At 70.5% G+C, this 57,671-nt stretch carries 45 protein-coding genes, 1 tRNA gene and 1 pseudogene (1 of these 47 running past the window's edge); 18 read left to right on the top strand and 29 right to left on the bottom strand.

Features of this window, described 5'->3' with window-relative positions; translation table 11 throughout:
• A protein-coding gene (locus WG209_RS22225; RefSeq protein ID WP_337177291.1) for a hypothetical protein crosses the window boundary here: on the top strand, positions 1 to 686 show its 3' end. The gene continues 1,429 nt to the left of window position 1, outside the view; the window shows 686 of its 2,115 coding nt (coding positions 1,430-2,115); the start codon falls outside the window, past its left edge; it ends in the stop codon at positions 684 to 686.
• A gap of 486 nt (positions 687 to 1,172) precedes the next feature.
• Positions 1,173 to 2,231: a DUF1559 domain-containing protein gene (locus tag WG209_RS22220; RefSeq protein WP_337177290.1), complete on the top strand. Its 1,059-nt coding sequence runs from the start codon at positions 1,173 to 1,175 to the stop codon at positions 2,229 to 2,231.
• Positions 2,232 to 2,348: 117 nt separating this feature from the next.
• Here the strand turns inward: WG209_RS22220 and WG209_RS22215 are convergent, their stop codons facing one another.
• Positions 2,349 to 2,726 carry a hypothetical protein gene (locus WG209_RS22215; protein WP_337177289.1) on the bottom strand — a complete coding sequence of 126 codons (378 nt, stop codon included), beginning with the start codon at positions 2,724 to 2,726 and terminating at the stop codon, positions 2,349 to 2,351.
• Between the two features lie 318 nt (positions 2,727 to 3,044).
• Here WG209_RS22215 and WG209_RS22210 point away from each other — a divergent pair, with 318 nt between their 5' ends.
• The 4 genes from WG209_RS22210 (at position 3,045) to WG209_RS22195 (ending at position 6,426) form a co-directional block, all read left to right on the top strand.
• Entirely contained in the window at positions 3,045 to 3,989 is a 945-nt protein-coding gene (locus WG209_RS22210; protein WP_337177288.1) for an HD domain-containing protein, read from the top strand.
• Between the two features lie 145 nt (positions 3,990 to 4,134).
• Positions 4,135 to 4,833, top strand: a complete 699-nt coding sequence (locus WG209_RS22205) for a hypothetical protein (RefSeq protein WP_337177287.1) — start codon at positions 4,135 to 4,137, stop codon at positions 4,831 to 4,833.
• A 36-nt stretch (positions 4,834 to 4,869) separates the two neighbouring features.
• Positions 4,870 to 5,616 (top strand): hypothetical protein, encoded by a 747-nt coding sequence (locus WG209_RS22200; RefSeq protein ID WP_337177286.1) that lies wholly within the window; start codon positions 4,870 to 4,872, stop codon positions 5,614 to 5,616.
• Positions 5,617 to 5,712: 96 nt separating this feature from the next.
• The gene (locus tag WG209_RS22195; RefSeq protein ID WP_337177285.1) at positions 5,713 to 6,426 is read left to right on the top strand and encodes a hypothetical protein; all 714 of its coding nucleotides are present in this window, start codon (positions 5,713 to 5,715) and stop codon (positions 6,424 to 6,426) included.
• 10 nt (positions 6,427 to 6,436) lie between these two features.
• Here WG209_RS22195 and WG209_RS22190 read toward each other — a convergent pair whose 3' ends face one another.
• Positions 6,437 to 7,102 (bottom strand): hypothetical protein, encoded by a 666-nt coding sequence (locus tag WG209_RS22190; protein ID WP_337177284.1) that lies wholly within the window; start codon positions 7,100 to 7,102, stop codon positions 6,437 to 6,439.
• A gap of 123 nt (positions 7,103 to 7,225) precedes the next feature.
• A complete protein-coding gene (gene nadB / locus WG209_RS22185; RefSeq protein WP_337177283.1) occupies positions 7,226 to 8,848 on the bottom strand; it encodes an L-aspartate oxidase in 1,623 nt (540 codons plus the stop codon).
• Between the two features lie 441 nt (positions 8,849 to 9,289).
• Here nadB and WG209_RS22180 point away from each other — a divergent pair, with 441 nt between their 5' ends.
• Positions 9,290 to 10,198, top strand: a complete 909-nt coding sequence (locus WG209_RS22180; protein ID WP_337177282.1) for a sulfide/dihydroorotate dehydrogenase-like FAD/NAD-binding protein — start codon at positions 9,290 to 9,292, stop codon at positions 10,196 to 10,198.
• Positions 10,195 to 11,670 (top strand): NADPH-dependent glutamate synthase, encoded by a 1,476-nt coding sequence (gene gltA / locus WG209_RS22175; protein WP_337177281.1) that lies wholly within the window; start codon positions 10,195 to 10,197, stop codon positions 11,668 to 11,670. The genes WG209_RS22180 and gltA overlap by 4 nt, the downstream gene beginning before the upstream one ends.
• Positions 11,671 to 11,837: 167 nt before the next feature.
• Here gltA and WG209_RS22170 read toward each other — a convergent pair whose 3' ends face one another.
• The 13 genes from WG209_RS22170 to WG209_RS22110 all read right to left on the bottom strand — a co-directional run bounded on the left by WG209_RS22170 (position 11,838) and on the right by WG209_RS22110 (position 23,241).
• Positions 11,838 to 12,137, bottom strand: a complete 300-nt coding sequence (locus tag WG209_RS22170; protein WP_337177280.1) for a hypothetical protein — start codon at positions 12,135 to 12,137, stop codon at positions 11,838 to 11,840.
• 226 nt (positions 12,138 to 12,363) lie between these two features.
• Positions 12,364 to 12,436 (bottom strand) — tRNA-Ala (locus tag WG209_RS22165).
• Between the two features lie 154 nt (positions 12,437 to 12,590).
• Positions 12,591 to 13,205 carry a dCTP deaminase gene (dcd, locus tag WG209_RS22160; RefSeq protein WP_337177279.1) on the bottom strand — a complete coding sequence of 205 codons (615 nt, stop codon included), beginning with the start codon at positions 13,203 to 13,205 and terminating at the stop codon, positions 12,591 to 12,593.
• Positions 13,202 to 13,489, bottom strand: coding sequence for a hypothetical protein (locus WG209_RS22155; RefSeq protein ID WP_337177278.1), 288 nt, complete (start codon positions 13,487 to 13,489; stop codon positions 13,202 to 13,204). The genes dcd and WG209_RS22155 overlap by 4 nt, the downstream gene beginning before the upstream one ends.
• Before the next feature lie 324 nt (positions 13,490 to 13,813).
• Complete coding sequence (locus tag WG209_RS22150; RefSeq protein ID WP_337177277.1) at positions 13,814 to 14,440, bottom strand: dihydrofolate reductase family protein; 627 nt, start codon at positions 14,438 to 14,440, stop codon at positions 13,814 to 13,816.
• Positions 14,441 to 15,001: 561 nt separating this feature from the next.
• On the bottom strand, positions 15,002 to 16,411 hold the full coding sequence (gene lpdA, locus WG209_RS22145; protein ID WP_337177276.1) for a dihydrolipoyl dehydrogenase: 1,410 nt from the start codon (positions 16,409 to 16,411) through the stop codon (positions 15,002 to 15,004).
• Positions 16,412 to 16,553: 142 nt separating this feature from the next.
• On the bottom strand, positions 16,554 to 16,847 hold the full coding sequence (locus tag WG209_RS22140) for a type II toxin-antitoxin system RelE/ParE family toxin (RefSeq protein WP_337177275.1): 294 nt from the start codon (positions 16,845 to 16,847) through the stop codon (positions 16,554 to 16,556).
• Positions 16,840 to 17,085 (bottom strand): addiction module protein, encoded by a 246-nt coding sequence (locus WG209_RS22135; RefSeq protein ID WP_337177274.1) that lies wholly within the window; start codon positions 17,083 to 17,085, stop codon positions 16,840 to 16,842. The genes WG209_RS22140 and WG209_RS22135 overlap by 8 nt, the downstream gene beginning before the upstream one ends.
• A gap of 20 nt (positions 17,086 to 17,105) precedes the next feature.
• The gene (locus WG209_RS22130; protein ID WP_337177273.1) at positions 17,106 to 17,453 is read right to left on the bottom strand and encodes a DUF1493 family protein; all 348 of its coding nucleotides are present in this window, start codon (positions 17,451 to 17,453) and stop codon (positions 17,106 to 17,108) included.
• A 106-nt stretch (positions 17,454 to 17,559) separates the two neighbouring features.
• The gene (gene odhB, locus WG209_RS22125; RefSeq protein ID WP_337177272.1) at positions 17,560 to 18,804 is read right to left on the bottom strand and encodes a 2-oxoglutarate dehydrogenase complex dihydrolipoyllysine-residue succinyltransferase; all 1,245 of its coding nucleotides are present in this window, start codon (positions 18,802 to 18,804) and stop codon (positions 17,560 to 17,562) included.
• A gap of 3 nt (positions 18,805 to 18,807) precedes the next feature.
• Entirely contained in the window at positions 18,808 to 21,618 is a 2,811-nt protein-coding gene (locus WG209_RS22120) for a 2-oxoglutarate dehydrogenase E1 component (protein ID WP_337177271.1), read from the bottom strand.
• Between the two features lie 238 nt (positions 21,619 to 21,856).
• A complete protein-coding gene (locus tag WG209_RS22115; RefSeq protein ID WP_337177270.1) occupies positions 21,857 to 22,591 on the bottom strand; it encodes a lipoate--protein ligase family protein in 735 nt (244 codons plus the stop codon).
• 188 nt (positions 22,592 to 22,779) lie between these two features.
• The gene (locus WG209_RS22110; RefSeq protein ID WP_337177269.1) at positions 22,780 to 23,241 is read right to left on the bottom strand and encodes a cytochrome c; all 462 of its coding nucleotides are present in this window, start codon (positions 23,239 to 23,241) and stop codon (positions 22,780 to 22,782) included.
• Between the two features lie 268 nt (positions 23,242 to 23,509).
• On the opposite strand from WG209_RS22110, the gene purM reads away from it, so the two are divergent.
• The gene (purM, locus tag WG209_RS22105) at positions 23,510 to 24,577 is read left to right on the top strand and encodes a phosphoribosylformylglycinamidine cyclo-ligase (RefSeq protein ID WP_337177268.1); all 1,068 of its coding nucleotides are present in this window, start codon (positions 23,510 to 23,512) and stop codon (positions 24,575 to 24,577) included.
• 223 nt (positions 24,578 to 24,800) lie between these two features.
• Complete coding sequence (locus WG209_RS22100) at positions 24,801 to 30,323, top strand: DUF4175 family protein (protein ID WP_337177267.1); 5,523 nt, start codon at positions 24,801 to 24,803, stop codon at positions 30,321 to 30,323.
• 36 nt (positions 30,324 to 30,359) lie between these two features.
• On the opposite strand, the gene WG209_RS22095 is transcribed toward WG209_RS22100, so the two are convergent.
• Positions 30,360 to 31,661 (bottom strand): neutral/alkaline non-lysosomal ceramidase N-terminal domain-containing protein, encoded by a 1,302-nt coding sequence (locus tag WG209_RS22095; RefSeq protein WP_337177266.1) that lies wholly within the window; start codon positions 31,659 to 31,661, stop codon positions 30,360 to 30,362.
• Positions 31,662 to 32,001: 340 nt separating this feature from the next.
• On the opposite strand from WG209_RS22095, the gene WG209_RS22090 reads away from it, so the two are divergent.
• A complete protein-coding gene (locus WG209_RS22090; protein WP_337177265.1) occupies positions 32,002 to 32,298 on the top strand; it encodes a type II toxin-antitoxin system Phd/YefM family antitoxin in 297 nt (98 codons plus the stop codon).
• 24 nt (positions 32,299 to 32,322) lie between these two features.
• On the opposite strand, the gene WG209_RS22085 is transcribed toward WG209_RS22090, so the two are convergent.
• The 3 genes from WG209_RS22085 to WG209_RS22075 form a co-directional block, all read right to left on the bottom strand.
• Positions 32,323 to 33,012, bottom strand: a complete 690-nt coding sequence (locus tag WG209_RS22085) for a DedA family protein (protein WP_337177264.1) — start codon at positions 33,010 to 33,012, stop codon at positions 32,323 to 32,325.
• Between the two features lie 78 nt (positions 33,013 to 33,090).
• Entirely contained in the window at positions 33,091 to 33,519 is a 429-nt protein-coding gene (locus WG209_RS22080) for a biopolymer transporter ExbD (RefSeq protein ID WP_337177263.1), read from the bottom strand.
• A 33-nt stretch (positions 33,520 to 33,552) separates the two neighbouring features.
• Positions 33,553 to 34,443 carry a MotA/TolQ/ExbB proton channel family protein gene (locus WG209_RS22075; RefSeq protein WP_337177262.1) on the bottom strand — a complete coding sequence of 297 codons (891 nt, stop codon included), beginning with the start codon at positions 34,441 to 34,443 and terminating at the stop codon, positions 33,553 to 33,555.
• Positions 34,444 to 34,645: 202 nt separating this feature from the next.
• Here WG209_RS22075 and WG209_RS22070 point away from each other — a divergent pair, with 202 nt between their 5' ends.
• Both WG209_RS22070 and WG209_RS22065 read left to right on the top strand, forming a co-directional pair.
• Complete coding sequence (locus WG209_RS22070; protein WP_337177261.1) at positions 34,646 to 36,097, top strand: DUF1501 domain-containing protein; 1,452 nt, start codon at positions 34,646 to 34,648, stop codon at positions 36,095 to 36,097.
• Between the two features lie 1,444 nt (positions 36,098 to 37,541).
• Positions 37,542 to 38,291 (top strand): hypothetical protein, encoded by a 750-nt coding sequence (locus WG209_RS22065; protein WP_337177260.1) that lies wholly within the window; start codon positions 37,542 to 37,544, stop codon positions 38,289 to 38,291.
• On the opposite strand, the gene WG209_RS22060 is transcribed toward WG209_RS22065, so the two are convergent.
• Positions 38,278 to 39,102, bottom strand: coding sequence for an IS5 family transposase (locus tag WG209_RS22060; RefSeq protein WP_337177259.1), 825 nt, complete (start codon positions 39,100 to 39,102; stop codon positions 38,278 to 38,280). The genes WG209_RS22065 and WG209_RS22060 overlap by 14 nt on opposite strands.
• Positions 39,103 to 40,308: 1,206 nt before the next feature.
• Here WG209_RS22060 and WG209_RS22055 point away from each other — a divergent pair.
• Entirely contained in the window at positions 40,309 to 41,814 is a 1,506-nt protein-coding gene (locus WG209_RS22055) for a hypothetical protein (protein ID WP_337177258.1), read from the top strand.
• 37 nt (positions 41,815 to 41,851) lie between these two features.
• Here WG209_RS22055 and WG209_RS22050 read toward each other — a convergent pair whose 3' ends face one another.
• The 3 genes from WG209_RS22050 to WG209_RS22040 all read right to left on the bottom strand — a co-directional run bounded on the left by WG209_RS22050 (position 41,852) and on the right by WG209_RS22040 (position 47,640).
• The gene (locus WG209_RS22050; RefSeq protein WP_337177257.1) at positions 41,852 to 43,543 is read right to left on the bottom strand and encodes a hypothetical protein; all 1,692 of its coding nucleotides are present in this window, start codon (positions 43,541 to 43,543) and stop codon (positions 41,852 to 41,854) included.
• Positions 43,544 to 43,604: 61 nt separating this feature from the next.
• Positions 43,605 to 44,912 (bottom strand): hypothetical protein, encoded by a 1,308-nt coding sequence (locus WG209_RS22045; RefSeq protein WP_337177256.1) that lies wholly within the window; start codon positions 44,910 to 44,912, stop codon positions 43,605 to 43,607.
• Between the two features lie 70 nt (positions 44,913 to 44,982).
• Positions 44,983 to 47,640, bottom strand: coding sequence for a pitrilysin family protein (locus tag WG209_RS22040; RefSeq protein WP_337177255.1), 2,658 nt, complete (start codon positions 47,638 to 47,640; stop codon positions 44,983 to 44,985).
• 402 nt (positions 47,641 to 48,042) lie between these two features.
• Between WG209_RS22040 and WG209_RS22035 the strand changes: the two genes are divergently transcribed.
• The 3 genes from WG209_RS22035 (at position 48,043) to WG209_RS22025 (ending at position 52,365) form a co-directional block, all read left to right on the top strand.
• On the top strand, positions 48,043 to 49,203 hold the full coding sequence (locus WG209_RS22035; protein ID WP_337177254.1) for a protein phosphatase 2C domain-containing protein: 1,161 nt from the start codon (positions 48,043 to 48,045) through the stop codon (positions 49,201 to 49,203).
• Between the two features lie 266 nt (positions 49,204 to 49,469).
• Positions 49,470 to 50,654 carry an aminotransferase class I/II-fold pyridoxal phosphate-dependent enzyme gene (locus tag WG209_RS22030; protein ID WP_337177253.1) on the top strand — a complete coding sequence of 395 codons (1,185 nt, stop codon included), beginning with the start codon at positions 49,470 to 49,472 and terminating at the stop codon, positions 50,652 to 50,654.
• A 490-nt stretch (positions 50,655 to 51,144) separates the two neighbouring features.
• Positions 51,145 to 52,365, top strand: coding sequence for a PDZ domain-containing protein (locus tag WG209_RS22025; RefSeq protein ID WP_337177252.1), 1,221 nt, complete (start codon positions 51,145 to 51,147; stop codon positions 52,363 to 52,365).
• A 229-nt stretch (positions 52,366 to 52,594) separates the two neighbouring features.
• On the opposite strand, the gene WG209_RS22020 is transcribed toward WG209_RS22025, so the two are convergent.
• From WG209_RS22020 to WG209_RS22010, 3 genes are read right to left on the bottom strand one after another with little or no spacing between them, the layout of a single operon-like run.
• A complete protein-coding gene (locus WG209_RS22020) occupies positions 52,595 to 53,422 on the bottom strand; it encodes a PhzF family phenazine biosynthesis protein (protein WP_337177251.1) in 828 nt (275 codons plus the stop codon).
• Between the two features lie 28 nt (positions 53,423 to 53,450).
• Complete coding sequence (locus WG209_RS22015) at positions 53,451 to 54,278, bottom strand: ABC transporter permease subunit (protein WP_337177250.1); 828 nt, start codon at positions 54,276 to 54,278, stop codon at positions 53,451 to 53,453.
• Positions 54,275 to 55,177 carry an ABC transporter ATP-binding protein gene (locus WG209_RS22010; protein ID WP_337177249.1) on the bottom strand — a complete coding sequence of 301 codons (903 nt, stop codon included), beginning with the start codon at positions 55,175 to 55,177 and terminating at the stop codon, positions 54,275 to 54,277. Before WG209_RS22010 ends, WG209_RS22015 begins: the two co-directional genes overlap by 4 nt.
• A gap of 409 nt (positions 55,178 to 55,586) precedes the next feature.
• Here WG209_RS22010 and WG209_RS22005 point away from each other — a divergent pair, with 409 nt between their 5' ends.
• Positions 55,587 to 55,808: a hypothetical protein gene (locus tag WG209_RS22005; RefSeq protein ID WP_337177248.1), complete on the top strand. Its 222-nt coding sequence runs from the start codon at positions 55,587 to 55,589 to the stop codon at positions 55,806 to 55,808.
• Between the two features lie 7 nt (positions 55,809 to 55,815).
• Here WG209_RS22005 and WG209_RS22000 read toward each other — a convergent pair whose 3' ends face one another.
• Together WG209_RS22000 and WG209_RS21995 are read right to left on the bottom strand one after the other, a co-directional pair.
• Positions 55,816 to 56,547 carry a YdjY domain-containing protein gene (locus WG209_RS22000; RefSeq protein ID WP_337177247.1) on the bottom strand — a complete coding sequence of 244 codons (732 nt, stop codon included), beginning with the start codon at positions 56,545 to 56,547 and terminating at the stop codon, positions 55,816 to 55,818.
• Positions 56,548 to 56,743: 196 nt separating this feature from the next.
• Positions 56,744 to 57,671: pseudogene (locus WG209_RS21995) on the bottom strand (type II secretory pathway, component PulD); the annotation flags it as partial.

The raw sequence follows: 57,671 nt of genomic DNA, 5'->3' as shown, positions 1-57,671 counted from the left end.
ACAGCCGCGACATCGAGCCGATGAAGGGGGGCCACGGCGACGCCTTTTATTATCAGCTCGTCTCGGAGGTGCGACGCTACAAGGGGGCGCGGCCGGTCCCGCCGGTCGTGTCGAAGCCGATCGCGATCGACGGCCGGTTCGACGACTGGGAGGGCGTGGGCCCCGAGTTCCGCGACACCGTCGGCGACCCCATGCGGCGCGACTTCCCCGGCTGGGGCCGCGAACTCCGCTACGTCGACGACACCGGCCGCAACGACGTCGTCGCCGCCAGGGTCAGCCGCTCGGGCGACCGCGTCGCCTTCCTCCTCCAGTGCGCCGAGGCGATCAGGTCCGCCCCCGACGCCGCCGGCCCGATGCTGTTCCTCGACGTCGACTCCGACCCGAAGACCGGCTGGCTGGGCTACGACTTCGTCGTCGGCCGGACGCCGGGCCCGGCGACGATCGAGCGCAACGTCGGCGGCAGGTTCGAATGGGCCGACCCCCAGCCGGTCGAATCGGCCGCGTCCGGCGACCGCCTGGAACTCGCCCTCCCCGCCGCGACCCTGGGCCTGACCGGCGACGCGACCATCGACTTCAAGTGGTTCGACGCCCCGGACGCCCCGGCCGACTGGCCCGACTTCACCCTCCACGGCGACGCCGCCCCCAACGACCGCTTCAACTACCGGGCGATTTTGGGAGCGGAGTGACCGCCGCGGCGAGGCGGCGAGCGCCGCGTCGCTCTCGAAGCACGACGCCTCGCCGGTTGCCCGCCGGCCTGCCCACCCCCGCGGATTTCGCGATGCGCGCGACCGCGGGGGTGCTTCTTTTTCGAATGCCTTGGCCTTTCAAGCTCGCGAAACCTCGCTGGCGAGGTTTTATCCTTGAATGGCGATTACGAATTCATTAGCATTCGCAGCGTGGACAGTAGCGTGGCCCCAGAATCCCAAGCATCCTACCTCGACCACCTCCATGATGCCGCCAGGCCGTCGTGGCGACGAACGATCCTGGGCCCGCGACGCCCCGCGAGGGCGGGCGCGGAGCCTTCGATGTCCGAGGCGAGGCTGGTTTTCGCGGCGACGAATCGTCCGCGACGAGCGGGGGGAATCGGGGCGTTCGGTGGTTGACGAACGCCGACGCGGGTGCCCACGGTCCGTTCGCCATGCATGACTCATCCGATTAAAGGGGTTTATCAAGTGGCATCAGGTCGGAATCGACGGTCGGGGTTCACCCTGATCGAGTTGCTGGTGGTCATCGCCATCATCGCGGTCCTCATCGCGCTGCTCCTGCCGGCGGTCCAGGCGGCCCGCGAGGCGGCCCGGCGCTCGCAGTGCGTCAACAACCTCAAGCAGCTCGGCCTGTCGGTGCACAACTACGAGTCGAGCATCGGTTCGTTCCCCTGGTCGCAGGGGCCCATCGGCCCGTGGACCGACTGGTCGGCCTTCGTGATGCTCCTGCCGCACATGGAGCAGACCTCGCTGTTCAACGCCATCAACTTCGGCGTCAACTTCGCGGGGACGAACCTGAACCCGGGGCTCCCCGGCAGCGCGATCAACACGACCGCCATGCGGACGCAGGTCCCCGCGTTCCTCTGCCCGTCCGACGACGACCGGCTGACGAGCGCCGAGGGGCACCTCAATTACGCCGTCAACGTCGGCACCGGCCCGGTCATCTACGCGGCGACGCTCGGCGGCGTGCGGGTGGAGGCCAACGGCATCATGGTGCCGATCACGGACCGCAACGGCGTCGGCCAGAAGATCACCAAGATCAGCAGCGTCACCGACGGCCTGAGCAACACGGCGATGATCAGCGAGTTCGTCAAGGGCATCGGCACCCAGAACAACGCGCGGCGCGACACCAACAAGCCGAGCGCCTCGCTCACGCTGGTCGCCGCCCCCACGGCGTACGACACGCCGGAGCCCTTCTACCTGATCTGCAAGGCCGCCAGCCCCGGCCTCCTCACCACGACGCTGTTCGGCGGCTACTCGCGCGGCTCGTACTGGATGCTGGGCCAGCCTCACAACGGGTCGTACACCCACGTGATGACGCCCAACATGTGGAGCTGCAGCTCCTCCACCGACACGGCCAACAACACCATCGGCGCCTACTCCGCGTCGAGCCGGCACTCCGGGGGCGTCAACGTCCTGTTCGGCGACGGCAGCGTGAAGTTCGTCAAGGACAGCGTCAGCCCGCAGACCTGGTGGGCCATCGCCACCCGCAACGGCGGCGAGGTCGTCTCGTCGGACTCCTTCTGAGGCCGAAGCCGCCCGGCCCGACCCGGCGCGGACGGTCCCGACCCGATCTCGACGGCCGACCGAGGCCGCGCCCTCAGCGCGGCCGCGGCGGCCGTCGTCGCGCGCCCGGGGCGCGAATTACTGGGACCGGGGCAGGGCGATGTCCAGGGTGTTATCGCCCGCCCGCACGTCGTACTCGATCGTCCCGACTTCGGTCTTGCGCAGCTCCGGAGAGTTGACGAAGACCTGGTTCGCCCCGACGAGCGTGGTGGCCGTGTAGGTGCCATCGGCGCCGAGCGCCGCGGAGCGCGTCGTCGCGTTCTTCCGCAGGTGGTTCGACGGGTCGAAGGTGACCTCGCCCTTGGTCACGGGCTTGCCGTTGAAGGTGACCTTCCCCTGGACCGTCGCCTCCGCGGTCGAGGTCTCCACCGACGGCGCGCCATCGCCGCACCCCCAGCCCGCCGTCAACCCCGCCGCCAGGGCCAGGGCCATCGTCCGACGACTCGCTCGCTTCATTGTCTCTCCTCGCGCCTGGGCATCAATTCTTGGCCGCTCGCCTGGACCCAGGCGATCACGACATCTCCTAAGAATATCAGATCGCCCCCATCGATCCAATTGTGGGCGCGCTCCACGGGGGGCTTAATGACGGGCCTTCGCTCGCCGACGAGACGAAGCCGCGTCCCCGCGGTCCGGTCGCGCGGGTTATTCCGGCGGACGCGGGCGTCGGGCTTCGTCGCGCGCTCTTGTCAATGCGAGGGCGCTTCCCGGATCATGGCATCAGGGGGCTCGCGAGAGGGGAGACGAGGCCCGCGACGACCGGGGGGCCGACGTCCGATGCAGTGGCATGACAGGGTCTATGGGCGGGTCTCGCTCGACGACCCGGACCTCCAGGCCCTGATCGAAGGGCCGACATTCCAGCGCCTCCGCGGGATCCGCCAGGCGGGGCCGTCGGCCATCTCGTTCCCGTTCAAGGACGTGTCGCGATACGAGCACAGCCTGGGGGTGTTCGCGCTGCTGCGCGCCCTGGGGGCGGACCGCAAGGAGCAGGTCGCCGGGCTGCTGCACGACATCTCCCACACGGCCTTCTCGCACGCGGTCGACTTCCTCGTGACCTCGGACGAGCAGGACCACCACGAGAGCCTCAAGCCCCGCTTCCTCCACCTCCCCGACGTCGTCGCCGCGCTCGACCGCCTCGGCTACGCGCCGGAGGACTTCCACGACGACTCGCGATATCCCCTCCTGGAACGCCCGCTCCCGTGGCTCTGCGCCGACCGCCTGGATTACTTCCTCCGGGACGGCATGGCCTGCCAGGTGGTCCGTCGCGGCGACGTGTCGCGGATCCTGGGCGCGGTTCGGGTGGTCGACTCGATGATCGTCCTGGACGATCCGGCGGCGGCGCGGCTGGCGGCGCGGCTGTTCGAGGTCATGAACCGCGACTGGTGGGCCAGCGACGTCGAGGCGTACATCTACAACGAGTTCGCCGTCGCCCTCCGCGCCGCGATGGCCGCCGGCGTGCTGACCGAGGACGACCTGTCCATGGGCCAGGACGTCGAGGTCCTCGCCCGGCTCGACGCCGCCGGGATCCCGGAGGTCGACTCCGTGCTCCGTCGGCTCCGCCGGTTCGACCCCGCCCACGCCGCGGGCTACGTCCCGAGGATCGCCGCCAAGCAGCGTCGGATCGACCCGCCGGTCGTCTTCGGCGAGGGTTTCCGCCGGCTCTCCGAGCTGCCGGAGGCGGAGCCCGAGGGATCAATCCCGAACGATTCCAGCTCCCATTGACGCGCGAAGACGCTTCGGATAGCGTCTCCGGCGAGGACGGTCGGGAATCCGGCCGTCGTCGGGTCTCAAGGATGGCACCAGGGAAGATCGAAGCGGCCTCGCCCGCGATGGACGAGGCCGGACCCGAACCGCACGGAGGCGCGGTATGGCTCGCACCGGGATGGTCCGTCTCACGTCGGTCCTCCTCGTCATGGCGCTGATCGAGGGCCGATCGGATGGGGCCCTGATCCGCTACGAATTCTCGTCGCCGTTGCTCGCGGACGCCGGGCCGCCCGCCTGGTGGGAGTCCGTCCGCGACGCGTCCGGCCCCCTGGTCGACCCGCGCGGGGAATTCCCCGGCTGGCGCGTCGTCGACCCGACCCCCGCGAGCGAGCAGGGCCTACCCGCGCCTCGCGGGCCGGTCCAGCCCGCCTGGGCTTTCGAGGAGGGGTTGGGGATCGCCTCTTTCTTGATGGCCGCCGCCGACGTCGCCGCGCCCCTCCCGGAGGAGGACGACGGGACCGCGACCGAGCCCCCATTGGCGCTCGCCGCGATCATGGGCGTCGCGGCCTGGAGGCTCTGCCGCCGCCGCGACCGCGCCAGGTCGATGCGTCCCGTCCGCGCCCAGCCCGCGCCGGCCCGAGCGACCGGCACGGCGATGGTCCTGGCGAGCCGACCGGCCCCGACGGCCTGTCTCCCCGCGCCGCGCCCCAGGAGGTTCGACGCTCGCGCCGTCGCCGCGCGCCCGCTGATGCTGCCCGCGCGGTTCGTCGAGGTCTCGGCCACGTCGCTCCCCGCCCGTCGCATGGGCGCGACGGCCGTCTCCGTCCGACGCCGCAACAGCGTCCGGCGCGTCCCGGCGTGACGCGAGCATCCCTGTCCGGAACGGAAGGATCGAACCATGTTCGCGAAACCGAGTGCAAGTCCGGCGATCCGCGCGCTGCTCGCCCTGACGGCGATCCCGATGCTGGCGGTCGCCGCGTCGGGGGCACCGATCCGGTACGATTTCAGCGGCACGATCACGGAGGCAGAGCCTTCGACGGGACTCCTCGGGACGCGCTTTCACGGCTCGTTCACCGTCGACGACGCGAAGCTCCCCACCACCGTCTACAACTTCCCCAGCGGTCCCCGCGACGGCAGCTCCCACTACTACTTTGGCACCCTCGATCGGTCTCGGCCGGAACCCAACGGGACCGGCCTGGAGGTCCGCTTCGCCGACGGGACGGTCGTGCGATCCGACGGACTTTGGGCGTCGTTGAGCACCATGATGAAACCGGCCAACGGCGACCTCCCAATCGCCTCGCTCCTGGTCGGCAGCGTCGATTCGTGGGTGGACGACGAGGCCGCCCCGGATCATTCCGTCGGGCTCCTGTTGGTAGGCCACGACCCGCTCGCCGGGCTGAACGATCCGATCCCCCGCGATATCACCATCGAAGATTTCTCCGAGGCCGATTTTCAACTCCTCGGCCGGTACGTCAAGCAAGCGCCCACGGTGCCCGGCGGCATGCCGGTCGAAGGCCCGCCGCAGATCGCCGCGGGGACCATCGACACCCTTTCCGCCACCCCCGTCCCCGAGCCGGGCTGGACGGTCGCGGCGCTGCTGGGCGCCGCGGCGTGCGCGGCGAGGCGTCGTCGCCGCGCCGACTGAATCGACCCCTCGGTCGCCAGGGACGCGACCGCACGCCGCCTCGCCCGTCGCGGCGCGAGGCCGATCGAACGCAAGGCAAGGCATGGAGGCCCGTCGATGCAACGCGAACCGAAGCTCTCGCCCCTGTTCCGCCCGGCCCTCGTCGCGGCGGTCGTCCTGCTCGCGGCCCGCGCCGAGGGCTCGCTCGTCCGCTACGACTTCAGCGGGCGCATCACGGAAGGAACGGCCTCCGGCCCCGGCTGGAAAGAGGGGGAGTTCACCGGGACGCTGATCTACGACCCCTCCATCTCCCTTGGCGAGTCTCGCGCGACTTCCTGGGGATTACACGAGCGGCCGTACACTTCCGGCGTATATCGCGAGTCGGATCCGATCCCCGACGGCACGATGCTGCAACTCTGGCTCGACGGCAAGGCCGTCGCTCCGGTGTCCACCGGGCTGTCGGGCGGCCTGTTCACGCACACCGACGGCGACGGCGTGACGCGGTCTGAGCTGGTCTTCCAGAGCCACGCCCGCGAGAAGGACGGGGCCCCCCAGCACGGCGGCATCTCGATCCGCTTCAAGGTCGATCCCGCGCTGCTGGCCTCGGGCCGCTTCCCCGAGGGGATGACGACCGCCGACCTGCCCGAGGCGCGCGTGAGCATCGAGAACGCGATGGACGGGCGGTTCTGGGACGAACTCACCGGCGGCTTCTACTACGGCGGCGTCGTCGAATCCTTCAGGGTGACGACCGCCCCCGAGCCCGCCTGGACCGTCGCGGCGATGCTCGCGGCGGCGGCCTGGGCCGCGAGGCGTCGGCGCGTCGGCCGCTGAGCGTCGCGGGTCAGAGGACGTGAGGCGCGGGGTCGCCGGCCTCGCAGTACCGGCGGAGGGCCGAGACGATCTTCCGGAACCCCTCGCCCTCGACCCGGTCCAACGCGGCGATGGCCTCGTCGAACCGGCCGAGTTCCCGGAGCGCCTCGGCCTTCATCAGCAGCCTGTCCCCGTCGGCATCCGCGAGCAGTCCGACGATGGCCTCGAGGTTCAGGCGACGGGCCTCGGCGTCGACGGGGGCGTCGACCACCATGGCCTGGGAAGCGCCCGACGGGGCATGCTCGCGGAAGGGGGCGTTCGCCCGCCACATGGCGCGAACGCGCATTTCCAGCTCCGGCGAGGGGGCGATCGCCCCGGCCTCGATGGCCTCCAGGTAGCCCGCCGGGGTCGGCTCCTCCACCTCGGGGGCCTCCAGCCACTCGGGCAGGACCTCCGCTCCCGGGTTCTCGTCGAAGGGGCCGGGGATTTTCCCGACGCGCTTCGCGTCGTCCAGCCAGTGGAAGCCTCGGCAGCTCCGGCACCGGACGTAGGCGGGGGGGAAGGGGCACATCGGGGCGACCCTCATGCCGTCGGTCCACTGTTGCTCGCCGAAGGTGTTGCCGGACAGCAGGGAACCGTGCCGGGCCAGCGCGTTGCAGCGCGGACAGGCGACGATGATGTCGGGGCCGGGGATCATGGCGCCATCCTCCGTTCGAGGTAGCTGTCCGGGGACACGCTCATTCTACGCGCCCGATGACGCCCGCGAACATGGCCGAGGATCAACGGCCGCGCGGAAGGGGGGCGGGCGTCGCCCGCCGGGTCACGACGCCCCCTCGGCGCGGAGGGTGATGTGGCGGGCCCAGGCGGGGTCGGTGTCGGGGAAGTCGGAGCGGTAGTGGACGCCGCGAGACTCGGCGCGTTCGGCGGCGGCGGCGATCATCAGCCGCGCGGTGGTCAGCATGTTCTGGACCGCCCAGCCGGCCGGGTCGTCGAAGGCGTGAGGGAGGACGTAGCGGCACCAGCGGTCGACCTGGCGGGCGGCCTCGGCCAGCCCGGCGGCGTCGCGGGTGATCCCCATGTTGCGCCACATCAGGGCGACCAACGATTCGCGGAGGTCACCTAGGTCGATGAGCGGCCGGCGCTCGCCGGGGGCCTCGGCGGCGATGGGGGGGACCTCCAGCCGCCAGGGGCCTTCCGCCGCCAGCCGATCGGCGACGTCCTCCGCCACGCGGGCCCCGAAGACCAGCCCTTCCAGCAGGCTGTTCGACGCCAGCCGGTTCGCGCCGTGGAGCCCCGTGCTGGAGACCTCGCCGGCCGCCCAGAGGCCGTCCATCGAGCTTCGGCCGCGATCGTCCACCGTCACGCCGCCGATCATGTAGTGGGCGCCGGGGCAGACCGGGATGAGGTCGCTGGTGATGTCCAGGTCGAAGCCGCGGCAGATGCGGTCGATGCCCGGGAACCGACGGCGGATGAACTCCGCGTCCAGGTGGGTCAGGTCGAGGTAGACGTTCGGGTGCCTCGTCTTCGCCATCTGGGCCGCGATGGCCTGCGAGACGGCGTCGCGCGGGGCCAGCTCGGCCCTGGGGTCGTAATCGGTCATGAAGCGACGTCCGTCGCAGTCGCGGAGGTAGGCCCCCTCGCCGCGCAGGGCCTCGGTCAGCAGGTGCCTCGCCGACCCGGCCATGTACAGCACGGTGGGGTGGAACTGCATGAACTCCATGTCGCGGACCTCGACGCCGGCGCGGTACGCCATGGCGTGGCCGTCGGCCGTGGCGATCGCCGGGTTGGTCGTCTCGCGATAGAGCTGCCCCGCGCCGCCGGCCGCCAGCACGACCGCGCGGGCCCACACCAGGGCGAATCCCCGATGCCGGTCCCAGACCAGCACGCCCCGGCAGCGGCCGTCGAGCGTCAGCAGGTCGATGGTCGGGCAGTTCTGCCAGACGCGGACGTTGGGGCGCCCGCGGGTCTGCTCGATGATCGCGCGCATGATCTCGCGGCCGGTCTCGTCCCCCAGCGCGTGGACGATCCGCGCGTGCGAGTGGCCCCCCTCGCGCCCCAGGGAGACCTGGCCGCCGATCGTGTCGAACTGGGCGCCCATCTCCATCAGCTCGCGGATCCGCTCCGGCGCCTCGCGCACCACCACGTCCACGATGCCGGGGTCGCACATCCCCTTGCCGGCGGACAGCGTGTCGGCGATGTGGTCCTCGACCCGGTCCTCCGGGTCCATCACCCCGGCGATGCCCCCCTGCGCGTAGCTGCTGTTGCTCTCGCGGACCTCGTCCTTCGTCACCACCAGCACGCGGGCCGACTCCGGCAACCCCAGCGCCGCGCGCAGGCCGGCGATCCCCCCGCCGACGATCACCACGTCCGCGAAGTGATGCGGCAGCTCGCGAGGGTCGAATCCGACGAGGTAGCGGCGCGGCAAGGGCAGGGGGGTCTTCATGGCGGGTCGAAACCTGGAGGGGGCGAGAGTGTCCACCACCATCATACCCCCCGGGCTCGTCGGCCGTCGCCGGTCTCGCCGACCGCTCCCGGCCCGCCATTTCGATTGTTTCCGTCGACACCGACGAAATCGAAGAACAAGCTGGGCTCGGGCGGATCCGCGCGGCATAATCGACGACGCGGCCGGCGGGCTCGATCGAACGCGAGCCGAGGTCGGCCGGATGCGATCCCCTTGTCGTGGCGCGGGCGTCTCGCCTTCATCCCGTCGCCCAGGCCGACGCGCGCGGGCCGCCCCGCGCCGCCAGATCGGGGGGCGGCCCCTCCGGCCCCCGCCGACGGACCACGGTCGACGCCCGTCGTCGCCGCGCGAGGCCTCCCGCGATGCCGCGGCTCGGCACCACCCCCGGATCGGAAGCGATCCGCGAGCCCCGAGGACCTTCCCATGTTCCCCATCGTCGAGGCCGAGTTCCTGGCCCCCGACGTCAAGCGATTCGTCGTCGAGGCCCCGCGCGTGGCGCGGAAGCGCCAGGCCGGTCAGTTCGTCATCCTGCGTCTCCACGACCGCGGCGAGCGAATCCCGCTGACGATCGCCGACTCCGACCCCGACCGCGGCACGATTACGATCATCGTCCAGGGGGTGGGCAAGACGACGAAGCTGCTGAACTTGCTCGGCGCCGGCGACGCGATCCTGGATCTCGTCGGCCCGCTGGGGACGCCGTCGCACGTCGAGGACTTCGGCACGGTGGTCGTCATCGGCGGCGGGCTCGGGGCGGCCATCGCCTATCCCACGGCGAAGGCCATGAAGCAGGCCGGCAACCACGTCGTCGCGATCGTCGGCGCCCGCAACAAGGAGCTGGTGATCCTCGAGCGCGAGATCGGCGCGATCAGCGACGAGCTGCTCATCGCCACCGACGACGGCTCTCACGGCCGCAAGGGGTTCGTCACCGACGTCCTGCGCGACCGGATGGAATCGGGCGGGCCGATCGACCTGGTGCTGGCCATCGGCCCCCCTCGGATGATGCAGGCCGTCGCCGAGGCGACCCGGCCGAGGGGGATCAAGACCGTCGTGAGCCTGAACTCCCTGATGGTCGACGGCACCGGGATGTGCGGCGGCTGCCGCGTCCTCACCAACGGAGGGGCGAAGTTCGCCTGCGTCGACGGCCCGGAGTTCGATGCCCACGAGGTCGACTTCGAGGTCCTCGTCCGCCGCAACCGGACCTACGCGAAGGACGAGGCCGATTCGCTGAAGCGGTTCCTCGAACGCCCCGAGGCCGAGCTGGCGAAGGTTCGCGAGTCCTGCCGCCTGGAAGAGCGACATCCCGAGGCCCGTTGCGAGGCCAGCCGATCATGAACGCCAACGACACCGAATTCGTCCCCCAGCCGCGGCCTTCCAAAAAGGAGCGGATGAAGCTCCCCCGCCAGCACATGCCCGAGCAAGACCCCGCGCGGCGGCGGGAGAACTTCGAGGAGGTCAACCAGGGGCTCACCGTCCTGGGCGCCGCCGCCGAGGCCGCGCGCTGCATCGAGTGCGGCGACCCGAAGTGCATGCGGGGCTGCCCCGTCGGCGTGAAGGTCCGCGAGTTCGTCGAGCTGATCGTCGCCGGCGACGTCCTGGGCGCGGCGGCCAAGATCCGCGAGGACAACATCCTCCCGGCGGTCACCGGCCGCGTCTGCCCCCAGGAGACCCAGTGCGAGGGGTGCTGCATCCTGGGGAACAAGTTCGAGCCCCTGGGGATCGGCTACCTCGAACGGTTCGTCGCCGACTACGAGCGCCGGCACGGCCAGGTCGGCCTGCCGGAGATCGCCCCGCCGACCGGCAAGAAGGTGGCGATCGTCGGCAGCGGCCCCGCCGGCCTCAGCGCCGCGGGGGACCTGATCCGGATGGGCCACGCCGTCACCGTATTCGAGGCGCTGCACGAGATTGGCGGCGTGCTGGTCTACGGCATCCCCGAGTTCCGGCTCCCCAAGGCGATCGTCCGCCATGAGGTCGACGCCATGCGGGCGATGGGCGTGGATTTCCAGACCAACGTGGTCATCGGCCGCACCGCGACGATCGACGACCTGATGACGGAGGAGGGTTACGACGCCGTCTTCGTCGCCACGGGCGCCGGGCTGCCGAAGTTCCTGGACGTGCCGGGCGAGCACCTCAACGGGGTCTACTCGGCCAACGAGTTCCTGACCCGCGTGAACCTGATGCGGGCCGACGCCTTCCCGGAGAGCGACGAGCCGGTCTACGACTGTCGCGGCAAGGACGTGGCGGTCGTCGGCGGCGGCAACACCGCGATGGACGCCGTCCGCACCGCCTGCCGCCTCGGCGCCCGGACCAGCTACCTCGTCTACCGCCGCTCCGAGACCGAGATGCCCGCCCGCGCCGAGGAGCTGAAGCACGCCAAGGAGGAGGGCGTCACGCTGATGTGCCTGACGAACCCCGTCGAGTTCCACGGCGACGCCGACGGCTTCGTGAGCCGCATGCGCTGCGTCCGTATGGAACTGGGCGAGCCCGACGCCTCCGGCCGACGCTCGCCGGTGGTCGTCCCGGGCTCGGAGTTCGACACGCCGATCCAGATGGCGGTGATCGCCCTGGGGACCTCGGCCAACCCGCTGGTGCAGTCGACGACGCCCGACCTGGCGACGACCCGCAAGGGCTACATCGCCGCCGACCCGGAAACCCTCCGCACCTCCAAGCGCGGCGTCTTCGCCGGCGGGGACATCGTCACCGGCGGCGCCACCGTGATCCTCGCCATGGGCGCCGGCCGCAAGGCCGCCGCGTCGATCCACGAATATCTGACGACCGACGCGTGGGCGGAAGTCGGCGAAGCATGACCCATCGAAGGCAGGCGGCCGTCCCCTTTCCCGCCAGGAGAGGGGAGCCGCGAGCCCGCTGGGAAACATCGCCGAGGAGAGTGCATCCCCCCTCTCCCCTCGTGGGAGGGGAAAGGGGAGGCTTGTCCCTGCTCATCTCGCAAGGATTTCGACCACGGCCATCACGATCACCGGGGGGCGAACGAGACGTCCTGGAACAGCTCGGCGCGGAGCCGGTGCATGATGGCGACGAACGTCTCGCGCTCGTGCTCGGTGCCGAGGCGGGGGACGAGGCCCTCCATGCGCTGGGCGAGGAAGCCCCAGGCGACGGCGAGCGGCACGCCGGCGGATCGCGCGGCGGCGGCGAGGCGGCGACAATGGCTGATGAACAGCCTCTCCCGCCGGCAGGTCATCCCCGGCAGGGTCACCACGAACACGCGAGAACGAATGAAGTCGATCCGTCGTCGATCAGGCGCATGCCTTGACATCGGCAGCTTCTCCACGTCGGCGATTCCCTCGCCGGGAAGAATCCTTCAAATCGACGCCCGACAAGGCGGGCGTCGGTCCCTGGAGAGTAGGGCGAACTTCCAGCGGTCAACATCGACCGCCGGCCAACTTGGCTTGAAGGAGCAGGGTGAGAATCGATCAGGCGGGAGGGTGATCGAACTAACCCGCGGAGTGTATCGACGTAATCATCGTCGATTCATCGTGGAGTGGAGGATAGGGGATTTGAACCCCTGACCTCTTGCATGCCATGCAAGCGCTCTCCCAGCTGAGCTAATCCCCCGAATTTTTCGGCGTTGAGCCTGGGATGACGGCGACGTTCGTCTTGGCGACTCGTGTCTGCTCGTCACAGGTGAGATATTACCGGGAGCGTCCCCGGAGATCAACGGCGATCGGCGCGAATTTTTCGAGTTCGTCCCCAAGTCCTTTCCGGGTCATCACATGGCGTCCGGCGGCTCGACGTCCGGCCCCTGGATGGAGAAGACGCCCTCGTAGCCGCGGCTGGGGGTTCCGGAGACTTCCTCGAAGATGACCTGGCAGATGCGCAGGCCTTTCACCAGGCGGACGGTCAGCGGGCCGGCATTCCAGATTTCGAGCTGGATGGGGTTGCCGACGAATCCGGGGTCCTCGGCGCGGAACCCGAAGCCTGCGTGGATGGTCGGCGCGGTGACGTGGACTCCCAGGCCGATCCGGGCCAGGCTGGACTTCCCCTCGACCCGCGCGGCGATGCGGGCGGCGTGGGGGAGTTGCAGCTTCTCGACCGTCCAGCCCAGCAGGAACATGCCGGGCTCGACCTCGAAGCCGTTCGTGCAGTCTTCCTCCGCGGCGTGGGCCGACGCCAGCTCCGTGGCGCTGAAGGCGACGTCGCAAGGGTCGACGACCAGGCGAGGGGCGGTCGGGCAGGGGGGCCGCCAGACCTGGAGCCGGGCGTCCAGCCGCAGGTCCAGGGCGGTCGACGACCACGCCTCGGCCGAGAGGTCGCCCGGCGACGGCGTGATCCGCACCTGCCCCCTCTCCAGGGCGGTCGCGATCTCCCGATCCGAGAGGATCACGGCTCGGCCCCCGCGCCCGGGGCCTCGATCCGGTGCAGGTTCTCCCGCCAGACCCACAGCCGGTTCGTGCCGCCGTCGGACTCGTGCGGCAGCTCCACCAGCGCGAGCCGCTTGGCCTCGTCCACGCCGATCAGCCCGACCGGAAGATAGTGCTTGCCGTCGACCTCGCCGATGAAGCCCTCCTCCACCCGCAGGTGGTGCCGACGCCCATAGACGTCCGGCACCGCCACCGTCCGCTCCGAAGGCCGCAGCCCCGGCCCCACCTCGCAGAGGGCTTCCCACATGGCCCAACCCCCTCCCAATCGCCCCAGGGTCAACATGCACGCCTGAACAGAATAGCGACCTCACCCCGCGAGGGGAAGGGGGTGCCGGGGCCCCTTGGCCGCCGGCCGGTCCCCGGCCGGGGAGCCGCCGAAGATGAGTTCGTTCGCCGCAAGGCCACCCATCATATTATCTCTTAAGGCCATGCAAATCCAGGACTTACATTGAACGCACATTGGGTTCGTTCGTCGTTTTCGAATCGGTTTTCGCAGGCTTCTCGTGTCGCCGCCGTGGCCCAAGGGTCTTGAGCCGGTCGACCGCGGGCCGGGCGAGCCCGTCAACACCGCCTACTCCTCTCGCCTTATCTCATATCGAAGCTCGGCGAACGCTTCGCCCAGCCTCTCGACCGAAACGAGCCGGAGCGACGGGCTCGCGATCCTGCGCGGCAAGAGAGGGGCCCCGCGGCCGAGCGTGACGGACGTGACCTGGACGACGATTTCGTCGAGAAGCCCATGGTCGTGGAACTGGCCTGCCAACTCGCCGCCGCCGACCAACCAGACGTTCTTCCCGGCCGCAGCCTCAGCCATCTCCCGGTGCGCCGGGCGGACGTCGCCCCGGACGAATCGCATGTCGGCCTCGGGCACGACCCGGGGCGAGCGCGAGGTGAACACCCACGTCGGCTGCGCATAGGGCCATGGCTGGGCGTCGACAGAGCCGGGGCGTACGTGGTTGTCGAGGAGCCACTCGTAGGTCGTCGACCCCATCGCGAGCGCCCCGACGCCCTCGATGAACTCGTGGTAGCCCGGCCCCGGCTCGCCGAACTGGAGCAACCAGTCGAGCGAGTTGTTGGAGTCGGCGATGAAGCCGTCGAGGCTCGTCGCCGTGTAGTAGATGGTCTTCATGGCCCCCGACGCGATATCGCGTGAAACGCCGCGCATGCCTACCCGGCCAGGGTCTGCGTCGTCGTCCCTCAATCTTCGATGACGGAGGGGCGTGGTTCGGGAGCAACTCCCCGGTTCACCACGCCTCCCCGCGACAACGCCGCGACCGGAGGGTCGCGGACCGGACGGGCGTCCTTCAGATCGGGACGCGGCCTGGCGTGGGCATTCCTGTCGTCAGACGCCCGGAATGCCGCCGAGGCGCATGATCCCTCACCTAGTCGTGCTACACAAAACCACTCTCGGAAACGTGAGACGCGGTTCTCACGCGACAAGCGGGACGCTGATCACCAGCAAGCCCCAGGCGCCCATCGAGTTACGTCGCGGACCTTCTTTACGGAATTCCGATTCCCGGTCCTGATTCGGGGACATGGCGCGATTGATTCCCTGGATTCCCCGCCGAGGCGGACGACTGGAGGATCCGGATGGCCCGGACCTTTCGACCCGGCCATCGTGCGGGGAGGGCCATCGGGCCGTGACGTCGGCGGGGCGATCGACGCCTTCCGTCCCTGGGACGACCTGTCGAACGGTCCCGCAGGCTGGGCCTGGCCCCAGCCTGCGAGAATATCCCCGCATCCCTCGCCCGCCCGCCTCGCGTCAGGCGCTGATGGAGCGCTTGTCGACGGCCAGGGCGGCTTCCTTGACGGCCTCGCTGAGCGTGGGGTGGGCGTGGCAGGTGCGGGCGACGTCCTCGGACGAGCCGCCGAACTCCATCACGGTCACCAGCTCGGCGATCAGGTCGCTGGCGCGGGGGCCGACGATGTGCGCGCCCAGAAGTCGGTCGGTCCTGGCGTCGGCCAGCAGCTTGACCATCCCCTCGGTCTCGTCCATCGCCTTGGCGCGGCCGTTCGCCATGAAGGCGGACTTGCCGACGCGGTACTCGACCCCCTTCTCCTTGAGCTGCTCCTCGGTCTGGCCGACGCTGGCCAGCTCGGGCCAAGTGTAGACGACGTTCGGGATGGTGTCGTAGTCGACGTGGCCGGGTTTGCCCGCCAGGAGTTCGGCGAAGGCGACTCCCTCGTCCTCGGCCTTGTGGGCGAGCATCGGCCCGGCGATGAGGTCGCCGATGGCCGAGACGGTGGGGACGTTCGTGCGGAAGTACTTGTCGACGGGGACCTTGCCCGACTTCGGGTCGACCTCCACGCCGACCTCGGCCAGCCCCAGGCCTTCCGAGTAGGCCCGACGGCCGACGGAGACCAGCACCTTGTCGGCGTCGAAGGTCAGGGCCTTGCCGTCCTTGTCCTCCGCCGCGACCTTCGCGCGCCCGGCCTTGTCGACCTCCGCGCCGGTGACCTTGGTCTCGGTGAGGATTTCGAGGCCCTGCTTCCTCAGGCTCTTGCGGAGGTGCTCGCCGATCTCGAAGTCGGACGAGGGGACGATGCGGGGGAGGAACTCGACGACCGTGACCTTCGCGCCCAGCCGGTTCCAGACCGAGCCCAGCTCCAGCCCGATCGCGCCGCCGCCGACGACAAGCAGGTGCTCGGGCACCTTGTCGAAGGCCAGGGCTTCGGTGGAGCTGACGATCGTCTTGCCGTCGAACGGCATGAACGGCAGGTTGATCGGCGCCGAGCCGGTCGCCAGCAGGACGTGCCCGGCCTCCAGGTCGATCGTCTTGCCGTCGTTGCCGGCGACCTGGACGGCGGTGCCGGAGACGAGCCTCGCCGCGCCGAAGACGGGGGTGATCTTGTTCTTCTTGAACAGGTAGGCGACGCCGTCGGTGAGGCCCTTGACCACGCCGTCCTTGCGCTTGTGCATGGTCGGCAGGTCGATCTCCAGGCCGGAGACCTTGATGCCGTGCCGGGCGAACTTGGCCGCGGCCAGGTGGTAATACTCGCTGGAGTCCAGCAGGGCCTTGCTGGGGATGCAGCCGATGTTCAGGCAGACGCCCCCCAGCGTCGCCCGCTTCTCCACGCAAGCGACCTTCATCCCGAGCTGCGCCGCCCGGATCGCCGCCACGTATCCCCCGGGCCCCGCCCCGATCACCACCAGGTCGTACCGTTCCGCCACCGAGGGTCCCTCGTTTCTGAGCTGTAGGCCGCGCCGTCTGAAACGTCCGGAGGGCCCATGATAATCAACCTCCCCCCCGCGTGGGAGGAGGCGGCCCTGATGCTCGGGCGAGCGGCGAGGGTGGGGAGTCCGCGAGGACGGCTCAGGCCCGTCCCGACCAGTAGCCCGCGCGCCGCCTCGAGTGGGCCACGGCGAGGATTGTCGCGAAGTCTCTGTCGACTCGGTAGATCAGGCTGTAGGGGAATCGCCTCAGCGAGACGTACCGATGGACCTCGTCACAGCGCGGGAACATCAATGGATGAGCTTGGATAGATTCGACCGCCTCATCGAACGCCGCCTCGAATCGATCCGCCGCCTGGGGACTCCGGGCGAGATACCAGCCGAGGGCTTGCTCGTATTCGGCCTCGGCCTCGGGATGGAGCGATACCTCAATCACGAGCCCGGCCTTCGAGACGTCGACGGACCCGCCCGCGGACGACCGACCACGAGTCGAGGTCAACCGTGCCCGCCTCGACCTCGGCGGACCGCCGGCGGGCTTCCTCCAACCAAGAAGGGTGGAATGGCGGCTCGGCGGAGGGTGCCTGGGAGGCCAGCAACGCCTCAACGAATTCCAGGCGTTCCTCCTCCGGCAAGGCCAACGCAGCCTGGAGTAATTGTTCGGTCACCGGGTCCATTGGTGCGTCTCCGGTAAAATCTATCGCCGCGACTCTTCTTCGTCGGTCGGATACCTCACCGTCCACTCCCCGCGATGGGCCGATTCCACGAGGTCCATCAGGCGGATGGGCACATGGGCCTTCCGCGCCCACCACGGCTTGATGAACAACCAAAGGGGGTTGCAACCCTCGGGCCCGGTGTGATGATACCAACGGAAGCCGTCCACGCGGACTTCGAACTTCTCCGCGAAATCGTCCACCAGCTCCCACACGTCGTCGCCGTAAATGCGCGCATCGTCGACCACGTCCGTGTCGGAGGCCATGTCCATCGGCAGCCACGAAATCTGCTCGTGGACGAAGGCCCGAACCCGCTGTTCGAGATCGTCCATCGGTGGAAGCCCCCGGCGTTGAAGCGTGTTCAGGCGTGACGACGCGAAAGCCCCGGCCGTCCCCGCGTGGGGGCCGGCCCGGGGCCTTGGATGGTCGCGAGGCTCGTCAGACTTCGAGGAGCAGGCGCTCGGGATCCTCGAGGCATTCCTTGATGCGGACGAGGGAGCTGACGGCCTCGCGGCCGTCGATGAGGCGGTGGTCGTAGGAGAGGGCCAGGTACATCATCGGGCGGATGACGATCTGGTCGTCGACGACGACGGGGCGCTTCTGGATGGCGTGCATCCCGAGGATGCCGCTCTGGGGGGGGTTGAGGATCGGCGTGGAGAGGAGCGAGCCGAAGACGCCGCCGTTGGTGAGGGTGAAGGTCCCCCCCTGGAGGTCGTCGACGCCGATGGCCCCCTTGCGGGCCTTGTCGGCGAACTCGGCGATGGCCTTCTCGATGCCGGCGAACGACAGCTGGTCGGCGTCCCGGATGACCGGGACCATCAGCCCGCGATCGGTGCTGACGGCGACGCCGATGTGGTAGAAGTCGTTGTAGACGATCTCGTTCCCCTCGATCCGGCCGTTGACCGCGGGGAACGCCTTCAGGGCCTCGATCGACGCCTTGATGAAGAAGGACATGAAGCCCAGGGAGACCCCGTGGGCCTTCTTGAACGTCTCCTTGTACTTCGCGCGGGCCGCCATGACGCGGCTCAGGTCGACCTCGTTGAAGGTCGTGAGGATGGCGGCCGTGCGCTGGGCCTCCACCAGCCGCTGGGCGATCCGCTGCCGCAGGCCGCTCATGCGCTCGCGGCGCTCGCCCCCCGCCGGGGCCGTCGGCCTCGGGGCGGCCGGCGCGGGGGCCGGCGTCGGCGGGGCCGGCGACGGGGCGGCCTTGGCCGACGCGCCGGCCTCGACGTGGGCGATCACGTCCCCCTTGGTGAGCCGCCCCCCCTTGCCGGTCCCCTCGACCTGGGAGGCGTCGACCCCCTCCTCGGCGACGATCCGGCGCACGGCCGGGGAGAGGTGGCCGGAGGCGCCGTCGGGGATGGCGTTGGCGGGGGCGTCGGCCTTCGGCGCGTCCTTCGCGGGGGCGTCGGCCTTGGGCTTGGCCTCGGCCTTGGCGGGGGCGGCCGAGGGGTCGATGACGCCGACGGTCGCGCCGATGGCGACGACGTCCCCCTCGGCGGCCTGGACCTTCAGCACGCCCGACGCCGGCGCGGGGACGACGTTGCTCGCCTTGTCGGTCTCCAGCTCGTACAGGGGATCCCCCGCCTTGACGGCCGAGCCGTCGGCGACGAGCCACTTCGCGAGGATCCCCTCGGAGATCGATTCACCCACGCTGGGGACGCTGATCGGGACGGCTGACATCGTTCAACGGGCTCCTTCTCGCGACCCGGCGGCGACCAGGGCGCGAACGGGGGTGGCGGAGACGAGATGCGGCACCGCGGCGCCGACGGCCGCCTCGACCAGCTCCGACTGCTCGCGGTCGTGGACCAGCTTGGAGCCGGTGGCCGGGCTGGCGCTGGCGTCCCGGCCGACGTACTGGAACTGGAAGCCCATCAGCTCCTCCAGCCGCGGCGCGACGAACGACCAGGCGCCCATGTTCTGCGACTCTTCCTGCACCCAGGCCCAGTCGCGGACCTCCGGGTAGGCGGAGAGGACCTTCTTCAGCTCCTCGGCCGGGAACGGGTAGAGCTGCTCGACGCGGACGATGGCGACGTCGTCCTGCTTGCCGACCTCCGCCCGCTTGGCGACGAGGTCGTAGTAGACCTTGCCGGAGCAGAGCAGCAGCCGGGTCGCCTTCCTCGGGGCGGTCGGGTCGTCGAGCACGTCCTTGAAGCCGCCGACGGTCAGTGCCTCGATCGGGGAGACGCAGTCCTTGCGGCGGAGCAGGCTCTTGGGGGTCATCACGACCAGGGGCTTGCGGAAGTCCCGCCGGACCTGCCGCCGCAGCATGTGGAAGTACTGCGCCGGGGTGGACGGGTAGCAGACCTGGATGTTCTCCTCGGCGCAGAGCTGGAGGAACCGCTCCAGCCGGGCGCTGGAGTGCTCCGGCCCCTGGCCCTCGTAGCCGTGGGGTAGGAGCATGACCAGGCCGCTGCCGCGCCCCCACTTGGACTCGGCCGAGGCGATGAACTGGTCGATGATGACCTGGGCGCCGTTGGCGAAGTCGCCGAACTGGGCCTCCCACATGAGGAGCATGTTGGGCTCGTCGAGGGAGTAGCCGTAGTCGAACCCGAGGACGGCGGCCTCGGAGAGCATGCTGTCGTAGACGCAGAACTGGGCCTGCCCGACCTCGAGGTGGTTCGGCCAGACCCAGGGGCGGCCGGTGAGCTGGTCGATCAGGACGGCGTGCCGCTGGCTGAACGTGCCGCGGCGGCTGTCCTGGCCGCTGAGGCGGACGGGGGTCCCCTCCATCAGCAGCGCGCCGAAGGCCAGCGCCTCGGCGTGGGCCCAGTCGATCGGCCCCTTCTCCTCCACGGTCTTGACGCGGTTCTGGAAGATCCGGGTCAGCTTGTGGTTGGGCGTGAAGCCGGTCGGCGGGGAGGCGGGGACCGCGGTGATCCGCCGCAGCACGTCGAGGGGCGCCCCGGTCTCGACCGGCTCGAACGAGAACTTGGGGGTCAGCTCGGACCACGGGCCGGTGGCGAAGCCGGGGGGGACGGCGCGGGGCTCGATCCCCTTGCGCTTGACCTCCTCCAGCACCTGGCCGAGCTTGTCGGCGAAGGTCTCGGCGAGGGTCTCGGCCTCCTCGCTGGTCATCTCGCCGGCGGCGACGAGCCGCTCGGTGTACATCTCCCGGATGGTGATCCGGTTCTTGATGTTGTCGTACATGAGGGGCTGGGTGAACCCCGGCTCGTCCCCCTCGTTGTGGCCGTGGCGGCGGTAGCAGACCATGTCGATGACCACGTCGCGGCCGAACCGGTGGCGGAACTCGGTCGCCAGCTCGGCGACGTGGACGACGGCCTCGGGGTCCTCTCCGTTGACGTGGAAGATCGGCGCCTCGATCATCTTGGCGACGTCGGTGCAGTACCGCGACGAGCGGCCGTCGGCCGGCGCGGTCGTGAAGCCGATCTGGTTGTTGACGACGATGTGGATCGTCCCCCCGGTGCGGTAGCCGGGGAGCTGCGAGAGGTTCAGCGTCTCGGCCACGAGCCCCTGGCCGGCGAACGCCGCGTCGCCGTGGATCAGGATCGGCGCGACGAGCTTCCGCGTGTCGTCCTTCCGACGCCGCTGCTTGGCCCGCGTCCGCCCCTGGACGACCGGGTCGACGGCCTCCAGGTGGCTGGGGTTGGGGGTGAGCGTCAGGTGGACGGTCCGCTTCTCCTGGGTGACGTGCTCGGCGGAGAAGCCCAGGTGGTACTTGACGTCGCCGTCGCCGGCGACCGTCTCGGGCATGTTCCCCTCGAACTCGCTGAAGATCACGCCGTAGGGCTTGTGCAGGACGTTCGCCAGGACGTTGAGCCGGCCCCGGTGGGGCATCCCCATGACGATCTCGCGCACGCCCAGCGAGCCGGCCCGCTCGATGATCGCGTCGAGCAGCGGGATGAGCATCTCGCCGCCTTCCAGCGAGAATCGCTTCTGGCCGACGAAATTCTTGTGGAGGAACGTCTCGAACAGCTCGGCCTCGTTGAGCTTGTAGACGATCCGGCGCTTCTTCTTAATGTCGAAGCCGGGGCTGTTGCGGGTCGGCTCCATCCGCTCGATGAGCCAGCGGCGGATCTCCAGGTTCCGGACGTGCATGAACTCGACGCCGATCGTCCGGCAGTAGGTGTCGCGCAGGACGCCGAGGATCTCGCGCAGGGTGCCGTGGTGCTCGTGGCCGAGCTTGCTGTAGAAGTCGCGGTCGAGGTCGGCCTCGGAGAGGTCGAAGTTCGCGAGGTCGAGCTGCTCGTCGGCCTGGCGGCGGGCGAGCTTCAGGGGGTCGAGGTCGGCCAGCGTGTGGCCCAATTCGCGATAGGCGTCGACCAGCCGCGTGACGGCCTTCACCGCCTGCTGGGCCGGCGGCGGCGCGTCGCCGTAGGGGGCGGCCTCCGGCCTGAGCGACTCCGCGCCCAGGTCGTACCCCTCGAAGAAATGTCGCCACGACTCGTCCACCGAGCCGGGGTCGTCCCGCCACCGCCGCTGATACTCTTCGACCAGGTCCAGGTTCGCCCGGCTCACCGCCGACGTGCGTGTCATCGAGAAAAATCTCCTGGCCGCCCCGGGCGCCAAGGCCTGCGGGGGGGCCGCGGACTGGACGAGGGTTGGACGAAACCGGGGGAGAGGTCCGATCCGCGCATGCGGGCGGCCCGCCGGATTCGGGGGTTCGACCATTCCCGTCGGCGCGCGCGAGAGCCCGCGGGACGCCTCATGCTCCCCGCCGACCCCCTCGTCACGCCCCGGCCGCTCCGACGCGGGCAACTCCGTCGCCGCGGCGTCATAGTCGCTCGATCCAAGATCGGTTCCCGAACCTCTCGGCACGCAGAGTTTCGAGACGATCTTGAGGGAGGATTGACGTCGCGGTGAGGACGGTGGAGTGCGACCACGCCGAGCGGATCGATTCGATTAGGATTCTACGGCGCAGCGGGATATTCCTCAAGAACTCCTCGTGCGTCCGCCCCCCTCTGTACGCCGGTTGGCGCGACGGCGTTTGCAGGTAGCGGGCGATCCGTGCGATTGTAAAATCGTACATGATCGTCGCATGCACCATCACCCGCCGTCGCAACCTCCGCTGGGCGCTTCCGGAAAATTTCCTGTCGCCGACGACAAGATCCCCAGACCCCCTAACTTCCACGCCCGGCTCGCGCGCGCGCAGGGCCTCGGCGACGACTCCAAGGACGTAGCCCTGCGCGCCTTCCACCGTGGCGAGGGGCGGCGCGTGCTCCGTCGGCAGGACCACGGTGACGTTCAGGGCGCCCGGCCCGATCACGACCGTCCCCCCGCCGCTGGCCCGCCGCGCGATCGTCGCGCCGTCCTCCCGGCAGCGGTCGACGTGGACCTCGTCGTTCAGCCGCCGCGACGACCCCAGGACGACGGCGTAATCGGGCTGCTCCCAGAACCTCAGGATCGGCCCCAGGGATTCCTCGTCGGCCTCCACCAGGATCGCCTCGTCGAGCGCGAGGTTGTCGTGGACGGACTGGAGGGTGAGGAGGTCGGGATCTTGGAGTGGCATGGGGAAGGAGGCGGTCCAGGGTCGTCGCGGCGGGTGCCCGCCGCGACACGGTCATGCGGAGCGTGGGACGCGCGTCCCCTCTCCCGATCGGGAGAGGGGGCCCATGGCGCCGCGCGCGGTCGCCGGGTTTGGGGGCGGCGAGGGCTCGTCGCCCGCGCGGCCGGCGACCCAGGCTCGCCGCGACGTTCTCAGAAGTCGTCGGCCTCGATGCGGAAGACCGTGTGGCACTCGGTGCAGGTCTTGTTGATGGTGTTGAACTGGTCCTTGGCCTCCTTCTGGTCGGAGTCGGCCTTGTCGGCGATCTCGGCCAGCTTCTTGGCCTCCTTCTCCCAGGCGTCGCAGAGGTCGTCCCACTTCTTCTCGGCGTCGGTCACTTCCTTGGCCTTCTTGGCGGCCTCGTTGTGGGGCTTGGCCTCCTTGGCGAGCTTCGCCCACTCCTCGGCGGCTTCCTTGACCTGCTCGCGCGACTTCTTGTAGGCCGCGACGTTCCGGACGCCCTTGGTGAGGACGGCCTTCTGCTTCTGGACCTTTTCCATGATCTCGCCCAGCTCGGACGTCTCGTCGGCCGAGCCGGTGAAGGCGGTGGCGGACAGGCCGAGGCCCAGGGCCAGCGACAGGCTGAACGCCAGCGTGATCCACTTGCGCGTCATGTACGGGTTCTCCATCAGGGCCGGTGGTGGGGTGGGGGGCCGTCGGGGACGAATAAAGGGGTAGGCGCGATGGTCCGGGCGGACATCGCCGATCGACCCGGGGAACCCTAATCTATACCCCCCGCGGGGCTCGATCAAGCACGGCGGCCCGCGCGTCGCGGCGGAGACGACTTGCCGCGACGCCCCGGCCTCGACGATGATCCACCGTTTGCCCTCGGCGCGTCGGCTTCGGGTCGGCCCCTCCATTTGCCCCAGCTTCCGGACGGACATGAGCGAGCCACTGGACTATCGATCGGCGGGCGTGGACCTGACCACCTATGACGAGACCATGGCACGCCTCCCGCCGCTGATGCGCCGGACGTTCACGCCCCGCGTCATGGAGTGGAAGGACGGGTTCGCCGGGCTGTTCCGCCTGGACGACAAGATCGGCCTCCTCTCACGCACCTACCGCGACCCGATCCTCGTCGCCTCCACCGACGGCGTCGGCACCAAGCTGAAGCTGGCCGTCGCCACCGGCCGGCACGACACCGTCGGGATCGACCTGGTGGCGATGTCGGTCAACGACTGCCTCTGCGCCGGCGCCGAGCCCCTGATCTTCCTCGACTACGTCGCCATGTCGAAGGACGACCCCAAGCTCACCTCGAGCATCGTCCAGGGGATCAGCGACGGCTGCATCGAGGCCGAATGCTCGCTCATCGGCGGCGAGACGGCCATCCTGCCGGACTTCTACCAGCCCGGCGAGTACGACCTGGCCGGCTTCTGCCTGGGCGTCGTCGACCGCAAGCAGTTGCTCAAGGGGGAGGAGATCCGCGCCGGCGACAAGGTCATCGGCCTGGCCTCGTCGGGCCTGCATTCCAACGGCTACAGCCTGGCCCGGAAGATCGTTTTGGACCACGCCGGGCTCAAGCTGGACGACCGCGTGGAGGAGCTGGGCCGGACCGTCGCCGACGAGCTGCTGACCCCCACGCGGATCTACACGAGGCCGCTGAAGGAGGTCTACCGCCACTACCGCGTCAAGCGGATCATCCACGGCATCGCCCACATCACGGGCGGCGGCCTGATCGACAACCCCCCGCGGATCCTGCCGCAAGGCCTGGGGATGCGGCTGACGAAGGGCTCGTGGGACGTGCCGCCGGTCTTCCCCTGGCTCCAGCGATTGGGGGGCGTGGCCGAGGAGGAGATGTTCCGCGTCTTCAACATGGGCATCGGCCTGGTGATCGTCGCGGCCGACTACTACGCCGAGTCGATCGTCCGCCACCTGACCCGCAAGGCCCAGATCCCCGCCTGGATCATCGGCGAGGTCGTCCCGGGCAACCGCGAGGTCGCGTGGGCGTGAGGCGGGGAGGGTGCCCGCCGGGGGTGCCCCCGCGCGTCCTCCGCATCGGCATGTAGGGGCGCCCCTCGCGGGCGCCCTCGCGCCCGACGTCTCGTCGATGGCCCCCCTCCCGGATCGATTCGGGGAAACAATCCGTCCCTTCGGCCCCCCGGGCTCGTATAATAGTCGGACCTTTCGTTGGGGACGGCGCGCACATCAAGGATCGGCCAGGGGGACGGACGTCATGACGGTCGGCGCCCAGACGCGGACGCAGGGCAAGCTCCTGGACTACAAGGAGTTCATCGACCACCAGATCGCGGCCACGCGGCGGCGGATCAAGATCACGGATCTGGTGACGTCGCTGCTCATCCTGGCCGTCGGGCTCGCGGCGACTCTGCTGGTGGAGGTGCTGCTCGACCACGCCTTCGGCCTGCCGGCCCTGGTCCGGCAGATCATCCTGTTCGTCGGGGCGGCGGCGGCGATCGGCTTCATCGCCATGAGGATCGTCCGGCCGCTGCTGCTGTCGATCAACTCCGTCTACGCCGCCAAGACAATCGAGGGCGCCGACCCCGAGATCAAGAACAGCCTGATCAATTACCTGGAGATCAGCCGCGACCCCGAGCGGGTTTCGAAGCGCGTCATCGCGGCGCTGGAGTCGCGGGCCGTCGCCGACCTGGCCCACGTCGAGGTCGACGACGTGGTCGACCAGCGAAGGGCCATGCAGCTGGCCTACGCCCTCTGCGGCGTGATCGTCGCCTTCTGCCTGTACGCCGCGTTCACCCCCAAGAGCATCCTCGATTCGACCAAGCGAGCGTTCCTCGCCGACATCGTCCGGCCGACGAACACGAAGCTCGTCAACATCAAGCCGGGGGCCGACGCCGAGCTGTCCGAGGTCGTCGCCGGGACGCACGTCCCGTTCTCGGTCGACGTCCAGGGGGTCCGCCCGGAGAAGGTGCGTCTTCACTACAGCGCCGACGGCGGCAAGTTCTTCGCGGTCAAGGACTTCGAGCCGGGCAAGAATTACTATGACCCGTGGTCGATCACGCTGACGAACGTCCAGCAGAGCCTGGACTATTACGTCACCGGCAACGACGCGGAGTCGCTGCGTTACAGGCTGAAGGTGGTGCCGGCGCCGATGGTCGAGTCGGTGTCGGTCGACTACGAGTTCCCGCGTTACACCGGCCTGCCCCCCCGCGTCGACGTGGAGGGGGGGCACGTGGAGGCGATCGAGGGGACCATCGTGACCGTCCGCGCGCGGACCAACGAGCCGGCGCGGGCGGGCTCGCTGAACCTGGCGGCGGGGGCCTCGGCCGGCATGGAGGTCGACGGCCCGGACGCGAGGTCGCTGGTGGGCAAGTTCAAGGTCGAGAAGACCGGCACGTACACGATCAATTTCCGGACGACCGGGGGCCAACTCAACCCCAACCCGGTCGTCTACGACATCCTGGCGCTGCCCGACCGGCCCCCCACAGCGCGGTTCGTCCGGCCCGAGCGGTCGGGCGTCCGCGTGCCGTCGAACCTGCCGGTCGAGTTGATGGCCGCCGGCGAGGACGACCACGGCCTCCGGGACGCCACGCTCCACCTCCTGCTGGGTGACGATGCCCTCCCGACGAAGAACCTCCTGGACGGCAGGCCGGCCGAGCGGACCTTCGAGGTCTCCGAGGTCCTGGACCTGGAGAAGCTCAACGTCCCCCCCGGCTCCACCCTCACCTACTGGCTGGCCGTCCGCGACAACCGCGAGCCCACCACCAACCGCGTCGAGACCCCGCGCTGGACGCTGGAGATCGGCGACCCCGTCGCCCCCGAGGACAAGGAGGAGATCGAGCGGGAGCAGGCCGAGGAGCGCGAGCGTCGCGAGGAGGAGGCCCGCCAGGCCCAGGCCGACCAGCCCCCGCCCCCCGCCGACCAGCCCCCGGACCAACCCCCAGCCGACCAGCCCCCGGACCAGCGGCCGCCGGACGGCGAGCGGGGCGAGAGCCGCGGCCAGGGCGAGGCCCAGCCCGACGGCCGCCAGGCCCCCGACCGAGGATCGTCCGCGCCGAACGACCAGCGTCGCGACCCCGGCGCCGAGCCCCGCCCCGGCGAGCCCGGCCCCGACGACCGGACGGCCGACGACCAGCAGCCCGGCCAGCCCGGCGACCCCGCCGCCGACGAGCGGATGCGCAAGCTGGAAGACGCCCTGCGCCAGAAGGGCCTCCTGAACAAGGACACGCCCCCTGCCGACCGCCCCGGCGATCCGGGCGAACGGGGCGCGAACGATCCGATGGACGCCCAGCCCGACGACGCCGGCGAGCGTCCTCGCGCCAACCCTTCCGACGCCGCCCCGGGCGCCAAGCCCCAGCAGCAGCCCCGCGGTTCCGGCGCGAACGACCCCGGCTCCGAGGTCAACCGCGGCGAGCGCGACCCCAACGCCGCCAACGACCCCGGCCAGCCCCAGGAACAGGAGTCGCGTTCCGGCCAGCGCGGCGAGAACCAGGCCGGCCAGCGCGGCGAGAACCAGCCCGGCCAGCGCGGCGAGAACCAGCCCGGCCAGCGCGGCGAGAATCAGCCGGGCCAGCGCGGCGAGAACCAGTCGGGCCAGCGCGGCGAGAACCAGTCGGGCCAGCGCGGCGAGAACCAGTCGGGCGAAGCCGGCGAGCGCGACAAGGCCGGCCAGGATCAGACCGGCGCGCCCGGCGCCAATGAGCCCGGCCGGCCCGGCGAGAATCAGGCAGGCCAGCGCGGCGAGAATCAGGCAGGCCAGCGCGGCGAGGGCGAGTCCGGCCAGCGCGGCGACGCCCAACCCGGCCAGCGCGACGAGGCGCGGCCGAACGAGCCCGGCCGCCGCGGCGAGGGCCAGCCCGGCGACGATCAGACCGGCGAAGCCGGCGCGAATCAGCCCGGCCAGCGGGGCGAGGCCGGACAGCGCGACGAAAATCAGCCGGGCCGGCGCGGCGAAGGCCAGGCCGGCCAGGATCAGGCCGGCGAAACCGGGCAGCGCGGCGAGAACCAGCCCCGACAGCGCGGCGAGAATCAGTCGGGCGAGGCCGGCGAGAGCCAGCCCGGCCGGAGCGGTGAGAACCAGTCGGGCGAGGCCGGCGAGAGTCAGGCGGGCCAGCGCGGCGAAAATCAGCCCGGCGAGGCCGGCGAGAACCAGCGCGGCGAGGCCGGGCGGCGCGGCGAGACGCAGGCGGGCCAGCCCGGCCAGGAGCAGACCGGCCGGCGCGGCGAGAAGCAGCCCGGCGAGGCCGGCGAGCGCGGCCAGGCCGGCCGGGATCGGACCGGCGAGCCCGGCGAGAATCAGGCCGGACAGCGCGGCGAGAATCAGCCCGGTCGCCGCGGCGAGGGCGAGTCCGGCCAGCGCGGCGAAGCCCAGCCCGGCCAGCGCGACGAGGCTCGGTCGAACGAGCCCGGTCGGCGCGGCGATGGCCAGCCCGGCGACGATCAGACCGGCGAAGTCGGCGCTAATCAGCCCGGCCAGCGCGGCGAGGCCGGACAGCGCGACGAGAACCAGCCCGGTCGGCCAGGCGACCAGCGGCCGGGCCAGCCTGGACAGCCCGGCGAGACCCAGCCGAACCAGCCCGGCCAGCGCGGCGAGGGTCAGCCTGGCCAGCGTGATGAGAATCAGCGCGGACAACCCGGCGCGAATCCGCCAGCCCAGCCCGGACAGCCGGGTCGGCCGGGGGAGCAACGGCAGCCGGGCCAGCCGGATGGGGGTCAGCCTGGTCGACCGGAGGAAGCACCGCCGGCGCGGCCGGGACAGGAGCAGCCCGGCGAGGAACAGCCGGCGCGGCCGGGCCAGGAGCAGGCCGGTCGGCCGGATGACAAGCAGCCGGGACGACCCGCCGAGGGCCAGCCCGGACAGCGCGACGAGGACCAGGCGGGTCGGGCCGACGAGAATCGGCAGGGTCAGCCCGGTCAGCGTACCGAGGACCCGCGCGACCGGCGGGCTGACGGCACCTCGCCCGACGCCCAGCGGGGAGAGAAGCCCGAGGGCCGGCAGCCGGGCGATCGGCGCCCCGGCGATCCCGAGGCGAAGCCGGGCGAACCTCGCAAGGATGACGCCGGCCAGGAGAAGTCGCGCCGCGACGATCCCGCCGGCGCCGAGAAGGCCGACTCGAACGCCCAGGCCGACGAACGCGCCCGGGAGCGGAACGCCCGCCCCGACGGCTCCGAGGAAAAGACCAACGCCGACGGAGCCACCGACTCGGCCGAGCAGTCGGACCGAGCCGGCCAGCCCGAGAGCAAGGATGCCCAGGCCAAGGCGCAACCCAAGGACTCCAGGTCCCGCGCCCGCGAGGAAGAGCCGGCCGCGGCCAAGAAGGAGGAAGACGAGGCCAAGCCCGACGCGAAGAAGGACGAGACCAAGAAGGAGAAGGAATACCCCACGCACCGCTCGCGGGATCCCGAGAAGCCCGACGAGAAGCGGCCGGAGCCCGAGGAGGAGCCGGTCGACGAGCCCTCGCCCCGGGACGAGCGTCAGCCCTCCCGCCGCCCCGACGACGCGCGTGCTCCCTCCGATCCGTCCATGTCGCCTTCCGCCTCGGGCAGCCCGTCCGCCGACCAACAGGGACAGCCCGGTCAGCAGCCGGGGCAAGGCAACCAGCCGGGTCAGCAGCCCGGGCAGGGTAATCAGCAGGAACAGGGCAACCAGCCGGGACAGCAACCGGGTCAGGGTAATCAGCCGGGTCAGCAGCCCGGTCAGGGTAATCAGCCGGGACAGCAACCGGGACAGGGTAATCAGCCGGGACAGCAACCCGGTCAGCGGCCGGGCGAAGGCAACCAGCCGGGTCAGCGGCCGGGGCAGCAACCCGGTCAAGGCAACCAGCCGGGGCCAGGTAACCAACCCGGTCAAGGCAATCAACCCGGCCAGGGCAGCCAGCCGGGGCAGCAGCCCGGCCAAGGCAATCAACCCGGCCAGGGCGATCAGCCTGGCCAGGGCAGCCAGCCCGGTCAGCAGCCCGGCCAGGGTAGCCAACCCGGTCAGGAGCCGGGGCAGGGCAACCAGCCGGGGCAGCAACCCGGGCAAGGCGATCAGCCGGGTCGGCAGCCCGGTCAGCGGCCGGGCGAAGGCAATCAGCCCGGACAGCGGCCTGGGCAGCAGGGCCGTCAGCCCGGACAGGGGAATCAGCCCGGTCAGCAGCCCGGGCAGGGCGACCAGCCGGGACAAGAGCAGCAAGAAGGCGGCCAGGGCCGGGGCGAAAAGGGTCGTGATGGCGCGGGCTCGCCCCATGCCGCTCCGACGGGAGGCGGGCAGGGGGCCGGGGTGCCGCCGGCCGTCCCCGATCAGCCCGACGAGCCGATGGAGCCCACGCCCGAGCGCGACGGCGTCGGGGAGGACACCGTCGCCCCGCGCGACCGGCCCCAGTCGGATCTCGTCCTCCGCACCGTCCGCGACCTGCTGGAGAACCAGGCGGACACCTCCGACCTGGAGGCGGCCACCGGGATGAGCCGGACGGAGATCGAGCAGTTCGTGAAGCAGTACGAGCGGATCGAGTCGGGCCCCGCCGGGCCGGGCCGCGAGATCGAGGTCGAGCCCGGCGCGTCCGGCGAGGACGCCCGCGCGGCGTCCGACCTGCCGGGGCTCGGCAACCACTCGATCTCCACCCGCGCCCTCAAGGACCGCGGGTCGATCCCCCAGGACGAGATCCGCGACAACCAGGAGGGCGTCCGCTTCGCCCCCCCGCCGGAGTTCCGCGGCAAGATCGAGGGCTACAAGAGCGCCGTCTCCCGCTCGCGGGCCGCGACGCCCCGAAGCGCCCCCGCCCCCCAGGGCGGGACGCGCTGAGACGTCCCCGACGGCCGGGAGTCCGGGGAGAGCCCGTCACTCCTCGCCGGGAAACCGCCCTCGCATCCGGTAGAGGGCGACGAGGGCGCGGTCGAGCATCCGCTCGCCCGCGCCCAGGGCGATCGGCGCCATGCGAGGATCGGCGCCATAGCCCCCCTCGGCGGCGGCGTCGATCGTCGGGAAGTAGAGGAAGTGGCCGTTGCAGCACCCCAGGACCAGGGCGTGCGGCAGGTCCGCGCGATCGCGGAGCCGGGTCGCGTGGCCGTGGAACGGCTCGCCGGGGAGGCCGACCAGGCCGATCGAGTCCCCCAGGAGCGCGGTCGTCGTCTCGGGCCGCATCCCGCCGGCGAACTCGGCCGCCAGGTTCTCCACCAGCTCCGGGAAGAAGATCCGGCCGTAGATCAGCCGGTTCAGCGGATTGGCCAGGTCCAGCCGCGTCCCGAAGTCGTGCGACTCCGTCGTCACGGCGATCGTCGGCGCGACGGGCTCGGCGGTCGCGGCGGCCTCGGCCAGCGCCAGGGCCTCCATGCCCAGCGCCCGGCCGAACTCGTCGGGGCCGCGGACGTCCGGCGGCGGGTTCGGGCTCATGTCGCCGCCGGCCCCCTGGAGGAAGAGCGCCGGGGCGTTCAGCCGCCCCTCGATCGCGGCGCGCATGGCGCCGGGGAAGTCCGCGGAGAACGTCAGGTCGTCGGCGGGCCGCATCACCGGGTGCGCGGCGAAGTTGACCAGGAGCGCCAGCGGCGAGCCGTCGGCCCGGTCGACCCGGATGACGGTCAGCCGGGGGTCGGTCGATTTCGGGTCTCGCTTCGAGTGGCGGTTCCGGTTCATCGGGACGTCCTTCCCCGCCGCGCGGATCGAGGCCGGCTCAAGGCGGTCGTCGGCCTCGGCGACGGTCGCGGCGATCTTCGCCGGAAGCTCGCGGGCATAGGCGACGGCCGCGTCGAACTTCCCCCGGCCGCGATCCGGCTCGTCGGTCAGCTCGATCACCGGGCCGTGGTGGGTGTGGCTGCCGCAGATCATGACGCCCGCGAACCCGCGCGGGGCCAGGGCCTCGCGGATCGCCGCCATCATGGCGGGGGTCGGGCCCCGGCCCAGGTCCAGGGCGACGACCGCCAGCTTCGACCCGCCCGCCTCCAGCACGATCGCCCGGGCCAGCAAGGGGTCGCGGACCCCTTCGGAAGGGGCGTCCCGCCGCGAGGCGTACCCCCACAAGGGGACCGGGGCCGAAGGGGTTACGTCGCGGGTGGCGACGCCGGCCCGGAAGGTCGACGCGGCCTCGCCGGCCGCGGCGAGGGTCGTGATCAGGGACAGGATGGGGGCGGCGATCGATGCTTTCATGACGATCCCTCCGGGCCGAAAACGGCCCACGCGACGGCCGCGCCCCTTGCACGGGGGCCGGCGCCTAGTAAAATAGTCCGACCGCGATCGCGCGGGATGCACGTCTCGGACGCCGTGGGGGGGGAGCCGTCGGGCCCTCCGCCCCGCGTTGCAGGACAGCGATCGGGCGGAACGTCGCCCTCATCCGTAAGACGAATCATCATACGACCAGTCGGACGTCGGCGCATCCGTCGGCCCGCGACCCGCGAGACCACGCGGGGGGCGGGGACGATCCGCGGCGGCGGACGCCCCGAGGATCGGCGGCGTCGCACCTTCTGATTGCCAGGCGGAGGCCCGGTTCATGGCGGAAAAGACCTCGGACTCACCCGTGCGGATCATCGGCAGCCGGGAGCTGCACCAGAACCTCCCGGGGATCCTGCGCGAGCTGGAGAAGGACCAGGTCCGCTACGTCCTGACCGTCCACGGCAAGCCGCGAGCGGTGCTGATCGGGGCCGAGCCCTACCTGAGCATGATCCAGGGGGGGCGGAAGGCCAGCGAGGCCCTCGTCGGCCTCCAGCTCACGGCGCTCCTGGGGGGCGACCTCGGCGCGGTCCCGCTGGACGACCTGGAACGGGCGCTGGACCGCCGGGGCGAGTGACCGGCCCGCCCCGGCGTCCCCGGATCACTCGGGCTCCACGCCCGCCCCCGCCGGCTCGATCGCCTTGCGGGCCTTCATCTTGGCCCTGGCGAACTCGAAGACGGCCGGCAGGACCGAGACGACGATGATCGCCACGACCACCAGCTTGAAGTTCTCCTGGACGATCTCGCTGCCCGCGAAGACCTTCCCGCCGATCAGGAACATCGCCACCCAGATGACGGCGCCGGTCACGTTGTACAGGGCGAACTTGCCGTAGTTCATCCGGCCGATCCCGGCGACGAACGGGGCGAACGTCCGGACGATCGGCATGAACCGGGCCAGGATGATCGTGATCGCGCCGTACTTCTCGTAGAACTCGTGCGCCTGGATCAGGTGGCGGCGGTTCAGCAGCCGCGAGTCCTCGCGCGAGAAGACCTTGGGCCCGACGTAGCTGCCGATGGCGTAGTTCACCGCGTCGCCCAGGATCGCCGCGACGATCAGCAGGGTCATCAGCGGCATGAGCTTCACGGGCGAGTCCGGGTGCGCGGCGACGGCCCCCGCGGCGAACAGCAGCGAGTCCCCCGGCAGGAACGGCGTGACCACCAGCCCCGTCTCCGCGAAGATGATCGCGAAGAGGATGACGTAGAGCCACGGCCCCACCGCCTGCGCGAGCTGGTTGAGCGACTCCGGGCTGAAGTGGATCACGAAGTCGAAAAGCTGTCGGACCAGGTCCATCATCGGCTCCAAGGGGGGGCGTTCGGCGAGGCGGGGTGGCGGGCGACGATCCGTCGCCGGGGGCTGTGGAACTCCGGGCTATCTCGATTCGTCGCGCGAGCGGACGGGGAGGCGGACGTCGCGGATCCCGGCCGCGTCGCAGGCCGAGAGCACGTCGGCCAGGTCTTGATAGGCCAGGTCGGCCCCGCCGCGGACCATCACGCCCTGGTTGGCGTACCGCGACCGGGCCCGGCGGAGCAGGGCGGAGAGGCCGTCGAGGTCATACGCCCGGTCCCCGATCGCCACCCTGCCCGACGCGACGACGTTCACCACGATGTCGTCGGGGGCGGCGGTCAGCGGGGCGGCGTCGGCGACCTCGGGGACCTTCACGGCGAACTCGCTCTCGTCCCAATCATAGAGGCGGGTGGCCGCCATGAAGAAGACCAGGAGGCAGAGGATGACGTCGACCATCGGCGTCATGTTGATGTACGGCGCCTCGTCCGGCGACTGTCGGCTGCTGCAAAGCATCGTCGGCCTCGAAGAGGGCGGATCCGTTCCGGGTCAGACGACGCGGGTCTCGTGCGAGGGCCGGGCCGCGTCGCCCGGCGGGGGGCCCAGGGGGATCCGGCGCTCGACGGCGGGGGGCCGGATGTAATCCCCGGCGACCATGTCCACCACCTCCCGGGCGTGCTCGTCGACGATCCGCGTCAGCACGTCCACCTTATTAAGGAGGAAGTAGTACGACGCGACGGCGACGACCGCGATCGCCAGGCCGAACGCGGTGGCGACCAGGGCCAGGCTGATCCCCTGGGCCAGCATCTCGCCGCGCTGGGGGCCGGCCTGGCCGCCGAGGGCGTCGAACGACTGGATGATGCCAACGACCGTCCCGAGAAGGCCCAGCAGCGGGCCGAGGGTCGCCATGCCGCTGAGGACGCGGAGGTTCCGCTTCATCTCCACGACCTCGCCCGCCGAGTCCGACGCCACGATCTGGCGGATCTCCGCCCCCGGGCGGCCCCAGGCGCGGACGGCGTGGCCGAAGACCCGGCCGGCGACGCAGTCGTGGGCCTTGCAAAGCTCCAGGGCCCGGTCGCGATCGAGCTTCCCGGCCGCGAGGCGCTCCAGGAAGCGGTCGACGAAGTCCGCCGGGGCGACCCGCTTGCGACGCAGCGCCAGGAGCCGCTCCAGCGCGAACCCGACCGTCACGATCGAGCAGAAGGCCAGCGGCCAGAGCAGGGGGTTCGCCGTCAGCACCAGCCGCCGCAGGGCGTTGCGGTCGACGCCCGGCCTGGCCTCGCCGGCCGGGTCGGGGGCGGCGGCCGTCGTCGGCTCGATCGCCGGCGCCGCGGCCGGGACCGGGTCGGGGGGGGCCGACGCCTCCTGCGCGCGGGCCGTCGCGACGAGGCAGGCGAGGGCGGCGAGCAGTCGGAGGGACGTCGATCGAGGGCGGGGCATCAAGGGGTCTCCCTCCGGTGGAGCGCTCATCCTGGCGGCGACCAATCGTGAATTCTAACGGTCGCGCCGATCCTGTCAATCGCCGCGAGCCCGCCGAAACCTTTCGGGCCCACCGAGTTTGGCTGGGATCGGCCGCCGTTTCCGGGTATGGTATGGCCGGGATTCAACCTTGGTTCAATTCTCGTCCCTCGGAGGACGCGCCATGAGCGGCCCGGCCCACGATCATCCCCATGCGTTCGGCGGCCTCCACGCGCGGGAGCGGGAGGGGCTCGTGGTCGCGAGTCGACGAGGGATGCTGAAGGCGAGCCTCGCGGGCCTGGCCGGGCTGACGCTGCGGGATTTACTCCGGCTGAGGTCGACCGCGACGGCCGCGGGGGTCCGGGCTCCGGGGTCGAAGTCGGTCATCCTTTTGTGGATGGCGGGGGGGCCCAGCCAGATCGACACCTGGGATCCCAAGCCGGACCGGCCGCTGGAGAACCGGGGGCCGTTCGGCACGATCGCCACGAAGCTGCCGGGGGTCCGCGTCTGCGAGCACCTGCCGAGGCAGGCGGCGATGCTCGACAAGTTCACGATCATCCGATCGGTCGACGCCCGCCACAGCAACCACGAGCCGAACAAGGTGATGCAGACGGCGAACCTCGACGCCGAGCCGAGGGTCTCGCCCAGCAAGGACCTGTACCCGGCGATCGGGTCGATCGTGGCGAAGCACCACGGGGCCAACGCGCCCGGGATCCCGCCGTACATCGCGTTCCAGACCTCGCGGTCGCACGTCGCCTACGCGGGGCACCTGGGGAGACAGTACGACCCGTTCATCGCCAACCAGGCGTGCAAGCTGCCGATGGTCGACCTCGTCGGCAAGGAACTCGGCAAGACGTCGCCGGCGGGGTTCTTCCAACTCCCCCGCGGGATGGACCAGGACCGGCTGGGCTCGCGCCGGGCCCTGCTCGACGACCTGGACTCGCTGCGGAGGACGCTGGACCACTCGGCCGACGTGGCGGCGATGGACCGCTACGGCCGGGAGGCGATCGAGCTGCTGGTCGGCAGACGCGCCCGGGAGGCGTTCGACCTGGAGCGCGAGCCCCAGGCGGTCCGCGACCGCTACGGCAAGCACCTCTGGCATCAGCAGGCGCTTTTGGCCCGTCGGCTGGTGGAGGCGGGGGCGGCGTTCGTGACGCTGGACCTCAGCTACCACACGGCGTCCGGTACATGGGACAACCACGGCGACAACATCCCCCCGTATGGCGGCATCAGCAAGGGGCTGCGACCGCTGCTCCCGCTCTTCGACCACCTCATCACGACGCTGGTCTCCGACCTGGACGAGCGCGGGCTGCTGGACGACGTGCTGGTGATCGCCATGGGGGAGTTCGGCCGCACGCCGAGGATGGGGACCCAGGGGAGCACCGACGGCCGCGACCACTGGAACGCGGTGATGTCCATGTGCATGGCAGGCGGCGGCCTGCGGCACGGCCAGGTGATCGGCTCCACCCAGTCCGACGGCGGCCACATCAAGGACCGGCCCGTCACCCCCAGCGACCTCGCCGCCACCATCTACCGCCACATGGGCGTCCCCCTGGACGCCACCTACCAGGACCCCGACGGCCGCCCCATGTTCATCGTCCCCGACGGCGGCGAGCCCCTCGCCGAGCTGTTCTGACCGCTCCCGGAGAGATGGCTCCGTTTGGCTTCGTTCGCGCGCCGAGCCTTCGCGTGGAATCCATGCAAGCCACCCTGATAAAATGACTTAGATCGAAAACGACTTGGCTTCGTTCGTCGTTTTCGAAGTGGTTTTCGCGGCCTCGGGATCGGGGCTGGGGACCCGCGTCGCGATCCAGGACGACCCCCGACGCGAAACGTCTTCCTCCCTCGCGCGGGAGGACAGACCGCGAAGCGGTTAGGAGAGGGGGACGACGAGCACGCGGGCCGTCGGGATTCGGAAGCCAGTCCGACCGGCTCGGGATCCCGACGGCGATCGCGCTTGGCTTCCCCCCCGTCCGGCCCTCCGGGCCACCTTCCCTCGCGGGGACACCGTCGGAAACACCACGAAGGAGGAGTCCATCCCCCTTCTCCCCTCGTGGGAGAAGGTGGCCGACGGCCGGATGAGGGGGCCATCGCGGAAGCACGCGGTCGCGCCCCCCCTCATCCGCCCCTCCGGGGCACCTTCTCCCACGAGGGGAGAAGGGATGATAGTCGTTGCCCGTGCCGTCATGTTTTCGACGAAGCACCACCCAGGGAGAAGGGGTGCGGAGTTGGCTTCGTTCGCGCGCGGCCCATATCGCGAATCACGACGCAAACGTTCTTCCAACAAGGAAATGCGACAAAATCCCGTTGGCTTCGTTCGTCGTTTTCGAATACGTTTCCAGGCCCGCCGTGGTCGGCCCGCGAGCCGGGTCGCGACCCGACTTGCAAACGACCCTCATCGTTAACCCCGACGGTCCACCACGGGGATTTCCATCCTCGCGCGACGGCGGGAGGGCGAAGGTTTGTCTGGCCTTCCGCTGATCCGTTCGAGTTGTCAAAGAGCATCCCGTCTCCGATATGCTCCGCGGGCGGACGGCCGGGATTCCAGGTTTTCGAAATATTTGTGCGAATCCGCCCGGGATCCTCGATCGTCGACCTTTCCGGGGCGCGGGGCGGCCTGGTCGCGGCCCCGTCCGGCGGCACCGCCGACTTGACTTAAAATTCACAATCTAACGCCAAATCCAGTCATCCCGATATTGACGCCCCCCCCCCGCCGGATATAGTCCCCACCATCAGGGCCTTGCATGCAACTACGTCATGCCGCGATAAGGATCGGGAGCGGCTTTCCGCGCGAGCGGGACGGCCTCGAAGTGTGAGGAGGGGCCCTGGGGATCGCCGGGCGTCGGGGACTGACCGCGAGCGGTCGGGGCCCCGAAGGCCGAGCGACGATCCCGGACGAGACACCCGCGAGACGTCACCCGCCCGACCGGGCGGGGCGTCGACGACGCGGGCTGTCGGGACGGTTGCGACCCGGGACGGGTCGCCTTCAATCGGATGAGCGTCTCTTCATCATCGGCCCGCGGCCGTTCGCGGGCTTACGCGCCCCCGCGCGAACGTCGTGCGACATCAAGGAAGAAATCATGCCGTCTCTCCGCTCGCTCGCCCGTGTCTCGGTGTTCGGAATCGTCGCGCTCGCCGGCCCGTCATTCCGGTCCCAGGCCGTCCCGATGACCGGGGTGCAACTCGAAGGCCCGCGACACACCTACACCTACTCCACGCTGGCAACGTTCAGCGACGGAGGAGCAATCGGGGGGAGCACACCCAGCGTCTCGTTCCAGGGAATCCAGGGGCAGACGGTGGAATCCGCCGCGCCGTTCCTACCGGATTCCTACCCGCGCGAGATCATGCCAGGAGCGGCCGCAGACTTCCCGTTGGGCAAACTCATCGTCACGCTCCCCGCCGAGGATCCCGCGGTCTACGACTCCGCGAGGTTCGGGATCACGGTGCGGATCGAGGCGGTCGACGGGGTCAAGCTGACTTCGCCAATCACGACCGTCCTGCAAGGCTCGCTCAAAGGCATCGTCAACGCCACGGGCGAATCCAGCCTCCGCTTTGGGCTCATCGGAGAGTCCGTGACGCCTCCTCACGCCCCTCCGGGATGGACGACGGGTGTTTTCCGCCATGCCGGGCTGACAAACTCCATCCTCGGCGTTTCCGGTATGTCGGATGGCGACATCAAATTCTCGTCGGACACGGAGATCGCCCTGGGTGCCAAGCTCATGAGCGCGACGCCCGTCAACACGCCTGAGCCCGCGACGTGGGCCGTCTTCTCCGTGGCGATCCTCGCCGCATGGCGCACGGGGCGAAGGCGGATTACTAGGCCGTGTTGACGGATTTAGCGAGCTTGCGGACGTGGATGAACCCGAAGACGAGGCGGGCCACGGCCAGGTACACGTCCTTCAATTTCTCATATCTCGTGGCGAAGCGGCGGAACTGCTTGGCCCTGGCGAACGCCCGCTCCACCCGGTTCCGCCGCTTGTACGCCTCGCGCATCTCATCGTCCCAGGGCCAGGGCTCCTTGCGGTTCTTCTTGTTCGGGATCACCGGCAGGGCGTCGAGGTCGTCCAGGACCACGTCGCGGACCGCGTCGGAGTCGAAGCCCTTGTCGCCGAGCACCTCGGCGACGGGGCCGACGGCGTCGCGGGCCTCGACCAGCACCCCCTTCGCCAGCGGGGCGTCGTTCCGCTGGCCCTCGGCGACGTCCAGGGCCACCACGCCGTCCTCGTCGCGCGCCACGGCGATCACCTTCGTCGAGAGGCCGCCGCGCGACCGGCCGAGGGCTTGCGCCGCGCCCCCCCCCTTTTTACGCCCGGCCCCCGCTGCGTGCTGGTGGGCCCGGACGATAGTCGAGTCGATCATCAGCCGGCGGGCGTCCTCACATTCGGCCCGCCCGGCCATCGCGTCGAACAGCCTCTTCAGCCGCCCGGAGTGGATCCAGCGGCGGAGCCGGTTGTAGACGGCGTCCCAGGCCCCGAACTCCGCGGGGAGGTCGCGCCAGGGGATGCCGGTGCGGGCCCAGTAGAGGACCGCCTCGAAGAACATGCGGTCGGGCAGCTCCGGCTCCGGGCCCAGCTTCGAGCGGCAGCGCTCGACCATCGGCCCCCAGACGGCCCAGATCTCGTCGGTGATCGCATATCGCATGGCGGACGGCCCCCTCCCGGTCGTCGATCCGCCTTAATGTCTTACCGCGCCAACATCCGCATCGTCAACACGGCCTAGGTCTCCCGTCACGTGATAGACGGTCGAGTCGGGCGGGCCCCGATGCAGCAGGGCTCGCTCTCCCGTAGTGCCTTCCAACTCCATCGAGTCCACATCTAGGAGCCATCCCATGCGATTGCGCGCAAACCGTCGTACGAAGCGGTGCCTGGTCCCGATCTCCCGCTGCTTCGTCCCGGAGGAGCGGTCTCTGCTGACGACCTTGGTCGCCGTGATCGACGACGGTGTGGACCTGTCGTCGTCCAACCCGGATCTCCCGTACTACGATTTCACCTATGCGTACGACGCCCAAAGCAAAGAAGCGGCCTCGGTGTACGGCCAGTCGGTCGTCGCGGCTCCCTCAGCAGTCGGCCACGGTCCGACGGTTACGAAGACCATCGTCGAGGGGATTAAGGACGCAAAGGCGCAGCCTGGAGCGGGCAACGTCGACGTCAAAATCATGCCCATCAAGGTTACAAACAGTGATGGTGCCATGCGGGCGATCTACTGGGCGGCGGATCACGGGGCGTCCGTCATCAATTTGAGCCGGGAGTATCGCAACGGAGAGCCGACGCTCTCGGACTGGGATCCGGCGTTGAACGGTGACCGGCTCCATAACGCCATTAAGTACGCCGAAGATCGCGGCGTGGTCTTCGTCGGCGCGGCAGGCAATGAAGCCGGCGACGTCGACGCCTACTGGAGGTTTCCGCAGCACTCCGACCATCCGACCTTCTATTATCCTTCGACCGACCCCGCCCCAACGAACCTGGTGATCGCCGCCGCCGTGGACACGTCGGGGAACCTGTCTTGGCAATCGAACTGGGGCCCCAACCAGGTCGACTTCGGTTCGATCTCGGGAACCAACACGGAAGGCCTCACCTCGTACGCGGCAGGCTATACCTCCGGAGTTGCCGGGGTCGTCTCTGCCCTGATGCCGGCCAATCGAACCGCCGTCTCCGTCAAGAATGTGCTCATGAGCACGGTGACGCCCAAGTCGCAGTCCGGTAAAGGGGCCTGGAGCGTGACGGGCGGGAACCTCAACGTGGCCGGCGCCGTGGCCGCCGTCGCCGGCGCCGCCGCCACCGCCCCCATGTTCGTGGACGACGGCCAGACCGCGGCCCAGGGATTCAGCAAGGTCGGGAACTGGACGCCGTGGAGGGGACCGGCTGGGAGGGGACGGTCTCGTCCGCGCCCTCGGGGGACGGGTCGTCGAAGGCGACGTGGACCTTCAACAACCTCCCGACCGGCGTGTATCAGGTCTGGGCGAACTGGATCCAGGCGCCGACGATGGCCACGAACAGCCCCTTCACGGTCTACAACGGGACGTCCCCGCTCGCCACCGTCCACATGGACCAGACGCGGGCGCCGCTCGGCTACTACGACGGCGGCAGTTCCTGGAACACGCTGGGCGAGCGGTTCACGATCGACTCGGGGACGCTCAAGGTCGTCCTGTCCAACGACGCGACCCCCGGGGCCCACGTCGGCGCCGACGCGATCCGCATCCGCAAGGTCGGCCCGTGGATCGGCGACAATGCGCAGACCGTGGCCCAGGGGTTCTCCAAGACCGGGACCTGGACCACCTGGACAGGGCTCGGCCACGGCGGCTCGATCGCCACGGCCGTCGGCGGGGACGGCTCGACCACCGCGACGTGGACCTTCCCCGGCCTGGCTCCGGGCAAATACCAGGTCTGGGCGCACTGGGCCCAGGCGCCGACGATGGCCACGAACAGCCCGTTCACGGTGTATGACGGCGGCACGTCGCGCGACACGCTCAACGTCGACCAGACCCAGGCCCCGACGGGCGTCTACGCCGGAGGCCTCTCGTGGAAGAGCCTCTTCGAGAACGTCACGATCGACGGGGGGACGCTGGTCCTCAAGCTCACCAACGCCGGGGTCAGCTCGTCGCGGTCGATCCAGGCCGACGCGATCCGCATCCAGCGGGTGGGCCCCTACTTCGTCGACGACACCGACGGGACGACCATCTTCGACAGGACCGGGACCTGGAGCACCTGGTCCGGCGGGGCGGGCTACAGCAACACGTTCCTCTCGGCCGCGGCGGCCGACGGCCCGTCGACCGCCACCTGGACGTTCAAGGATCTCGTGCCGGGGATCTATGAAGTCTGGGCCTCGTGGATCCAGGCCCCGAGCCTGGCGACCAACAGCCCGTTCGCCATCTACAACGGCTCGACGCTGCTGAACACGGTCCCGGTCAACCAGACCCTCGCCCCGTCGGCCTACTTCGAGGGCCCGTACAGCTACGCCACGCTGGGTCAGGCGTACCTGGTCGACAGCGGGACGCTGCGCGTGCAACTCAGCACCACGGGCGTCGCCGCCGGGAAGCACATCGGGGCCGACGTCATCCGGATCAACCGAGTCGGCAACCCGTCGGGCGGGGTCGTCGTGCCGTTCTCCGCCCCGACTTCCCCCCTGGCCGAGGTCTCGGGACCGCCCGAAGCCTCGACCGAGGAGGCCGCCGCCGCGGCGTTCGATCCCGTCGCCGAGGCCGCGGCGTCCCCCCGGCGGTCGCCGTGGGCCAGGGAGACGACCGGGCGCGAGCGGATTCGCTTCGCCCCCGTCGCGGCGTCTCGCCCCTTCCGGGCCTGGGGCGACCCGGGCCGACACATGCGGCGGGCCCCGGCGGGCTCGACCGTCGTCTGACCCGCCGTCCGCCCTCGTCGCGCGGCGGCGACTCCTCTCATTCCAGGGGGGCCACCTCCGCGCGGTGGACGCGGTAGCGGCAGTCGTAGGCGCCGAGGAAGAGGGATTCGTTGGGGGTCTTCCAGTAGTCGGAGAGGCTGAGCTGGGAGGGGTCGCCGCGCCAGTCGATGACGACGTGGCCGTCGACGGCGACGCGGACGCCCGACGCGCGGACGTCGCAGACGATCGTGGCGGGGCGGCCCTTGCGGAACAGGGAGTCGCCATAGGTGGACTCGTTGCCGACGTTGCGGCCGTCGATGTTCTCCAGCGCGCTCGCGTGGGAGCCGGAGCCGGCGTAGTCGAGCAGGACCAGGAACCGCCGGCCCGCCAGGCGCTGGCCGAGGATCAGGCCGTTGGGGTCGTCGAGCGGCTCGGCGACGACGGTCAGGCGGTACTCGTCGGGCACGTCGCCGGGGAATTCGATCCGGGCGCCGGGCTGCCTGGGCGATTCGAGCCGGCCGTCGCGGATCGACCATTCGCCGGACACCGCGTCGCGGGCGGGGTCGACGCGCGCCAGGAGGTCCGTCGGCTCGCCGGCCGGCTCGGCGTCCGAGGTCGCCAGCGGTTCGAGCGGCCCGGCGGGGGTCGGGTTGGTCCGGGGGTCGGTCCGGACCTGGAAGTAGCCCCAGAGTTCGGCCGAGTCGCCGTCCTTCGTCGTCGCCTCGACGCGGTAGCTGACCGGCGTGGGCCGGTCGAACGCGCCGAGGGAGACCGAGCGCGGGGGCTCCGGCCCCGGCTCGCGGTCGACCTCGTGCCAGGGGCCGAGGAGTTCGGTCTGGTACCGGACCCGGCATGAGGCGAGCTGGACGCCCTCGGGCCAGTCGAGATTCAGCGTCACGGGCTCGCCGGGGCGGGGGACGGTGGGCTCGGGCAGGGCGCGGAACGCGGAGAAGAGGTCGCGGGCGCGGTCGACGGGCTTCTCGGGGGGCTTCCAGCCGAGCCGACGCTTCTGGGCCTCGTCGACCCAGGACTCGCTGATCCAGCCGTGGTACTGGCCCATGCTCATGACGTTGGGGTCGGCGGCGTCGGTGTGGGGGAGGCCGATCGGGTGGCCGACCCCCTCGTGATAGACGACGCAGTCCGAGCCGCGATAGGGGACGCGCCAGCCGTCGGCGCTGACCAGGCCCCAGCCGACGCCGCGCCCCGCCAGGTACGTCGCGCGGGCGCCGCCGGACTTCGCGCCGGGGAAGTGCTGGCCGCCGTTGTCATTGCCCTCGAATTCCGGGGGGCCGTCGAGCTGGGGGCTCAGCCGGTAAAAGTCGTCGAGCGGGCGCCAGTTGATGTCGCTGAGGACCAGGAGGATCGGGAACGCGCCGTCGTCGTCGCGGCCGAACTCCAGCGCGGAGTCGACCTCGCGGAGCGTGCGGAAGAAGATGCGGTTGGCGTCGCCGGCGCGCAGCTCGGCCGTGGAGTCGGCCGAGCGGAACGGCTCGGGGTGGACCGCGGCGCTCAACTTCGACTGGTCGCCGAACTCGCGCGCGTGGAACCGCTCGATCCGCCGGGCGAAGTAGCCCACGCGGTCGCGCCAGTCGGGGAGCGGCTCCCGGTCCCTCGGCACGAAATAGACGACGGACACCTTGATCGAACGGATGCCGTGGCGACCGTCCCAGGTCTTCAGTTCCGGCGCGTCGGGCGCGACCGCCGCCAGCAGGGCGGGGAGCAGCGCGAGGTGGAGCGTCAGGGCCGGCATGGGGATTCCCTTCGGACCTTCGAATATTGTCTTCACAATGCCCGGTGGAAAGCACCGCCGGTCACGTCGACGTGATCTCGGAGACGTCGATCAGGTGGATCTGGCGGCCGGAGCCGTCGTGGGGGGAGTCGACGGCGATGAAACGGCCGTCGGGGCTCACTCGCGGGTGGGTGTCCACTCGCCATTCGCCGGTGTACTCCGCGGGGGATTTCAGGGAGGCCAGCGGATGCCGGACTCCGGTCTTCGCGTCGAAGAGATAGACGTGCTGGAGTCGATCCCCGTCGGGGTAGGTGTCGTTGACGATCCAGCGGGCCTCGACGCCCGGGAGGTAGCTACAATGGCCGTCGACGGTCATGACGTCGCGGCCGACGACCTCGACCCGGTCGGACCGGTCCTCGAACAGGTAGAAGCGGTTCCCGTCGGACTCGTGGAGCGCCCAGGCGAGGATGTGGGTCGGGTCGCGCCAGATGAAGTGCGAGGTCATGCCCGAGGGGTTCAGCACGAACAGGTCGGAGCCGTCGGGCTTGCAGGTGATCATCCGGGTGAGGTGGGATCGGTCGCCTGGCCCTTTCCAGCGATGCAGGAAGACGAAGCGGCCGCCGTCGGGGGCGACGAGCAGGTGGTTGAACCAGTGCTTCGCCCGCTCGGGAGGGGTCGTCGGCTTCAAGAGGAGCCCGTCGTGGGGGAGCCTGGCGACCTCCTCGAACGAGAGGATCAGCTCGGACTTCCCCGAGGCCAGGTCGATCCGGTGGATGCCCTGGTCGTCGGGCGCGCCGACGTCCGGGCGCGGGTCGGGGACGCCCGCGTAGCCGTAGCCGGGGCGGGTCGCGTGCAGCCTCCCGAACTCCGGGGCGACGGCCCAGGTCGCGTCCGGGCTCACCGCGTAGATCGGCGCGGGGATCGTCCGCGACGCCCCCGTCGTCACGTCGAGGACGCGGGAGACGAAGCGGTCGCCTTCGCGATCATTCCAGACGACCTCCGAGCGCGAGCCGGGGAGCCACTGGAGCATGCAGCCCTGTTGCCAGTTCCACGCCCGCGACCGCCCCAGCTCGATCCAGCGGTCGCCGTCGTGGAGGTCGACCATGCCGACGACGATCTCGTCGTCGGGCCGGGGCGAGCGATGCTCGAAGTCCACCTCCATCCCCAGGAGGAAGCGGCCGGACGGGTCGAACTCCAGCTTGTCGTAGTAGCCGAACCAGTGGTGCTTCGGCCCCTTCGTCACCGCCCGGATCGGCGGCCCGGCCGCCTTCGTCTTCGCCCCCGCCGTCGCGCCCAGCCCGCGCCCCGCGACCGCCAGCCAGCCGGCCGCCGCGCCCGCGCCGCCGAGGAACGCCCGCCGATCGAATCGAGAACCATGCGATGAAGCCATGAGCGTCGAACCTCCTCGCCCCGGATTTTCGCACGTCCGCGCGGCGGCGTCACCCGGCTTGCGGCGGTGGTCAGTCCTCGATGGTCTCCAGGTCGGCCCAGGAGAGAGAGGAGAGCTGGGGGCGGGCCTGTTCGGCATCGGCGACGACGACGGCGACGAGGGCGTCGGGGTCCAGGCGGCGGCGGGCGGCGTCGGCGACGTCGGCCGGGGTGAGGTCGGCCAGGCGCGCGGGGAGGGACTCCAGGTAGTCCAGCGGCAGGCCGTGGACGAAGACGTTGGCGTAGCGGCTCACCAGGGCCGACGGCGTCTCGAAGTGCCGCGCCTGGCCCTCGATCAGCGCCCGACGCGCCTCGTCGATCTCGACGGCCGAGGGGGGCCGATCGCCGAGCGCGTCGAGGAGTTCGCGGCGCGTGTCGTCGAACGCGACGTCGAGCTTGTCGGCCTGCAACGACGCCGAGATCGTGAACGGCCCCGCGCCGCGGCGGGCGTCGAAGCCGCTGCGGACGCCGTAGGTGAACCCGCGCTTCTCGCGCAACTGCTCGTTGAGCCGCGACGCGAACTGGCCGCCGAGCACCTGGTTGAACAGCATCAGCGCGTCGTAATCGGGGTCGAGCCGGGGGATGCCGACGTGGCCGAACCGGACGGCCGCCTGCGGCGCGCCGGGGCGATCCACCAGCAGGACGCGGGCCCGCGAGCCCCGCGCCGGGGGCGTGATGGGGGCCGGGGCCGCGCCGTCGCCGCTCCAGTCGCCCAGCAGGGGGTCCAGCAGCCTGACGACCTCGTCCGGGTCGACGTCGCCGGCGATCACGACGGCCGCGCGCGACGGCGAGAGCGCCCGGTCGCGGAAGGCGACGGCCTCCTCGCGCTCCAGCCCGGCGACGACCGACTCGACGCCGTCGAGCGGGTGGCGATAGGGGTGGCCCTCGGGGTACAGCGCCTTCATCAGCGCCCGGTGGCCGCGGGCCTCGGCCGAGTCGCGCTCGGAGCGCAGGCCGGCGACCGTCTGGCCGCGGATCCGCTCCCACTCCGCGGCGGGGAAGGAGGCCTCGCGGAGGACGTCGGCGGCCAGGTCGAGCGCCCGGCCGAGCACCGGCTTAAGGCAGCGGACCGAGACGTACATCCCGTCCCAGCCGCACGAGGCCGACAGCGACGCGCCCATCGACTCGACCTCGGCGGCGATCCGCTCGGCGGTCCGGGTCTTCGTCCCCTCGTCGAGCATGGACGCGACGATCTGGGCCAGGCCGGGCCGGTCGACCGGCTGGATCCCGCCGCCGCCGCGCGTCGCCACGCAGGCGGAGACCGTCGGCAGGTCGCGCCTGGGGAGCACCCAGACGGGGAGGCCGTTCGACAGCGACGCGACCTCGGGCCTCGGCGCGCGGAACGGCGGGGGCGCGAGGGCCGGCGGCGGCGTGGCCCGGTCGACCTTGGCGATCCCGGCGTCCGGCTTGCGGCCCCGGACCGTCAGGGAGACGGAGGGGGCGTCGCGATGGAGGTACGCGGCGGCGGCGTCGCGGAGGTTGTCGGCCGTCACGTTCAGGAAACGTCGGAGGTCGGTCGTGATGAGGGAGGGATCGCCGCGATAGACGTTGTAGGCGTTGAGGCGATCGGCCACGCCGCCGAAGCCCCCGGCGTGTTCGAGGGCGAACAGGAAGGCCGACGCCTTCATGGTCTTCACGCGCGCCAGCTCCTCCTCGGTCGCGCCGCGCTCGATGATCGAGGCGATCTCGTCCAGGACGAGCGCGCGGGCGGCGTCGGGGTCGGCGCCGGGGCGGAGGGTGACGACGGCGCCGAACGACCCGGCCAGCTCGCGGCCGGACTGGTGGACGCTCACGTCCTGGGCCCACTGCGTCTCCAGGACGAGCTTGCGATACAGCCGGCTGGAGCGCCCCTTGGCGAGGACGTCGGCCAGGAGCGAGAGGGGGGCGTCCCGGTCGTCGAACTGCGGGACGGTGTGCCAGGCGACATGGCAGCGGTCCAGCTCGACGCGGTCGACCATCTCCAGCGCCTTCGGGCCGTCCAGGGCGACGGTCGGGGTCCAGGGGCGGAGGGCCCTGGAGCCGCCGGGGATGGGGCCGAAGTAGCGCTCGGCCATCGCGAAGACCTCGTCCTCGGGGATGTCCCCCACGACGGCGAGGCTGGCGTTGGCCGGGACGTAGTACCGCCGGAAGAAGGCCGCGACGTCGTCGACCGACGCGGCGTCCAGGTCTTCCATCACGCCGATGGTCATCCAGGAGTACGGATGCTGCGGCGGGTACATCGCCTCGGCGAGGATCCGCCACGACTGCCCGTAGGGGCGGTTGGCGTAGTTCTGGCGGTACTCGTTCTTCACCACGTCGCGCTGGACGTCCAGCTTCTTCTCGTCCAGGGCCGGGATGAGCCAGCCCATGCGGTCGGACTCCATCGCCAGCACGCGCTCGACGTGGGGGGCGGGGATGTCGGTGAAGTAATTGGTGCGGTCGGCGGAGGTCGAGCCGTTGATGCTCGCCCCCAATGGCTGGAGGTGCTTGAAGAAGTCGCCGGGGTAGTGCTCCGACCCCTCGAACATGATGTGCTCGAAGAGGTGGGCGTACCCGCGCTGATTCCGCTCCTCGTCCTTGGAGCCGACGTGGTACCAGAGGTTGACGGCGGCCGTCGGCGAGCCGGGGCGGCGGGCGGCGATAACGTCGAGGCCGTTGGCCAGCGTCCGCTTGCGGAACTCGAAGGGGGGGGGCGTGATCGGTTCGCTCATCGCTCGGGCTCGCGGGGGGTGGACGACGGAGGCGCGCCGCCGCTCCCGAGGGGGCGGCGGGCGTAGTGTAGCGAGCCCGGAGGCTTCGCGGCAGCCCAAGGGGGGGGCGGAATGGGGTCACAGCCGGGGCGCGACGGGTGTAATAGCGTCGGGGACGTCCGGCCGCCGGCGTCGGATTCGTCCCGGTTTGGGAGGATACCGACGGGCCCGGCGACGATGTAAAATGGGGATGGCCCTGTGGGACGCGGGCGCGCGGCGTTAGAATCGACCTAGTTGTGCGCCCCACTCGCCTGATCCAGGCCGAGCGTGATTGCATCCCGGAATCTGGCGGCCGCTCGCCGTCGCGCCCTCGCTCGGCCGACGGGGGGCGATCCAACCGATGTTCTTGCACAAGGTCGGGCCGTGAACTGGGACGACACCATCATCGACGCCTCGGCCACCGACACCGGGATGCGTCGCCGGAACAACCAGGACAGCCACGCGACGGTCCGGGCGGCCAACGTCGAGACGTGGAGGCGGCGCGGCCACCTGTTCATGGTGGCCGACGGCATGGGGGCGCACGCCGCCGGCGAGCTGGCCAGCAAGATGGCCTGCGACCTGATCCCGCACAGCTACATGAAGGCCAAGGCCGGCGCGCCGGGCGAGGCCATCGCCAAGGCGTTCCGCGAGGTCAGCTCCCAGATCCACGTCCGGGCCGCGGCCAACCGCGACTTCGACGGCATGGGGACCACCTGCACGTCGCTGCTCCTCCTGCCCGAGGGGGCGCTGGTGGCCCACGTCGGCGACTCCCGCGCCTACCGGATCCGCGACGGCCGCATCGACCAGCTCTCGTTCGACCACAGCCTGGTGTGGGAGCTGGTCCGGCGCAACCACCTGACGCGCGAGCAGGCGAACGTCTCGATCCCCAAGAACGTCATCACGCGCAGCCTGGGGCCGGCGGAGGTCGACGTCGACCTGGAGGGCCCGCTCGCGGTGCGCGAGGGGGACGTCTACCTGCTCTGCTCCGACGGCCTCTCCGGGCCGGTCGAGGACCCGGAGCTGGGGGCGTTCGCCGCGCACTTCCACCCCCGCGACGCCAGCCGATACCTCCTGCACCTGGCGAACCTCCGGGGGGGGCTGGACAACATCACCGTCGTCATCGTGCGGATCGGCCCCTGGGTCGACCCCGAGTCGGGGGAGATCGACCAGCGGGACGCCCCCGCCGCGAAGGGCCGCGACGCCAACGGCGCCCCGCGCTCGTGGAAGGACCGGCTGCTCGCCCGGCTCACCGCCCCCAAGGCGCCCCAGACGTTGACCGCCGAGGAAGAGCACCGCTACCGATCCTGCGAGTGCCCCATCGGCGACAAGCTGCTCGACGACCTGGGCCGACTCGTCGAGGGGACGCGCGAGACCGCCATCGCGCAGGCCTGGTCGGTCGACTGGCCCCGGCTCGCGGAGCACCGCCGCAAGCTGCACGAGGCCCAGGACGCCGGACAACGCCGCCTGGTCCTCCGCGAGATCGGCGAGATGGCCTCCATGCTGGGCCAGGCCGGGCGATTCCACCGCAAGCAAGTCGCCACCTGACCCGGCCCGACGAACCTCGTCTTCCCCCCTCGCGGGGGACAGGCCGCGAAGCGGTCAGGAGAGGGGGACGACACGCGCGAGCCCTGTCGGAGTTCGAAATTCCGCTCGTCCGGCCCCGGATCCCGACGGCTTTTTCGCTCGGCTCCCCCCTCATCCGGCCCTTCGGGCCACCTTCCCCCGCGAGGGGGGAAGGGCGTTATGATGGCCCCCGCGACGGGCGGAGAACCGCCGTCGTCAAGGCCCGTCTCCAACGGATGGATCGCGCGATGCCCCACGAACCGGTCTCCGACGACACCCTGTGCTCCCGCGCGCCCGATCCCCCGCGGTCCGACACCCGGCCGGTCTCGCCGCCGATCCAACTGTCGTCGGTCTACCGCGTCGGCGGGTTGGACGAGGTGGACGCGCTGTTCGGCGGCCGCGCCGAAGGGTTCTTCTACGCCCGCGACGGCCACCCCAACGGCGCGCAGCTCGCCGACAAGCTCGCGAGGCTGGAGGGGGCCGAGGCCGGCGTCGTCTGCGCCTCGGGGATGGGGGCGATCGCCGCGACGGTCCTGGCGATGACGGAGCAGGGGGGCCGCGTCCTCCTCTCCGACGACCTGTACGGCAAGACGACCACGCTGGTCGCCCGCGAGCTGTCGCGCTTCGGCGTCCGGCACGATTTCTTCGACCCGACCCGGCCCGACACGCTCCGCGACGCCCTCGCGCAAGAGCCCGACGCGAGCCTGATCGTCGCCGAGACCCTCTCCAACCCGCTCCTCCGCGCCTGCGACCTGGAAGGCGTCGCGGCCGTCGCGAACGAGGCGGGGGTGCCGCTGCTGGTCGACCACACCTTCGCCCCGCTGTTGTGCAAGCCGATCGCCCTGGGCGTGACGCTGGTGGCGCACTCGCTGACGAAGCTGATCAGCGGCCACGCCGACGTCACGCTGGGCGCGGTGGTCGGCCCTCGCGATCTGATATCGCGGATCCGTTCGGTCGGCTCGACGTTCGGGCAGATCGGCGGCGCGTTCGACTCGTGGCTGACGCTGCGGGGGATGGTCACGCTCCCCCTGCGCGTGGAGCGGACCTCGCGCACGGCGCTGGACCTGGCGCGACGCCTGGAGGCGAGCCCGATGGTGTCGCGGGTCTCGTACCCGGGCCTCCCCTCGCACCCGGACCACATGCTGGCGCGGCGGATGTTCGGCGACCGCTTCGGCGCGATGATCACCTTCGACGTCGGCGCCTACGAGCGCGCCGACCGCCTGATCCGGGCCCTGCGCGACATCCCCTTCGCCCCCAGCCTCGGCGACGCCGAGACCACCGTCAGCCACCCGTGCACCACCAGCCACCGCGGCCAGGACCCCGAGACCCTCGAACGCCTCGGCGTCACCCCCGGCCTCATCCGCGTCTCCGTCGGCCTGGAAGACGTCGACGACCTCTGGGCGGATTTCGCCCAGGCGCTGGAGTTCGCGTAAGGCAGGCGACTTTCCACGGTTCAGCCCCGCGGCCGCATCACGGTCGGCACGCCCAGGAGGACGGCTGGAGGGTCCGCACGGGCCGGGGACCGACTCGCCGCTCCGACGCTTTGTGCGGCGGCCAACCGGCAGGCGTTCAAGGCCCTCATTCCCGTCGCATGATCGGCCCGAAACATGTGGGCTCAGCCCCGTTTCGTGGCGACAGGCCGTCTCGATGGGCATCCAGGACGCGCAGCTCGCACGCGGGACGCCCGTGGAGGTCGATCCAGCCATTGTGCCGATCGAGATCATCCCGAGATCGACTCGGCGACCTCTGGACGAAGCAGAACAACCAGATTCAGCCAACCAAAAACCACAGATTAAACGCTTTTTACACAATCTTCTTGACGTGAGACCGAACCCAAAGTATCACAAACGAACTGTTGCCGCGCCAGGGACGAGCGGAATTACGCAACGATAATCCATTGGTCGTGTCTCCCCGGACGGTCACATGAGATTGTTACATACCCTGCCCATCCTGACGGCCCTGCTCCCCACCTTGGCCGGAATCGGTGACGCACCAGCCCTGGGACGCGAGGCGCAGCCTCCGCTCAGGGGAGTGAAGTTGATCCTCGCGATCGACGCTCGCTCCAATCTGGCCGGCTTGCGCCAGATGAGCGCCGGGTTGAGCACCATGGAAGTGGTCATGAGAATGTGCGGTATCCCCGCAGAATCCATCAAGATCGATCCCGACGACGTGACGCCCGAATCGATGCTGAACGCCGTTCGCGCGACGCGCGTCGACGCCGACGAGGCCCTGCTCTTCTATTACGTCGGTCATGGAGCCACGGACCGCAGATATGGTCATTTCCTCAGCCCTCGGGGAGGACAGCGGAAGGATCTGTTGAGGAGCCGGTTGAGGGATGAGGTCCTGCGGAAGCGGGCTGGGTTGTCGATCATCCTGACCGACTGCTGCAGCAGTTCAGGGACCGCCAACTACAAGGTGGCAGGAGCTCCTCAGTTCCTTGAGGAGTTTGTCGAGTTCATGAAGGATCTGTTCTTGCGGAGCCGCGGTCTCGTGGACATCACCGCCGCCACCTACGACCCAAGCAGCGAGACCGGCGAATACGGCTGGTTCCATCCCGCGTCGGGCGGGATATTCACGTCAGCCATGGAGCGCTCGATCTTCCTCAATACGGGGGTCAACCGCCGACTGCTCGACACCGACGGCGACGGACAGGTAGGATGGGCTGAAATCTTCCCCCTCATCGTGCGGGACACGGAGCGTGGGTTCGCGGATTACAAGCGAGACGTCGCAGCGGGCAGAGTGCGTCTGACCCCCGACGAAGCGACGGAATTGGCGCGGCAGCAGACGCAGAGGCCTCAGGCTTTCTCGCTCGGCGACGTCGAGCAGCCTCGTCCCGTCGGCAGAAGGGGTGAGTTCGGGGCATGGATCGCCGACAACTATGGTTTCGGGATCGTGATCGTAGCGGTCGCGCCCGGTTCGCCCGCTAGCAGGATCGAGAGCCTCAACGGCCGAGCCACCGGGGGCAGCGGCGAGTTCATACCGGGGGACACCATCTTTGAGGCCAATGGACGGCGGATCAGCAACGTGAGCGATTTCCTGTCCACATTGGCTGATGTGGGACCAGGCGGCAGGCTTGCAGTCTCAGGCTACGATGCCTCCACGAGCTGGCAAACTACGTATCGGGCCGAAGTGATCCTCCGCTGACCCTGTGCTTTATGCGAGGGTATCGGCCGGCACTTTGTTGCCACCCTTTCGGCTGAGGGCAGAATTCCGAACGGTTTGGCTCGCCGCCGGTGCACACGCCATCCGGGGCTCGGTCTGCATGAAACCGATAAAGCGTAGACATTTTTACTACACCCCCCGGCCCCGCCGCCTCCGGCATTGAGGACACACGGTATCGTGATCGCGCCGGGCGGGTGGCGTGGTGAGCATCTTAAGTTGCGATCCCCGCCGCGCCTTGCAACTGGCCGCGGAAGGTGGTGACGGCCTGGCCGGCGATGGCGACGCGGTCGGCGGCCAGGTGGAGGCGCAGGACGCCGCCGCGGGGGGAGACCTGGTGGGCGCGGAGGGCGTCGCGACCCAGGCGGGCGGCCCAGAACGGGGCCAGGACGCAGTGGGCCGAGCCGCAGACGGGGTCCTCGTCCACGCCCACCGCCGGGGCGAAGAACCGCGAGACGAAGTCGAAGGTCGGGTCGCTCGACGGGGCCGTCGCGATCACCCCGCGCGCCGGGATCGCGTGGATCCGGCCGAAGTCGGGGGAGAGGCCGCGCACCGTCGCCTCGTCGGGAAGTTCCGCCAGGATGTCGAACCGGCTCCGGCCGGCGGAGACGACCGGGACGCCCAGCGCCTCGGACAGGGCGGCCAGCTCGGCGGGGTCGGAAACGGGGCGTTCGATGGGCTTCGCGGGGAAGTCCAGCTCGATCCAGCCGTCGACGCGGCGGGCGGTCAGGAGGCCGCCGCGGGTCTCGAACTCGGCGACGGCGTCGGGGGCGAGGTGGTCCTCCTCCCAGAGGACGTGCGCCGTGGCAAGGGTCGCGTGGCCGCAGAGGTCCACCTCCACCGTCGGGGTGAACCAGCGCAGCCGCCAGCGAGGGCCGCCGTCGATCGGGTGGAGGAAGGCCGTCTCAGACAGGTTCATTTCGCGGGCGACGAGCTGCATCCAGTCGTCGGGCGCGGGGGCGTCGAGGACGCAGACGGCGGCCGGGTTGCCGGCGAACGGGCGGTCGGTGAAGGCGTCGACCGTGGTGATGGTCGGGGTCACGGCGGGGCTCTCGATTCGGGGTCGCGGTTCAAGCGTTGGCGGGCAGGTCGCGATAGGCGAAGGACAGGAACGCCAGCGCGATGAAGCCGGCCCCCAGCCCCAGCAGGATCGCCACGTCCTGCCCGACGTGGCCGCGGCCCGAGACCGCGTCCACGGGATTATAGAGGCTGAACAGCGACGCATGTTCGGCCCAGGGCCGCCACCACGACTCCTCGAACACCGGGATCAACGCGATCACCCGCGCGATGAACCCCGCCAGCGTGAGCGCCGAGCCCGCCGTCAACGCCCGCCAGCGCACGATGTCCATCGACGAGAACCAAAGCGTGTAGCCGTACATCGGGAACGCCAGCGCCGCCAGGTTGAGCGCCGGCTCCATCAGGACGCGGAACGACGGCGGCGACTTCAGCACGTTGTAATAGGTCGCCGCGTAGGCGCCCACCGCCAGCGCCGCGGCGATCAAAAGGATGCCCAGCGACGACGCGAGCACCTGCGCCCCCAGGTAGGCCGAACGCGACACCGGCCGAGACATCACCATGTCCAGCGTCCCGCGCTCGATCTCGGCCCCGACGGCGTTCGCCCCCCGGCCGAGGGCGAACATGGCCACCAGCAGGATGATGAACGGGTGATTCCAGAAGGCCATCATGATCTCGATCGACGGCGGGTCGGCGTCCAGGCCCATCCGGCGCACCCAGTTGAAGCCCTCGCCGCTCGTCAGCGCCTGCCGGATCCGCGTCTCCTGCCGGGAGGCCACGTACACCAGCAGCCAGCCCAGGAAGCCCAGGAGCGTCGCCGACAGGAATAGCGACCAGCGGGCGTCGTGCAGGTTCTTGCGGACGAGGGTCAGGAAGGGTTTCATCGCGCGCGATCCTCGTCGTCGTCGACCGCGTCGGGGCCGTGGTACTCGTCGTACAGGGCGTGCAGGTCCTCGGTCCCGATCGCCAGGTCGGCCACCGGGACGGTCGCCAGCCAGCGGAGCAGGGGGCCCAGCTCGCCGCGATGCTCCAGCAGGAACGCCGGGCCCCGCATCCGGCGGAGCGTCAGCTCAAGTTCCTCGGGGAAGGGGGGGGGTTGGTCCCCCTCGAACCGCACCAGGAGCATCCGCAGCCGACGCCGGGCGTGCATGTCCTCGACGTGGACCAGCCGCCCGCGGCGCAGGATCGCCACGCGGTCGCAGATCGCCTCCACCTCCGAGAGGACGTGCCCGGAGAAGACGATCGTCTGGCCCACCGCCTTCGCCTCGCGCACCAGGTTCAGGACGTCAAGCCGGGCGGAGGGGTCGAGCGCGGAGGTTGGCTCGTCCAGGATCAGGACGTCGACCGGGTCGGCGAACGCCTGGGCGAGCGCCAGCTTCTGCTTCATGCCGGTCGAATACTTGCGGACCTTCTTCCCCAAGTCCAGCCCCATCACCCGATCGGCGATGGCCTCAGCGCGGTCCAGGCCCTCGCCGTCGCGCAGGCCGCTGAGGAACTTCAGGACCCCCAGGCCGGTCAGCGAGCCCGGCATCCGCAGCTCGCCCGGCAGGTAGGAGACCAGCCGACGCACCTGGAGGCCGCCGGCCCAGCAGTCATGCCCGAAGATCGTCGCGGTGCCGCGCGTCGGCCTCATGAGGCCCAGCCACAGCCGGATCGTCGTCGTCTTGCCCGAACCGTTGGGGCCGAGCAGGCCGAAGATCTCCCCCCGTCGCACCTCCAGATCCAGGTCGCGCAGCGCGTAATTCCCGCCGTAGGCCTTGGAGAGGCCCCGCGAAACGATCAAGGACGCCGATTCGGACGCCGTGGGGTGCAAAGTGCTCCGATTCCTCCCGGGCGGGCCCGGACAAACCCAAGCATGATAGCATTCAATCAACCACACGTTGATGAAATCAACGAATTACCGACGCGGGGCCTTGCCTTCTAGTTTTATTAGGCTGACAATGGGCGGACGGAAAGCATCGCCCTCTCCGCCCATCTCACCGAATCTACGACGTCGAACTCCGCGATCGACAGGACGCCTCATCGGAGATCGATTTCGGCTCGGATGGTGAAGGGGCCCGCCGTGCAAGGTCGGGCGACGCGCGGGCAATACCGCCCGCGCGTCCGGGGTGCGTGGCGACGCGCCGGAGGTGGACGATACCCCGCGGGCCCTCTTGAGGTCAATGAAGCCTCGTGGGTCGGAGGAACCTGTCATGGCGAGTCACGTCGGTCGGATGGGCGCTCCCACGGTGGGGGCGCGTGGCGGGATGATGGACGTCCATGATCCCTGGGGGGCGGCCGGATGGCGGATCAACGGCCATCCGGCGCGGCTCTTGATCTGGTCGGCGGAGGAGTGGGAGCGTCTGGACGTCAGGCCGATCGACGCCCAGTACCATCCGTTCGGGGTCTGGTGCGCGCTGAGGCTGGTCGAATAGGCGGCGGCTAGCGCGGGGCCCGCTCGGCCGCCGGCTTATCGCGCGCGCGTGGGCTCAGCACGAGCTGCACCTCGGTGCCGTTCGGGGGTATGCGCTCGGTGAAGGCGACGAAGAAGCGGTCGGCGTCGTCGGCGGAGCTGATGATCGGCAGGTCGAGGATCGAGCCGGCGAAGTTGGCGACGGTGATCAGGTCCCCGTCATCGGCGGCGTAGGTGGTCCGCTTGGTGACGGGGTCCTCGTAGAGGAGGCTGCCGGCGAAGACCCAATCGATGTCGAGCTGCTTGCCGGTCTTGTCGTCGCGGATCCAGGAGCGGGCGTCGGCCTCGCGGATCTCGTCGCCGTCCTTCCAGCGGACGGCGGCGGCGATCGGCGGGCCGTGGGGGGGCTTGTACTCGGGCTTGAAGCGGACGGGCCCCCCCGGCTCGACGCCGGTCAGGAGGAGGCCGGCGTGGATCTGGGTGGGGGGGGCGTCGGTGGCGAGGATCGACTCGTGCTCCTTGGACCCGCGGGAGCAGAGCAGGTGCTCGAGCGGCCCCTCGCGGAAGACGACGCGGCACCGGAGGATGAGCCGGCGGGGGGAGGACCTGGCGTCCAGCCAGAGGCTCCGGCCCAGGGGCTTCCAGTCCGGGTCGGGCTTGAAGACGGCGGCGGGCTCGGCCGGGTCGTCGGCCGGGTCGTCGGCCGGGGCCCGCCAGCCGAGGGGGGCGAGGCACGCGGCGGAGAGGATCAGGTGCAACATGGCGGGCTCCTCGGGCGACGGCCGGGGTCCGCCCCCGCCGCGTCGACGCCTCCAGCATGACCGCGACGCCCCGGGCGTGCAAGCCGCGGGGCGGGCGGGCGAGAAGGCGGGCGGCCGGGCTTCGAAACGGAGGGGGCCGCCGGGGGTTGCCCGGCGGCCCTGGGGTCGCGTCCGGAAGTCGGTTCGGCCGGCTCGGTCAGAAGGCGACCGAGGGGATGCCCAGCTTCTCCTCCTCCTCCTCAAGGATGATGATCCGCGGGGTGACCATCAGCATGAGGCTGGAGGTGGTCCGGCCGATGCCGACGTTGCGGAAGAGGCGGTCGATCCACGGCGTCTTGGACAGGACCGGGACGCCGTACTCGAGCCGCTGCTCCTGGAGCTGCTTGACGCCGCCGAGCAGGACGGTGCCGCCGTCGGGGACGGTGACGGTCGTGCTCACGGTGGTCATCGTGTAGTTCGGGAGCTGGAGCGTGGCGTTGATGGCCGCCGAGGCGCCGCCCAGGCCGGCGCCGCCGACGCCGGCGGGGACCGAGATGCTGGTGAAGCCGTTGATCACCTGGAAGAACGGCGACAGGCTCAGTCGGACGTAGCGACGGTCGGCCGAGACGACGGGCGTGACCTGGAGCGACACGCCGTTGGACAGCGGCGCCGGCTCGGGCATGAAGGCCACGGAGCCGGGCCCGATGATCGGCGTCAGGCGGGAGATGTACCACTGCTGCTCGCCGTTGAAGATCGTCGCGGAGGCGCCGTTGAAGGTCGTGACCTTGGGCGCCTGGAGGATGTTGTTGCGGGTGTCGCCCTGGGCGGCCGTGAGGAAGAAGTAGACTTCCAGGTCGCTGAGGAACGCCATGCCGAGCGAGGCGCCGGCGCCGGCCACCGTGTTGAACGGGGCGATCAGGTTCGCGTCCGTGTTGACGAACGGGATTTGCAGGGTCGGCGAGAAGTTGTAGAGCCCGCCCCCCTGGGTGCCCGCCACGATCGGCTGGCCGCCGCCGTTGGGCCGGTAGTTGGAGTAGTCGCGGATCGGGTTGATGAGGTAGGCGGGCGAGGCGCTGCCGCCGCCGCCGGTGGTGCCGCCGCCGACGCCGCCGGCCGTGGTGCCGCCGCCGCCGATGCCGCCGCCG

The organism is Paludisphaera sp. (genome assembly GCF_037189885.1).
In the GTDB taxonomy this organism is placed as follows: domain Bacteria; phylum Planctomycetota; class Planctomycetia; order Isosphaerales; family Isosphaeraceae; genus Paludisphaera.
Note: the sequence above shows the minus strand (reverse complement) of the source record. Positions and strands in the feature narration are given on the sequence as shown.

Coding starts and splice junctions, on each gene's coding strand:
- WG209_RS22215 (WP_337177289.1), bottom strand. CDS start 2,726: ATGAAGCGAGCGAGTCGTCGGACGATGGCCCTGGCCCTGGCGGCGGGG.
- WG209_RS22210 (WP_337177288.1), top strand. CDS start 3,045: ATGCAGTGGCATGACAGGGTCTATGGGCGGGTCTCGCTCGACGACCCG.
- WG209_RS22205 (WP_337177287.1), top strand. CDS start 4,135: ATGGCTCGCACCGGGATGGTCCGTCTCACGTCGGTCCTCCTCGTCATG.
- WG209_RS22200 (WP_337177286.1), top strand. CDS start 4,870: ATGTTCGCGAAACCGAGTGCAAGTCCGGCGATCCGCGCGCTGCTCGCC.
- WG209_RS22195 (WP_337177285.1), top strand. CDS start 5,713: ATGCAACGCGAACCGAAGCTCTCGCCCCTGTTCCGCCCGGCCCTCGTC.
- WG209_RS22190 (WP_337177284.1), bottom strand. CDS start 7,102: ATGATCCCCGGCCCCGACATCATCGTCGCCTGTCCGCGCTGCAACGCG.
- nadB (WP_337177283.1), bottom strand. CDS start 8,848: ATGAAGACCCCCCTGCCCTTGCCGCGCCGCTACCTCGTCGGATTCGAC.
- WG209_RS22180 (WP_337177282.1), top strand. CDS start 9,290: ATGTTCCCCATCGTCGAGGCCGAGTTCCTGGCCCCCGACGTCAAGCGA.
- gltA (WP_337177281.1), top strand. CDS start 10,195: ATGAACGCCAACGACACCGAATTCGTCCCCCAGCCGCGGCCTTCCAAA.
- WG209_RS22170 (WP_337177280.1), bottom strand. CDS start 12,137: ATGTCAAGGCATGCGCCTGATCGACGACGGATCGACTTCATTCGTTCT.
- WG209_RS22155 (WP_337177278.1), bottom strand. CDS start 13,489: ATGTGGGAAGCCCTCTGCGAGGTGGGGCCGGGGCTGCGGCCTTCGGAG.
- WG209_RS22135 (WP_337177274.1), bottom strand. CDS start 17,085: ATGGACCCGGTGACCGAACAATTACTCCAGGCTGCGTTGGCCTTGCCG.
- WG209_RS22130 (WP_337177273.1), bottom strand. CDS start 17,453: ATGGACGATCTCGAACAGCGGGTTCGGGCCTTCGTCCACGAGCAGATT.
- odhB (WP_337177272.1), bottom strand. CDS start 18,804: ATGTCAGCCGTCCCGATCAGCGTCCCCAGCGTGGGTGAATCGATCTCC.
- WG209_RS22120 (WP_337177271.1), bottom strand. CDS start 21,618: ATGACACGCACGTCGGCGGTGAGCCGGGCGAACCTGGACCTGGTCGAA.
- WG209_RS22115 (WP_337177270.1), bottom strand. CDS start 22,591: ATGCCACTCCAAGATCCCGACCTCCTCACCCTCCAGTCCGTCCACGAC.
- WG209_RS22110 (WP_337177269.1), bottom strand. CDS start 23,241: ATGACGCGCAAGTGGATCACGCTGGCGTTCAGCCTGTCGCTGGCCCTG.
- purM (WP_337177268.1), top strand. CDS start 23,510: ATGAGCGAGCCACTGGACTATCGATCGGCGGGCGTGGACCTGACCACC.
- WG209_RS22100 (WP_337177267.1), top strand. CDS start 24,801: ATGACGGTCGGCGCCCAGACGCGGACGCAGGGCAAGCTCCTGGACTAC.
- WG209_RS22095 (WP_337177266.1), bottom strand. CDS start 31,661: ATGAAAGCATCGATCGCCGCCCCCATCCTGTCCCTGATCACGACCCTC.
- WG209_RS22090 (WP_337177265.1), top strand. CDS start 32,002: ATGGCGGAAAAGACCTCGGACTCACCCGTGCGGATCATCGGCAGCCGG.
- WG209_RS22085 (WP_337177264.1), bottom strand. CDS start 33,012: ATGGACCTGGTCCGACAGCTTTTCGACTTCGTGATCCACTTCAGCCCG.
- WG209_RS22080 (WP_337177263.1), bottom strand. CDS start 33,519: ATGCTTTGCAGCAGCCGACAGTCGCCGGACGAGGCGCCGTACATCAAC.
- WG209_RS22075 (WP_337177262.1), bottom strand. CDS start 34,443: ATGCCCCGCCCTCGATCGACGTCCCTCCGACTGCTCGCCGCCCTCGCC.
- WG209_RS22070 (WP_337177261.1), top strand. CDS start 34,646: ATGAGCGGCCCGGCCCACGATCATCCCCATGCGTTCGGCGGCCTCCAC.
- WG209_RS22065 (WP_337177260.1), top strand. CDS start 37,542: ATGCCGTCTCTCCGCTCGCTCGCCCGTGTCTCGGTGTTCGGAATCGTC.
- WG209_RS22060 (WP_337177259.1), bottom strand. CDS start 39,102: ATGCGATATGCGATCACCGACGAGATCTGGGCCGTCTGGGGGCCGATG.
- WG209_RS22050 (WP_337177257.1), bottom strand. CDS start 43,543: ATGCCGGCCCTGACGCTCCACCTCGCGCTGCTCCCCGCCCTGCTGGCG.
- WG209_RS22045 (WP_337177256.1), bottom strand. CDS start 44,912: ATGGCTTCATCGCATGGTTCTCGATTCGATCGGCGGGCGTTCCTCGGC.
- WG209_RS22040 (WP_337177255.1), bottom strand. CDS start 47,640: ATGAGCGAACCGATCACGCCCCCCCCCTTCGAGTTCCGCAAGCGGACG.
- WG209_RS22030 (WP_337177253.1), top strand. CDS start 49,470: ATGCCCCACGAACCGGTCTCCGACGACACCCTGTGCTCCCGCGCGCCC.
- WG209_RS22025 (WP_337177252.1), top strand. CDS start 51,145: ATGAGATTGTTACATACCCTGCCCATCCTGACGGCCCTGCTCCCCACC.
- WG209_RS22015 (WP_337177250.1), bottom strand. CDS start 54,278: ATGAAACCCTTCCTGACCCTCGTCCGCAAGAACCTGCACGACGCCCGC.
- WG209_RS22005 (WP_337177248.1), top strand. CDS start 55,587: ATGGCGAGTCACGTCGGTCGGATGGGCGCTCCCACGGTGGGGGCGCGT.
- WG209_RS22000 (WP_337177247.1), bottom strand. CDS start 56,547: ATGTTGCACCTGATCCTCTCCGCCGCGTGCCTCGCCCCCCTCGGCTGG.